At 38.7% G+C, this 57,671-nt stretch carries 52 protein-coding genes and 2 tRNA genes (2 of these 54 cut by a window edge); 37 read left to right on the forward strand and 17 right to left on the reverse strand.

The window, feature by feature from the left end:
* Positions 1 to 854, reverse strand: partial view of a DUF5103 domain-containing protein gene (locus tag FNW07_RS10405; protein ID WP_126745040.1) — the 5' portion only. It extends 409 nt beyond the left edge of the window; the window shows 854 of its 1,263 coding nt (coding positions 1-854); the start codon lies at positions 852 to 854; its stop codon lies beyond the left edge, outside the window.
* Between the two features lie 176 nt (positions 855 to 1,030).
* Between FNW07_RS10405 and FNW07_RS10410 the strand changes: the two genes are divergently transcribed.
* Positions 1,031 to 3,841: a pitrilysin family protein gene (locus tag FNW07_RS10410; RefSeq protein WP_126745041.1), complete on the forward strand. Its 2,811-nt coding sequence runs from the start codon at positions 1,031 to 1,033 to the stop codon at positions 3,839 to 3,841.
* Positions 3,842 to 3,907: 66 nt separating this feature from the next.
* Here the strand turns inward: FNW07_RS10410 and FNW07_RS10415 are convergent, their stop codons facing one another.
* Together FNW07_RS10415 and map are read right to left on the reverse strand one after the other, a co-directional pair.
* The gene (locus FNW07_RS10415; RefSeq protein WP_126745042.1) at positions 3,908 to 4,741 is read right to left on the reverse strand and encodes a class I SAM-dependent methyltransferase; all 834 of its coding nucleotides are present in this window, start codon (positions 4,739 to 4,741) and stop codon (positions 3,908 to 3,910) included.
* Positions 4,741 to 5,559 carry a type I methionyl aminopeptidase gene (map, locus tag FNW07_RS10420; RefSeq protein WP_126745043.1) on the reverse strand — a complete coding sequence of 273 codons (819 nt, stop codon included), beginning with the start codon at positions 5,557 to 5,559 and terminating at the stop codon, positions 4,741 to 4,743. Before map ends, FNW07_RS10415 begins: the two co-directional genes overlap by 1 nt.
* A 126-nt stretch (positions 5,560 to 5,685) precedes the next feature.
* On the opposite strand from map, the gene FNW07_RS10425 reads away from it, so the two are divergent.
* Positions 5,686 to 6,960, forward strand: a complete 1,275-nt coding sequence (locus FNW07_RS10425) for an acetyl-CoA hydrolase/transferase family protein (RefSeq protein ID WP_126745044.1) — start codon at positions 5,686 to 5,688, stop codon at positions 6,958 to 6,960.
* A 30-nt stretch (positions 6,961 to 6,990) separates the two neighbouring features.
* Here the strand turns inward: FNW07_RS10425 and FNW07_RS10430 are convergent, their stop codons facing one another.
* From FNW07_RS10430 to FNW07_RS10440, 3 genes are all read right to left on the reverse strand, one after another.
* Positions 6,991 to 7,575: a thioredoxin family protein gene (locus FNW07_RS10430; protein ID WP_126745045.1), complete on the reverse strand. Its 585-nt coding sequence runs from the start codon at positions 7,573 to 7,575 to the stop codon at positions 6,991 to 6,993.
* Between the two features lie 9 nt (positions 7,576 to 7,584).
* Positions 7,585 to 9,105, reverse strand: coding sequence for a 2,3-bisphosphoglycerate-independent phosphoglycerate mutase (gene gpmI, locus FNW07_RS10435; protein ID WP_126745050.1), 1,521 nt, complete (start codon positions 9,103 to 9,105; stop codon positions 7,585 to 7,587).
* A gap of 167 nt (positions 9,106 to 9,272) precedes the next feature.
* Positions 9,273 to 11,705 carry a DUF5916 domain-containing protein gene (locus FNW07_RS10440; RefSeq protein ID WP_126745046.1) on the reverse strand — a complete coding sequence of 811 codons (2,433 nt, stop codon included), beginning with the start codon at positions 11,703 to 11,705 and terminating at the stop codon, positions 9,273 to 9,275.
* 456 nt (positions 11,706 to 12,161) lie between these two features.
* Here FNW07_RS10440 and FNW07_RS10445 point away from each other — a divergent pair, with 456 nt between their 5' ends.
* A complete protein-coding gene (locus FNW07_RS10445; protein WP_126745047.1) occupies positions 12,162 to 12,878 on the forward strand; it encodes a murein L,D-transpeptidase catalytic domain family protein in 717 nt (238 codons plus the stop codon).
* On the opposite strand, the gene FNW07_RS10450 is transcribed toward FNW07_RS10445, so the two are convergent.
* Both FNW07_RS10450 and FNW07_RS10455 read right to left on the reverse strand, forming a co-directional pair.
* The gene (locus FNW07_RS10450; RefSeq protein ID WP_126745048.1) at positions 12,873 to 14,399 is read right to left on the reverse strand and encodes a murein L,D-transpeptidase; all 1,527 of its coding nucleotides are present in this window, start codon (positions 14,397 to 14,399) and stop codon (positions 12,873 to 12,875) included. The two genes, FNW07_RS10445 and FNW07_RS10450, sit on opposite strands and share 6 nt — an antisense overlap.
* A gap of 73 nt (positions 14,400 to 14,472) precedes the next feature.
* Complete coding sequence (locus tag FNW07_RS10455; protein ID WP_126745049.1) at positions 14,473 to 14,913, reverse strand: GNAT family N-acetyltransferase; 441 nt, start codon at positions 14,911 to 14,913, stop codon at positions 14,473 to 14,475.
* 158 nt (positions 14,914 to 15,071) lie between these two features.
* Here FNW07_RS10455 and FNW07_RS10460 point away from each other — a divergent pair.
* Positions 15,072 to 15,144: transfer RNA gene (locus tag FNW07_RS10460), tRNA-Gly, on the forward strand.
* A 76-nt stretch (positions 15,145 to 15,220) separates the two neighbouring features.
* On the opposite strand, the gene pepE is transcribed toward FNW07_RS10460, so the two are convergent.
* Positions 15,221 to 15,928 (reverse strand): dipeptidase PepE, encoded by a 708-nt coding sequence (pepE, locus tag FNW07_RS10465; protein WP_126744147.1) that lies wholly within the window; start codon positions 15,926 to 15,928, stop codon positions 15,221 to 15,223.
* A 162-nt stretch (positions 15,929 to 16,090) separates the two neighbouring features.
* Between pepE and FNW07_RS10470 the strand changes: the two genes are divergently transcribed.
* The 6 genes from FNW07_RS10470 (at position 16,091) to FNW07_RS10495 (ending at position 21,468) form a co-directional block, all read left to right on the forward strand.
* Positions 16,091 to 16,858, forward strand: coding sequence for a hypothetical protein (locus tag FNW07_RS10470; RefSeq protein WP_126744148.1), 768 nt, complete (start codon positions 16,091 to 16,093; stop codon positions 16,856 to 16,858).
* 59 nt (positions 16,859 to 16,917) lie between these two features.
* A complete protein-coding gene (locus FNW07_RS10475) occupies positions 16,918 to 17,631 on the forward strand; it encodes a hypothetical protein (protein ID WP_255512753.1) in 714 nt (237 codons plus the stop codon).
* 49 nt (positions 17,632 to 17,680) lie between these two features.
* Positions 17,681 to 18,184 carry a DUF6702 family protein gene (locus FNW07_RS10480; protein WP_126744150.1) on the forward strand — a complete coding sequence of 168 codons (504 nt, stop codon included), beginning with the start codon at positions 17,681 to 17,683 and terminating at the stop codon, positions 18,182 to 18,184.
* A gap of 57 nt (positions 18,185 to 18,241) precedes the next feature.
* The gene (locus tag FNW07_RS10485; RefSeq protein ID WP_126744151.1) at positions 18,242 to 20,494 is read left to right on the forward strand and encodes a M1 family metallopeptidase; all 2,253 of its coding nucleotides are present in this window, start codon (positions 18,242 to 18,244) and stop codon (positions 20,492 to 20,494) included.
* 69 nt (positions 20,495 to 20,563) lie between these two features.
* A complete protein-coding gene (locus tag FNW07_RS10490) occupies positions 20,564 to 20,890 on the forward strand; it encodes a twin-arginine translocase TatA/TatE family subunit (protein WP_126744152.1) in 327 nt (108 codons plus the stop codon).
* Complete coding sequence (locus FNW07_RS10495) at positions 20,890 to 21,468, forward strand: phosphatase PAP2 family protein (RefSeq protein WP_126744153.1); 579 nt, start codon at positions 20,890 to 20,892, stop codon at positions 21,466 to 21,468. Before FNW07_RS10490 ends, FNW07_RS10495 begins: the two co-directional genes overlap by 1 nt.
* A 115-nt stretch (positions 21,469 to 21,583) precedes the next feature.
* On the opposite strand, the gene FNW07_RS10500 is transcribed toward FNW07_RS10495, so the two are convergent.
* On the reverse strand, positions 21,584 to 22,225 hold the full coding sequence (locus FNW07_RS10500; protein WP_126744154.1) for an O-methyltransferase: 642 nt from the start codon (positions 22,223 to 22,225) through the stop codon (positions 21,584 to 21,586).
* 80 nt (positions 22,226 to 22,305) lie between these two features.
* On the opposite strand from FNW07_RS10500, the gene rlmN reads away from it, so the two are divergent.
* A complete protein-coding gene (gene rlmN / locus FNW07_RS10505) occupies positions 22,306 to 23,349 on the forward strand; it encodes a 23S rRNA (adenine(2503)-C(2))-methyltransferase RlmN (RefSeq protein WP_126744155.1) in 1,044 nt (347 codons plus the stop codon).
* 50 nt (positions 23,350 to 23,399) lie between these two features.
* On the opposite strand, the gene FNW07_RS10510 is transcribed toward rlmN, so the two are convergent.
* The gene (locus tag FNW07_RS10510; RefSeq protein ID WP_126744156.1) at positions 23,400 to 24,233 is read right to left on the reverse strand and encodes a hypothetical protein; all 834 of its coding nucleotides are present in this window, start codon (positions 24,231 to 24,233) and stop codon (positions 23,400 to 23,402) included.
* Between the two features lie 131 nt (positions 24,234 to 24,364).
* On the opposite strand from FNW07_RS10510, the gene FNW07_RS10515 reads away from it, so the two are divergent.
* From FNW07_RS10515 to dnaG, 5 genes are all read left to right on the forward strand, one after another.
* Positions 24,365 to 25,342 (forward strand): polyprenyl synthetase family protein, encoded by a 978-nt coding sequence (locus tag FNW07_RS10515; RefSeq protein WP_126744157.1) that lies wholly within the window; start codon positions 24,365 to 24,367, stop codon positions 25,340 to 25,342.
* Positions 25,343 to 25,449: 107 nt separating this feature from the next.
* Positions 25,450 to 26,019 (forward strand): RNA polymerase sigma factor, encoded by a 570-nt coding sequence (locus tag FNW07_RS10520; RefSeq protein WP_126744158.1) that lies wholly within the window; start codon positions 25,450 to 25,452, stop codon positions 26,017 to 26,019.
* Between the two features lie 14 nt (positions 26,020 to 26,033).
* Positions 26,034 to 26,696, forward strand: coding sequence for a hypothetical protein (locus FNW07_RS10525; protein WP_126744159.1), 663 nt, complete (start codon positions 26,034 to 26,036; stop codon positions 26,694 to 26,696).
* Positions 26,697 to 26,749: 53 nt separating this feature from the next.
* A complete protein-coding gene (locus FNW07_RS10530) occupies positions 26,750 to 27,790 on the forward strand; it encodes a hypothetical protein (protein WP_126744160.1) in 1,041 nt (346 codons plus the stop codon).
* Positions 27,791 to 27,921: 131 nt separating this feature from the next.
* Positions 27,922 to 29,898 (forward strand): DNA primase, encoded by a 1,977-nt coding sequence (gene dnaG, locus FNW07_RS10535; protein ID WP_126744161.1) that lies wholly within the window; start codon positions 27,922 to 27,924, stop codon positions 29,896 to 29,898.
* Here the strand turns inward: dnaG and FNW07_RS10540 are convergent.
* Complete coding sequence (locus FNW07_RS10540) at positions 29,895 to 30,524, reverse strand: response regulator transcription factor (RefSeq protein ID WP_126744162.1); 630 nt, start codon at positions 30,522 to 30,524, stop codon at positions 29,895 to 29,897. The genes dnaG and FNW07_RS10540 overlap by 4 nt on opposite strands.
* Before the next feature lie 88 nt (positions 30,525 to 30,612).
* Positions 30,613 to 31,419 carry an NAD(+) synthase gene (gene nadE, locus FNW07_RS10545; protein ID WP_126744163.1) on the reverse strand — a complete coding sequence of 269 codons (807 nt, stop codon included), beginning with the start codon at positions 31,417 to 31,419 and terminating at the stop codon, positions 30,613 to 30,615.
* Between the two features lie 173 nt (positions 31,420 to 31,592).
* Here nadE and gldB point away from each other — a divergent pair, with 173 nt between their 5' ends.
* Positions 31,593 to 32,549: a gliding motility lipoprotein GldB gene (gene gldB, locus FNW07_RS10550; protein WP_126744164.1), complete on the forward strand. Its 957-nt coding sequence runs from the start codon at positions 31,593 to 31,595 to the stop codon at positions 32,547 to 32,549.
* Positions 32,549 to 32,884 carry a gliding motility protein GldC gene (gene gldC, locus FNW07_RS10555; RefSeq protein ID WP_185964643.1) on the forward strand — a complete coding sequence of 112 codons (336 nt, stop codon included), beginning with the start codon at positions 32,549 to 32,551 and terminating at the stop codon, positions 32,882 to 32,884. Before gldB ends, gldC begins: the two co-directional genes overlap by 1 nt.
* 72 nt (positions 32,885 to 32,956) lie before the next feature.
* Here the strand turns inward: gldC and yihA are convergent, their stop codons facing one another.
* A complete protein-coding gene (gene yihA / locus FNW07_RS10560; protein WP_126744165.1) occupies positions 32,957 to 33,577 on the reverse strand; it encodes a ribosome biogenesis GTP-binding protein YihA/YsxC in 621 nt (206 codons plus the stop codon).
* Positions 33,578 to 33,674: 97 nt separating this feature from the next.
* Positions 33,675 to 34,439 carry an alpha/beta fold hydrolase gene (locus FNW07_RS10565; RefSeq protein ID WP_126744166.1) on the reverse strand — a complete coding sequence of 255 codons (765 nt, stop codon included), beginning with the start codon at positions 34,437 to 34,439 and terminating at the stop codon, positions 33,675 to 33,677.
* A 371-nt stretch (positions 34,440 to 34,810) separates the two neighbouring features.
* Here FNW07_RS10565 and FNW07_RS10570 point away from each other — a divergent pair, with 371 nt between their 5' ends.
* From FNW07_RS10570 to FNW07_RS10655, 18 genes are all read left to right on the forward strand, one after another.
* Positions 34,811 to 35,284, forward strand: a complete 474-nt coding sequence (locus FNW07_RS10570) for a division/cell wall cluster transcriptional repressor MraZ (RefSeq protein ID WP_126744167.1) — start codon at positions 34,811 to 34,813, stop codon at positions 35,282 to 35,284.
* Entirely contained in the window at positions 35,259 to 36,167 is a 909-nt protein-coding gene (gene rsmH, locus FNW07_RS10575; protein WP_185964644.1) for a 16S rRNA (cytosine(1402)-N(4))-methyltransferase RsmH, read from the forward strand. Before FNW07_RS10570 ends, rsmH begins: the two co-directional genes overlap by 26 nt.
* Positions 36,168 to 36,169: 2 nt before the next feature.
* Positions 36,170 to 36,523 (forward strand): FtsL-like putative cell division protein, encoded by a 354-nt coding sequence (locus tag FNW07_RS10580; protein ID WP_126744169.1) that lies wholly within the window; start codon positions 36,170 to 36,172, stop codon positions 36,521 to 36,523.
* Positions 36,514 to 38,517 (forward strand): penicillin-binding protein, encoded by a 2,004-nt coding sequence (locus FNW07_RS10585; protein ID WP_126744170.1) that lies wholly within the window; start codon positions 36,514 to 36,516, stop codon positions 38,515 to 38,517. Before FNW07_RS10580 ends, FNW07_RS10585 begins: the two co-directional genes overlap by 10 nt.
* On the forward strand, positions 38,514 to 39,977 hold the full coding sequence (locus tag FNW07_RS10590; RefSeq protein WP_185964645.1) for a UDP-N-acetylmuramoyl-L-alanyl-D-glutamate--2,6-diaminopimelate ligase: 1,464 nt from the start codon (positions 38,514 to 38,516) through the stop codon (positions 39,975 to 39,977). Before FNW07_RS10585 ends, FNW07_RS10590 begins: the two co-directional genes overlap by 4 nt.
* Positions 39,978 to 39,983: 6 nt before the next feature.
* On the forward strand, positions 39,984 to 41,210 hold the full coding sequence (gene mraY, locus FNW07_RS10595; protein ID WP_126744171.1) for a phospho-N-acetylmuramoyl-pentapeptide-transferase: 1,227 nt from the start codon (positions 39,984 to 39,986) through the stop codon (positions 41,208 to 41,210).
* A 1-nt stretch (position 41,211) separates the two neighbouring features.
* Positions 41,212 to 42,543 carry a UDP-N-acetylmuramoyl-L-alanine--D-glutamate ligase gene (gene murD / locus FNW07_RS10600; protein ID WP_126744172.1) on the forward strand — a complete coding sequence of 444 codons (1,332 nt, stop codon included), beginning with the start codon at positions 41,212 to 41,214 and terminating at the stop codon, positions 42,541 to 42,543.
* 24 nt (positions 42,544 to 42,567) lie between these two features.
* Positions 42,568 to 43,875, forward strand: coding sequence for an FtsW/RodA/SpoVE family cell cycle protein (locus tag FNW07_RS10605; RefSeq protein ID WP_126744173.1), 1,308 nt, complete (start codon positions 42,568 to 42,570; stop codon positions 43,873 to 43,875).
* Between the two features lie 3 nt (positions 43,876 to 43,878).
* A complete protein-coding gene (gene murG, locus FNW07_RS10610) occupies positions 43,879 to 44,973 on the forward strand; it encodes an undecaprenyldiphospho-muramoylpentapeptide beta-N-acetylglucosaminyltransferase (RefSeq protein ID WP_126744174.1) in 1,095 nt (364 codons plus the stop codon).
* Between the two features lie 11 nt (positions 44,974 to 44,984).
* Positions 44,985 to 46,334: a UDP-N-acetylmuramate--L-alanine ligase gene (gene murC, locus FNW07_RS10615; protein ID WP_126744175.1), complete on the forward strand. Its 1,350-nt coding sequence runs from the start codon at positions 44,985 to 44,987 to the stop codon at positions 46,332 to 46,334.
* Positions 46,321 to 47,055 (forward strand): cell division protein FtsQ/DivIB, encoded by a 735-nt coding sequence (locus tag FNW07_RS10620; RefSeq protein ID WP_126744176.1) that lies wholly within the window; start codon positions 46,321 to 46,323, stop codon positions 47,053 to 47,055. The genes murC and FNW07_RS10620 overlap by 14 nt, the downstream gene beginning before the upstream one ends.
* A 9-nt stretch (positions 47,056 to 47,064) precedes the next feature.
* On the forward strand, positions 47,065 to 48,447 hold the full coding sequence (ftsA, locus tag FNW07_RS10625; RefSeq protein WP_126744177.1) for a cell division protein FtsA: 1,383 nt from the start codon (positions 47,065 to 47,067) through the stop codon (positions 48,445 to 48,447).
* 94 nt (positions 48,448 to 48,541) lie between these two features.
* Positions 48,542 to 50,479 (forward strand): cell division protein FtsZ, encoded by a 1,938-nt coding sequence (gene ftsZ / locus FNW07_RS10630; protein WP_126744178.1) that lies wholly within the window; start codon positions 48,542 to 48,544, stop codon positions 50,477 to 50,479.
* A 266-nt stretch (positions 50,480 to 50,745) separates the two neighbouring features.
* Positions 50,746 to 51,195: a GatB/YqeY domain-containing protein gene (locus tag FNW07_RS10635; RefSeq protein ID WP_126744179.1), complete on the forward strand. Its 450-nt coding sequence runs from the start codon at positions 50,746 to 50,748 to the stop codon at positions 51,193 to 51,195.
* A gap of 39 nt (positions 51,196 to 51,234) precedes the next feature.
* Positions 51,235 to 51,308 (forward strand) — tRNA-Arg (locus tag FNW07_RS10640).
* Between the two features lie 116 nt (positions 51,309 to 51,424).
* Positions 51,425 to 54,436, forward strand: a complete 3,012-nt coding sequence (locus tag FNW07_RS10645) for a T9SS type A sorting domain-containing protein (protein WP_126744180.1) — start codon at positions 51,425 to 51,427, stop codon at positions 54,434 to 54,436.
* Between the two features lie 31 nt (positions 54,437 to 54,467).
* Positions 54,468 to 55,271: a zinc-dependent peptidase gene (locus tag FNW07_RS10650; protein ID WP_126744181.1), complete on the forward strand. Its 804-nt coding sequence runs from the start codon at positions 54,468 to 54,470 to the stop codon at positions 55,269 to 55,271.
* 82 nt (positions 55,272 to 55,353) lie between these two features.
* Positions 55,354 to 55,773: a CBS domain-containing protein gene (locus FNW07_RS10655; protein ID WP_126744182.1), complete on the forward strand. Its 420-nt coding sequence runs from the start codon at positions 55,354 to 55,356 to the stop codon at positions 55,771 to 55,773.
* Positions 55,774 to 55,812: 39 nt separating this feature from the next.
* On the opposite strand, the gene rpe is transcribed toward FNW07_RS10655, so the two are convergent.
* Positions 55,813 to 56,475, reverse strand: coding sequence for a ribulose-phosphate 3-epimerase (gene rpe / locus FNW07_RS10660; RefSeq protein WP_126744183.1), 663 nt, complete (start codon positions 56,473 to 56,475; stop codon positions 55,813 to 55,815).
* A gap of 238 nt (positions 56,476 to 56,713) precedes the next feature.
* Between rpe and FNW07_RS10665 the strand changes: the two genes are divergently transcribed.
* Positions 56,714 to 56,914, forward strand: a complete 201-nt coding sequence (locus FNW07_RS10665; RefSeq protein ID WP_126744184.1) for a hypothetical protein — start codon at positions 56,714 to 56,716, stop codon at positions 56,912 to 56,914.
* On the opposite strand, the gene FNW07_RS10670 is transcribed toward FNW07_RS10665, so the two are convergent.
* Positions 56,906 to 57,671: the 3' portion of an RNA polymerase sigma factor RpoD/SigA gene (locus tag FNW07_RS10670; RefSeq protein ID WP_007137700.1), read on the reverse strand. The gene runs 98 nt beyond the window's last position; 766 of the gene's 864 nt are visible here — the last part of the coding sequence; the start codon falls outside the window, past its right edge; the stop codon is at positions 56,906 to 56,908. The two genes, FNW07_RS10665 and FNW07_RS10670, sit on opposite strands and share 9 nt — an antisense overlap.

The following is a 57,671-nucleotide window of genomic DNA, read 5'->3' on the forward strand; positions in this document are numbered from 1 at the left end:
TCCGGAGCAAAAGTGTACGGATTGTTTGCCCTTGCAATATTGGCATATAAGTGGGAATTATACACGGTACTATTGGCATCAATTCGGGCTACATTATTGGTGGCTGCCCGGACGTCCTTGTTTTCAAAATACAAAAATTCGTTTCCTGCCCAGAATTGCGTCTCGGCATCATATTTATAAATCAAATCGTTCCCAATGGTGTACATGGGTTTTATATTGGTAATTGCGGTATTGAACTGGCCGTTTTGCAGTAACATCACTTTTACGTTCTGCAAAGGGCTTTGAAACTGGATCGCATTGGAGGTAATGGCGAAATCGAGATTCTGTTTGTAATTGATGGTGCTGACAGTTCGGGATCTTTTTACCTGCATCGGTACATTCACCAAATCTTCATATAGAATGAATTTTCGTGAAAAAACCACTTCTTTATCTTCATTCAAAACCTTGATTATGTAATTACCGCTGACCAACAATCGGGTGTTTCGGTTGGGAAGTGAAAGTCGGTAATGCGAATACAATTGCAATGTGTTGAAAGAATTGGAATACTCCTGGATGCGCTGCCCGTCAAAACCCTGAAGGTATTCCGTTTTTGATAAATCGGATGGCGTCCAGTCATAATTGCAGTGTACAAACTCGTAATAATAGTTTGCCTCATTGCCAAAAAGGTCGTCAAATTCGAGACGGAAAGAATCCGTTAAACGAAAAAGCGGAATGGAATTTTGACCGTTTTGTACAAAAGCAACCGTTTTGATATTATACGGAGGTAGGACTTCAGTTTCTTTTTGGCTATAGCAATAATTAGAAATGAAACAGTTTATAATGAATAAAATAATATACCGGAATTTTGTTTTCATTTTGAACTAAAATTAAAAAAGGTAAATATAGGTAATTAACATTTGATTTTAAAAGCGTTACCTTTTCTTGTTAAAACGAACATTTAAAATATGCGTAATTCCTGTTAATTTTTTTGTAATAAAATAAAATATTTTGAGTTATGTATTTAGTTTTGCCAAAAATATAATTAAACTTTATGAAACAACTCAAAAAATTTGCACTAGGATTATTGCTTTTTCCAGTAACAATTTTCGCACAGGAAATTGATTATTCAAAACCAATCCCATTTGATTCCACGGTTAAAACCGGTAAACTTAAAAATGGCTTAACCTACTACATCAAGAAAAATGCCAAACCCGAGAACAAAGTCGATTTGAGGCTGGTTGTCAATGCGGGATCTATTCTGGAGAATGATGACCAGCAAGGATTGGCCCATTTTATGGAACACATGAATTTTAATGGAACCAAGCGATTTCCTAAAAATAAATTGGTTGATTATCTGCAAAGCATTGGGGTCAAATTCGGTCAACATCTAAACGCCTATACGAGTTTTGAAGAAACGGTCTATTTTCTGCCGATTCCATCGGATAGTCCAGAAAAATTGGAAAATGGTTTTAATATCATCGAAGATTGGGCCTTTAATGCGAACTTGACTCCTGAAGAAATCGAGAAGGAAAGAGGTGTTGTTCTTGAAGAATATCGTTTGGGCTTGGGAGCTCAAAAAAGAATGCTGGGGCGCTATTTGCCAAAAATGATGTATAAATCTCATTACGCTGATCGTTTGCCAATTGGTAAAAAAGAAATTTTAGAAAAATTCCAATATGACAAGATTATAAGTTTCTATAAAGACTGGTACCGTCCTGATTTAATGAGTGTTATTGTTGTTGGGGATATTGACGTTGCTCAAATGGAGAAAAAGGTTATTGCTCACTTTTCGAACTATCAAAATCCGGAAAATGAGAAACCACGAAAAACTTATGAAGTGCCAAATCATAAAGAAACCTTTGTAGCTATAGAAAGTGATAAAGAGGAATCAAGCGCGCAAGTGCAATTGCTGTATAAGGATTATGGCTTGCCAAAACCTGTAGTGACTATAAAGGATTTTAAAAACTCTTTGGTTGAGGGTTTGTTCACCACCATGTTAAATGCCAGGTTAGACGAATTGACAAATTGTGCAACACCTCCTTTTACTTACGGATATTCATATTACGGCCAGACTTGGGCGAGAAATAAAAAAGCATATCAATCGTTTGCGATGTCGCAAGAAGATAAACAATTATCTGCATTAAAAGTATTGGTTACTGAAAATGAAAGAGCCAGAAAATTTGGCTTCACACAAGGAGAATTAGATCGATCAAAAGCAGATTTTTTAGCCAGCATCGAAAAAAGGTTTAACGATAGAAATAAAACCAATTCCGAAAATTTTGTTTCCGAATACCAAGGTAATTTTTTAGAAAAAGAACCGTCTCCCGGAATTGAGTGGACTTTTAATATGATGAAAAAAATCCTGCCTGGGATTAAGCTGAATGATGTTAATGGTTTTATTAAAGAGTATATCAAAGATGATAATCGTGTGGTTATTCTAACAGGACCTGAAAAAGGGGGCCTTAAAAAACCATCCGAACAAGACGTTCTGAATGCTTTAAAAGTAAATGCTGACCAAATTAAACCGTATGAAGACATTGCTGTAGCAAAAGGTCTTTTGAGAAATCAGTTTGCTGCAGGAACTATTGTGAAACGGGAAAGTAATGACAAAATGGGAACAAAGACTTTGTTTCTTTCCAACGGAGCAAAAGTAACCTATAAAAATACGGATTATAAAAATGATGAAGTGCTTTTTGAAGCGGTAAGTTTAGGCGGAAGCAGTTTGTATTCTAATGAGGAAATGAGAAAGGTTCAATTTGCTAATGGCGCCTTAGCAGAAGCGGGTTTTTCAGGTCTGAAGTTAAATGATATTAATAAATTTATGACGGGCAAAATCGCCAGTGTAGCACCGTATATAAGTACTTCAACTGAAGGATTACGAGGAAATGCCACACCTAAGGATTTAGAATATTTATTCCAAATGACTCATGCCTATTTCACAGATTTAAATTTAGATGTAACTGCTTTTGAGGGATACAAACAAAAACAATCTGCTTTTTTCAAAAATTTAGCATCACAACCTGGTTTTTATTTCCAACAGGAATTTTATACGTATTTAAATAAGGAGAATCCACGATTTAATGGTTTAATACCGACTGAAAAAACATGGGGAGAAACAGATTATACCATGGCCTATAAGAAATATAAAGAACGTTTTGCTAATGCCGGAGATTTTGAGTTCTATTTCGTTGGAAATGTAGATGACCAAACAATGGAATCCTATGCTTCTAAATATATAGCGTCTTTGCCTGCATCTGATAAAAAAGAAAAAGCGGCCGACACAGGTTATCGATTTCTGAAAGGGGATTTGAAAAAAGTCGTGAATAAAGGGGCAGATCCAAAAAGTTCTGTAACCATTATGTATTATGGAGATGCTGTGTATTCTCCAAAAGAAGCAGCGGCTTTGGAAGCTTTAGGTGAAGTTTTGACAATAAAGTTAATTGAAGAGTTAAGAGAAAATGAAAGTGGTGTTTACGGAATAAGCGCTAGAGGAAGTATGAATAAAGTGCCCTATCAAGCATTTAATTTCAATATTGGATTCCCATGCGGACCTGAAAATGCCGAAAAATTAACAGCTTCTGCCTTAAAAGAATTGCAAAAAATTATCGACAACGGACCAGAGGCAAAGGATATCGCTAAATTTAAAGAAGCGGAATTATTAGATTATAAAAAGAATATCAAAGAAAATAAATATTGGTTAAGCAATTTTACGAAGTCTTTTATAAATGGAACCAATCCGGCTGAGATTCTGCAAACGGAAGAAAAGATAAGCGAAATCACTGCAAAAGACATTCAGGATGTTGCGAAAAAATATCTTACGAAAGATAAAGTGATTGGAATGCTAATGCCAGAGAAGAGCTAAATATTTTGAAAATTAAACTAAAAACCTGCTAATTCATTTACCAGGTTTTTTTTATGGATAAAAACTTTATTTAAAGCAAACCGGAATGATTTCGCCTTTAGCCAGACAATATTTTTCGACTAATTCAGGAGCGATTTTTTTGGTGTAATCTTCTTCAATGACAGTAAAACCGATACTTCGTAATTTGTCAAAATAATCCCTTCCGTAGATGCGGACATGATCGTACTGTCCAAATATCCGGGCCCGTTCTTTTTGATCAGTAATCGAATCATCAGCAAAAGTTTTCTCTCTGGATAGATCCTGCGGAATCTGGAAAATCCCCATTCCACCCGGTTTTAAAACCCGATACAATTCCTGCATGGCTTTGGTATCATCGGGAATGTGTTCCAAAACGTGATTGCACAAAATAACATCATACGAGTTATCTTTAAAAGGCAGGTTACAGATATCTGCTTTTACATCGGCAAGCGGGGAGAATAAATCAGTTGTGGTATAGTCAAGGTTTTTCTGATTCCTGAATAATTGATAAAAAGCCTGCTCGGGGGCAAAATGCAGTACTTTTAATGATGAATTTAGTTCAGGATCTCTTAATTTTATTCTTTTGTAATTGGATTGTAAGGAATCTGAAACGGGTTCAGATTGAAAAAAATCGGTTTCGTTTTTTAAATACAACCATAACAAACGGTGTCTTTCCAAGGATAAAGAGCTTGGAGAAAGCACATTGTTTCTTTGTGTTCCATATCCGTAAGGTAAAAACATTCGGAAGCTCTTCCCGTCAATGGGGTCAGTGAAGGTATTGCCTTTTAATGCTAACGCTAAAATTGGACGTGCTACATAACTCAACCGAATCAGTAATGGCCTTGGAATGGTGTTTAATATGAATTTAAAAAGCTTCTTCATTATAGCACTAACGGTTGTCTTCTGAATTCGTTTTCCTCATCGCTCACAATTCCTAATGCTTCATAGATATAAGCAAAAGTAGAAAGCAGTTCCGGTTTTCCGTCAATGATCGCCACATCATGTTCAAAATGTGCCGATGGTTTTCCGTCAGCGGTCAGGATTGTCCAACCGTCTTTCAGTTGTTTGATATTTTTCGTACCCATGTTAATCATCGGTTCAATCGCAACGACCATTCCTTCCACAAAAAGTTTTCCACGTCCTCTTTTTCCATAATTAGGCATTTCGGGATCTTCATGCATTTTTTGGCCCAGACCGTGACCTACCAACTCCCGAACTACCCCGTAACCATGGCCTTCGGTATATTTTTGAATGGCATTCCCGACATCCTCCACGCGATTTCCGATTTTAAATTCACGGATTCCCACGTATAAGGATTCTTTGGTTACCTGTAATAATTTTTTGGTTTCCGAAGCCACTTCTCCGATTTCAAACGAATACGCATGATCACCATGGTAGCCGTTTTTGAAAGCGCCACAATCCACCGAAATTACATCGCCGCTTTCCAGTGGAGTTTTATTTGGAATTCCATGTACGACCTGCGCATTTGGACTCATGCAAAGTGAATTCGGAAAATCATATAAACCCAGAAAACTTGGAACTGCACCATGATCCCGAATAAATTCTTCGGCCAATTTGTCCAAATATAAAGTGGTAACGCCGGGTTTTATTTCCCTGGCAATCATTCCTAATGTTTTCGATACAATTAAAGCACTTTCGCGCATTAATTCAATTTCTTCACGGGTTTTCTGAATAATCATAACATGTTTTTCTGACCGCAAAAATACAACATTCTATTGATAATTCTTTACTTGATATTGTTTCATGAGTTGAATCATACTTTCGTACCTTCTGAAAGATTATTTTTGTTTTTAAATTACAAGGGTATGAGTAAATATGTTTCCGCAGCAGAGGCTGTAAAAATTATAAAATCAGGAGATAGGATATATGTGCAGGCCGCTGCGGCAACGCCGACGGTCTTAACTAAAGCGTTGACTGAAAGGGCTTCCGAGTTGCGAAATGTTGAGGTTTGCCATTTGCATACCGAAGGTGAAGCGCCTTATGCCAATCCCGAACTCTCCGAAAGTTTCCATGTAAATTCTTTTTTTATTGGTAAAAACGTAAGACATACTTTAGCGGCAGGGAATGGTTCGTACACGCCTGTTTTCCTGAGTGAACTGCCATTATTGTTCCGGAAAAAAGTACTTTCGCTGGACGTGGTTTTCATTCATGTTTCGCCACCTGACAGTCATGGTTATTGTTCCTTAGGAGTTTCAGTAGAAGCCACTTTGGCCGCCATTGAAAATGCAAAAACAGTTATTGCACAAGTCAATCCGAAAATGCCAAGAACTTTTGGGGATGGAATCCTTCATGTATCCGAAATAGATTATCTGGTTGAAGTTGATTTACCAATTTATGGTCATGGAATGGAAACTATTTCTCCTGTAGAAGATAAAATTGGGAGTTTTGTCGCCAGTCTAATTGAAGATGAAAGTACGTTGCAAATGGGAATCGGGTCGATCCCAAATGCCGCTTTGACGAAACTGACGAATCATAAAAATATTGGATTACACACCGAAATGTTTTCCGACGGCGTGATCGATTTAATCGAAAAAGATGTAATCAATTGTAATTATAAAGGGGTTAATCGTGGGCGTGCATTAGCAACATTTTTAATTGGTTCCCAACGATTGTATGATTTTGTGAATGATAATCCGTTTGTCGAAATGAGAGAGTCATCTTATGTGAATGATACCGCTGTGATTAGAAGGAACCCAAAAATGGTAGCGATCAATTCCGCTATTGAAGTCGATGTTACGGGGCAGGTTTGTGCTGATTCTATCGGTGCCAAAATGTATTCCGGAGTAGGAGGCCAAATGGACTTTATTCGTGGAGCTTCTTTGAGCGATGGAGGAAAGGCAATTATAGCATTGCCCTCCATTACCAAAAGCGGAGAAAGCAGAATAGTTCCTTTTTTAAAGCAAGGTGCCGGAGTGGTGACTACACGATCCCATGTCCAATACATTATTACCGAAAACGGGATTGCCGATTTGTATGGGAAAACATTAAAACAGCGCGCCCTCGAAATGGTCAAAATTGCACACCCGAACCATCAGGAATGGATTGACAGAACCTATTATGAAATGATAAATGGCAAATAAAAAAAAGCCCCGTTTCCGGAGCTTTACTTTTTATTTTTGGTATGAATGTTTATACGGTTTTCCGGAAAGAATCGTCAACAGGTCCTTTTCTAAACTTTCGACGGGAGTTTCGACAATCCGCTGTATTTCTTTTTCGTTTTTGTAAATAATAAAAGTAGGTACATGCGTAATGGTCATACCTTCTTCCAGATGTTCCGGAGTTTTTTTACTTCGGTCCGTCGCGATTAAGGTCACTTTGTTGAAATCAAAACTAATGAATTTTAAAATTTTATAGAAACGCGGCACCTGTTGCTGACTGTCCTCACACCATGTCCCCATAAAAATCGTTATTTTGACATTATCGGTCAGTTTATGCAATTGTTCCACAACTTCGTGATTCGGTTGGTAGTTTTCGTATGCAGGTACGAACCAGGCCTCAAATGGTGCCTGTTGTAAATCATCCATTCCTATGATACCTGTCAGAAATTCGGGTTTTGGTTTTTCAGCTTCCATTGTTTTTTCAGTTATTATATCTGTTGTTTTTTTGACGGTGGGAGTAGGTTCGGCTACCGTTTTTTGATTCGGTTTGCAACTTAAAAATGCAAAGACGATACTAATAATAAGTGCTTTTTTCATGGTTTTAATTTAGGCGATTAAAGAATTTCTATTCATTATTTCCGGTTTTTGAATGCCCATCAAGTCTAAAACAGTGGGAGCAATGTCTCCCAAAACCCCATTATGGATGTGTTTTATTTCCTTATCGACCATAATAATCGGAACCGGATTGGTAGTGTGTGCCGTATTAGGGCTTCCGTCAGGATTAATCATAGTTTCGCAATTTCCGTGGTCTGCGATGACGATGGTGGTGTAATTATTTGCCAGTGCTGCTGTAATCACTCTTTCGACACATTTATCCACCGCTTCACAGGCTTTGATAGCGGCTTCCATAACTCCGGTATGTCCCACCATATCTCCGTTGGCAAAATTAAGACAGACAAAATCCACTTCCCCTTTTTCGAGTTCCGGAACTAATGCGTCTGCTAATTCATATGCACTCATTTCCGGTTGTAAGTCGTAAGTGGCTACTTTGGGGGAATTCCGCAGAATCCGGGTCTCGCCTACAAAAGGCTGTTCCCTTCCGCCTGAAAAGAAAAAAGTAACATGCGGGTATTTTTCTGTTTCGGCAATGCGGATTTGTTTTTTGTTGTTTTTTTCGAGGACTTCTCCTAATGTTTCGGTGACATTGTCTTTTTCATAAACGACATTCATTCCGGTAAAAGTATCATCATAGCGGGTCATCGTTACATAATACAAATCCAGTTTATGCATATTGTGTTCGTGGCAATCCATCTGAGTCAGCACTTCAGTCAGCTGTCGCCCGCGATCGGTTCTAAAATTGAAGAAAATCACGACGTCATTTTCCTCTATCGTGGCTAACGGTTGGTTGTTATCATCCACCATGATAATCGGGTGAATGAATTCGTCAGTAATGTTTTTATTGTAATTGTCATGAAGCGTGTCAACAGCGTTTTTGGAATGGGTTCCTATGCCGTTTACCAATAAATCGTACGCTGTTTTTATTCGTTCCCAGCGACGGTCACGATCCATAGCATAATACCTGCCGACTATTGAAGCTAGTTTTACGGTTGTGTTTTTGATGTGGTTTTCGATACTTGAAATAAATAAAGTACCGGATTTTGGGTCCACATCACGGCCATCAGTAAAGGCGTGAATAAAGACTTTTTTGAGTCCGAATTCCTGAGTCGCATCAACAAGTCCTTTCAGGTGGTTAATATGGGAATGTACACCTCCGTCTGAAACCAATCCGAGTAAGTGCACTTTTCTATTGTTGGTCTTCGCGTATTGGAAAGCATCCAAAAGGACTTTTTCCTGATGTAGGGTTTTGTTTTCTACGGCGAGGTTTATTTTTGGTAAATCCTGATAAATAATACGGCCGGCGCCAAGATTCATATGCCCAACTTCTGAATTTCCCATTTGTCCTTCGGGAAGCCCGACATTGAGACCGTCTGTGCGGAGTTCCGCTATGGGATAGTTCGCATAAAGACTGTTGATGAATGGAATATTGGCATTGTCAGGCGCTGAAACTTTTGGGTCCGGGGATTTCCCCCAACCATCCAGAATCATTAATATTACTTTTTTGTTCATTTTTTGGTTTTTAGCCCTGATGGAAGTGAAAAGCTTTTTGAAAGGATGACTTCTTTTTTCCTGAATAGGAAAAGCGACCAACGGAAGCTCTTTTGATATTCCTGGAAAAAAAGCCATACTGAAAAAACTTGTAACATACAGCAGGTTTCAGCTTCAAAAATAAGCAATTAAAACCAGTTTTTAGCCTGGTTATAATCAATAAAATATTTAACGCTTATTGAAAAAACATGGCTCAAAGCGTCATTATTAAGTAAATGGGTTACGTTTTGATCAAAGCGTTTGTTGATTTCCCTTTCGAAGTTCCCCGCATTGTTTCGGTATAAGACAGAAACCTGGCTTCCGGGGGCAAACCACCACGAGTAGGATAAATCGACATTCCAGGAATTGAAACTGGAATTCTTGTTTTTCGTGTAACTCACATAATCGCTAAGCCTGCCGTTTTGTTCTAATGAAAGGAAGTTTTTATTATCCGCATAGGACCAATAGTGACGCACCGACAGATTTAAATTCATCTTGCTGTTGACAGAATATTTTCCCGAAAGTGTATTGGAGTAGGTAATTACATTCCTGTTTGCAAAAATAATAGTATTGGGGGTCGACGCATTATTATCGTCATCAATACTGTCCACCCAGCCTTTGTTGTTGTTTTGCCTGAAAAAGTTGAAATAATAATTCATAGAAAATTTATCGTTGAACCGATACCTCGGGCCAAGGGAAAAGCCGTAAGAATCTCTTTCGGTTTCGTTGAATTTTGCATAAGACGGATTGAAATCAATAGCAAATTTATAGTTGTAATTGGATGAAAAATAGAACCAGCCGCCAATTTTTTCGGGTGTAATTACATATCTGTTTTCGGCGCGTGGTTCGTAATAATTAAACGATTCTAAGGCATTGTAGTCGATTCCGAATCCGAAATAATGATTTTTCTTGTTTTTCAGATTGACATTCATATTGATGTTATTTCCCTGCAATTTCCCGGTTTCTTTCTGGAATTGTGAAAAAACATTTATCGCACTATTAAACGAATTGAAATACTTCGTAGGATTTAAAATCCTGTAAGTGGTAAATCCATACAATACATAATAATTGGTTTCGAAATTGATTCCGAGGTCATTATTGTCATAATCTTTTGTAACCAAGTCTGCGCCAATTCCGGAGCGATAGTTCCCGCTTGTTTCGTTAAGATTTACTGTTGTTGACACGCCTTGTTTTTGTTCGGCATCGTTTCTATAACTGTATTTGTAATTACCTGAAAGATTGTAGGTGTTTTTCCTGGTGTTTAAGTCCCATACCAAAGCCGAGACGTTGGCATCATAAAAACTCCCATCCCTGATGACATTAGTGTTCACGAATGAAACGGATGAGTTTTTATTAAACCTTTGATCGAAAACCAATACATTATAATTGGTTAACGGATCGACCAGCAGGTGCGCGGTTTCGCCGGTACCGGTATTTCTGACTTTGGCAATAGTGTTTTCCGTTATGGCATTTAAAACCCCGATTCCTAATCCGTTTTTGGTTCGGCCCGAAATCTTAAAGGCATTGATGAGGCTGACGTTATTGGGATATTCTGAAATTTCAATATCAGACGGTAAGGCTGCCCGCAAAGTTCCATAATCTAACACGGGATTTCCGCCAATTCTTCGGGAATAAAAGAGATTTCCTTTGCTGAACAAATCCGTTCCTTCGGTAAAAAAAGCACGGTTCTCGTTGAATTGTTGTTCAAAAGGACCTAAGTTTAAGACTTGCTCATCATATTTGGTCTGTCCAAAATCAGGAACCAGAATCATATCCAGTGTGAAGGCATCATTAATACCATATTTGATATCCAGGCCTCCCTTTATTGTTCCTTTGGTTTTATTTACCGCATTTGCGTCTGCATAATAAGAGGCATAGGGCAATAAGAACAACCTTGTGGGTGGTTTGATATTTTCGATTCCTTCCAGGATACCTGTTTGTTGCGTGAAAGTACCCAATTTGGAATCGATGAAGTTCCACGAATATTTTTGGCGGTCCCTTTGGATGTTCCTGAAAAAATTGATGCCCCAGGTTTGTTTCTTTTCGGGAGAAAAACGTAGGGCAGCATACGGAATGCGCATTTCAACTACCCACCCAAAATCGGTGATTTTTGCCTTGCTTTCCCAAACGGCATCCCAGGAAAAGTCTTCCCCGTTAGAATCAGTGGCAACGCAATCGAGCTGACCATCTGCTGCAGAAACAAAAAAACGAAAATCTTGTTGACCGTCGTTGAATCCGTTGATGAAAACGGCAAAAAAATCACTCGATCCCAAATCATCGCGTTGTGCAATTTCTTTGAAAATCTTATCGGGTTGGTCATCATATAATAAAACACCAACGTACACGGCGTCATTGTCGTATAGAACTTTGACTTCGGTTTTTTTTGTGTCGGCAATAGGTTTACCGTTATCTGGTTCAAACATGACAAAGTCGGTGGCGGCTGGTACGGTACTCCATCCTTCTTCATTAAGATTACCATCGATAGTTATGTCGGTGGCAACAGATTTGGTTTGTAATACCTTCTTTTGTCCATAAATGCAGGAACATAAAAAAAGAAAACTGACTAATAAAATTCTTTTCATTGGGGTTTGATTGATATTGATTGATGACGAGCAAAATTATCGATAAATCTTACATTTGCAACGATTTTATAGTTTTATTAAGAAGTTTGAAACGGTTCTTCCATATGTAGCTTTATAATGGACGTTGTTACAAAGCACAATTTATTTTAAATATTTTATATTGTAAAGCGTTAAAAAACAGCTTTTTAATGTGAAAATTATTGCAAGAAGAAGTTAAAATTGGTCACATTTGTCGCTTTTTGCGCTTTTTATGGCAATAATGCGTGCTAAGGCCCGTTATATAACGGTCTGCATTAAATGTATGATGTTAAATCGATAATAATTTTGGCTTACCGAGTTGAAAAAATATCGACAAACTGTTAAATTTTACCGATTAAATGCAAAAAAATATTTGAAGTTCTAATTATTTTTATATTTTTGGCTTCAGAAATTAATAATGCAACACATACATTACCAATGATTTACAAAATACTGCCTTTACTAGTTTTCTTTTTGTCTTCGTTTACCTCAAATGATATAAATACGACAAAACGCATCGATTCCAAATTGATTGCCAGTACCACCGAAACCAGTTTTGAAATGAAAGTGGCTACTATATATAATAATCTGCATGCCAACAATTTAGCTTTGCCAAAACTGGAAAGTTTCAGCAAGGCTCTGGAAGGGTTTTATGACTTGAGAGACAAAGGATTTATTACTAAAAATGTTCTGACATTGATCGATTTCACATTATCCTCTAATACTAAGAGATTGTGGGTTATTGATTTGAATACCAATACGATTCTATATAACTCTTTAGTTGCTCACGGAAGAAATACCGGTGAAGAATTTGCCAATAGTTTTTCAAATTCAGCGGAGTCATACAAAAGCAGTTTAGGGTTCTACGCTACAGGTGAAGTCTATAATGGAAAACACGGTATGTCATTGAAGTTAGATGGTTTGGAAAAAGGCATCAACAGCAATGCAAGAAACAGAGGCGTAGTGATGCATGCCGCGGATTATGTTTCGAATGGTTTTATTCAAAATCATAAAAGATTGGGAAGAAGCCAGGGTTGTCCTGCAGTTCCCGGAGAATTATCAAAAGAGATCATCAATACAATCAAAAACAAATCTTGTTTGTTTATTTATCATCCCTCTGCAAATTACAAAGCATCTCCTAGGTTTGTCTCATAATTTATTATACAAATCGGCATCGAGATTGTAAATGTCATCTCTAAAAATGAGAGTATCATCCTGGCACCAAGCTGTCCAGTATAATATATGAATATTTACTTCTTTTCTAATAGGTGCCTGGATTGTTTGTGCTTTTTGTAATGTCGTGGTAATTTTTTCCAAATTCCAATTCACCGGGTCATCCAGTAAATATTCTGTCAGTTCCAACGGATTGTTTACACGTACACAACCTGAACTCAAAGACCGGCCTGTTTTTTCAAAATAATCCCGATGGTTGGTGTCATGTAAATACACCGCAAACCGATTGGGGAAAATCAGTTTCACCATTCCCAGTGAATTGAAAGCTCCCGGGGTCTGCACATAACGGTAATTTTTAGCTTGTGAAAGCTGCCAGTTTTCAGGACTTACAACATTTCCTTTCTCATCGTATATGATAATATTCATCTCGGCCAAATAACTGCGACTTTTTAAAATTTCCGGTATTACATCTTCTCTTAATATTGTAGGAGGAACCGTCCATGTAGGATTAAAGACAGCATGGGTTAATGTTGAAGATAAAATAGGTGTAGCTCTTTCGGCCCTGCCCACAATTGCTTTATGAGAACGGATCGTATCGGAACCTTTAACCAGCGTTAAACGGAAATCGGGAATATTGATGATGATGTATTCGCTGCCCATATCTCTCGGATACCATTTCCAGCGTTCTAAATTGGCAATAATTTGCTGTTTCCGATCTTCTTTTGTGTAATTCAGAGAAGCGATTGTCCCCATTCCTATAATTCCGTCCACAACTAACCCGTGACGCCATTGAAACTTTTTAACAGCGTTAACAGTGAGAGAGTCATAAAAGGTCGTTAAACTATCTGATGCTTCCAAATCGTGCCAGTAAATTAGTCTTTTTTTAATGTTGATCAGTAAACGATTGTCACTATTGGGAACGATGCTTTTGGCAATGTTTATTTTTTTAAAGGGATCGTCAGGATAAGTGTTGATGATTTGCAAAGCTTTTTTTAGCTTTTTATAGATGCTATGCTGGGGTTTTAGGGTTTCTAGTTTTTGTGCTAATGAATCCCCGGTCTCTAATCGAAGCATTATAGTATCGATTTCTATTCGATTTTCTTTTAAATCCCAATCCGCATATAACTTTCTGGGATTAAGTTTCCCGTTAGTCAAATGAGAAATGTATTTTTTGAGATTTCCGGATAACAATAAGTTATACTTTAGTATATCAGTTTCAGAGATCGAATCCATCATTTCATATTTTTCAAGCTTTTCAATCTGGTAATTTTTGGGATTAAGGCCCTCTTCGTCTGATTTTGCTAAAACGGTAATAAGTAATTTTCGTTGGTCAACTGTCCATTGCGTGTTTTTAGTTGACTTTTTGATAACGTATTTAGGCGTTTTAGTGGTGTCGGCCAATACATGGTTATTGGCAATAGAAAGTAAATACCCTTGAGGAGTTTGGAATTCTTTTGGCGTAAGCGAGAAAAAACAAACCATTATAAGTAAAAGTTTAATCATAGCCGGTTATTTTATACAAGTTACTCGTTTATTAGATTATTTGAAAGCAAGTTAGCTAAATTTTAAGTGCCAATTATTGCATTCTTTTGAAAAGCACATAATGAGTTCCCACATCTGTTATTTCAAAGGCTTCTCCCGTAATTTCATAGCCCAGCTTCTGATAAAATCCCACAGCAGTAATCCTCGCATTAAACCAAATCAATTTGCCGTTCCGGGTCTTTACAGATTCTTCTGCATATTTCATCAATGATTCTCCCAACCCTTTTTTCTGCTGATCCTCCAACACTGCCATGCCTCGAATCTGAAATTGCCGCTCATCAGTAAATAAAGGATGCCGTTTTTCGAAAACCGAAATTGCGCCAACCAGATTATGATTGATAAAAAGGCCAAAATGATGGGTTGTGGGTAATTCGTCGTTATCAAAACGGCAACTTTCTATAGGTTTCCCTTGCCGAAGCACCGGGTGTCGGACCGAAAACGTTTCACTTGCAGCGATTTCTTTAATGATTTGCATGTTTTGTCAAATTATATTTTTGTTGTTATAAGAGATAACAATTTCATAATAAATCCGTTATACTTCAGTTGCGGGCCGATAAATAAAATTCTGCTATTTTTTTTCAAAAAAAACTTGCATCTAAACTGATTTATTATTTATATTTGCACCGTTGTAATGCGAAAGTAGCTCAGTTGGTAGAGCTCCAGCCTTCCAAGCTGGTTGTCGCGAGTTCGAGCCTCGTCTTTCGCTCTTCATAAAAACCGAAACGTATGTTTCGGTTTTTTTTGTTTTAAACCCCTCTCCTAAATAGGCTGATAGGTTTTTTTTAATTCAAAAAACGCAAATCGCTGCCGCTTTCCAATTCTTCTGCAGTTACATTTTGACGAAATAATCGGGCCGTCAGGTTTCCTTTTAAAATAATGGAATTCCCTTTGACTTCCAACCAGCTTCCTTCCCTCAGTCCTAAAACCGGCAGATTATTAAACTGATGAAATTCTTTGATTCGGGTTTCACGGGTTTCCCCCATATGTGTCGATTGAGCATCGGCATCCAAATAATGCGGATTGAGATTAAAAGGGATTAATCCCAAAGTCTGAAAACTCGGAGGATAAATAATCGGCATATCGTTGGTGGTCTGCATGGTCAGTCCGCAGATATTACTTCCGGCACTGGTGCCAAGATAAGGTGTTCCGTTTTTTACCGTATCGGCGAGAACATCCATTACGTTATTTTTATACAATTGGGTAACCAGTAAAAAAGTATTTCCTCCGCCGGTAAAAATTCCTTCCGCTGTAACAAGTGCTTCCGTTGGATTTGCAAATTCATGAATGCCCTGCACGGCAATATTTATTTTGGCAAAAGCCGCACGGACATGCTCTGTATAGGCATCATGCGAAATTCCGCCAGGTCGTGCATAAGGTATAAAGAGTAATGTTTTGCAAGTATTGAAATGACTTTTCAGGGTAGGCAACAGGTAATCCAGATATTCGCCGTCATGCAATGTTGAGGTACTGGCTATAATACAGTTTTTCATTTTTGAATAAGATTCGATTACTTCAAAATTACGGTATTTTATAAATCGTGGTTCGATAATGCCAGTTATTTATTAACACAACTTTACGATGTTGTTAATATTTAATTTAGAAGGCATTAGAATACTTTTACCAATCCAAGCGACCTGTTTTGGAGCCTACTTATGAAAAAAATTAGTATCACTTTTTTAATGTTTTTCCTGATTTCTCCAATTTGGGCACAGGAAACCCATCGCCCTGCATTGCATGGTAAAATTACTGCAGCCACTTCTGATGTTGAAGGGATATACGTTATCAATATGAAAACAGAAAAAGCCGTCATCACTACAACTGGCGGATATTTCACCATCCCTGCCGCAGAAGGGGATACGCTGATGTTTTCTGCGGTACAGTTCAAAGGAAAAAGAGTGGTGGTGTCCAAAGATGGTTTGAACAACAATCTGATGTTTGTCTACATGGAATTGATGGTCAACCAACTGCGTGAAGTGGTCGTGAATGAATATGCCCATATCAATGCGGCCGCTTTGGGAATTATTCCAAAAGACCAGAAATCGTATACGCCCGCTGAACGAAAACTGAAAGCTGCCAATGGCCTGGCTCTTGCGGGAAATGGTGATGGGACTACAGGTGGTTCATTTTCAGCAGATCCGTTGCTGAATATCTTTTCAGGACGGACGGCCATGCTGAAGAAAGAACTCGAAGTGGAGAAAAAAGAATTCTGGCTACAGAAATTGGACCAGATGTTTGAAGTAAGCCATTTTGTCGAAACCCTTAAAATCCCGTCAGATTATGTCAAAGGATTTGAATATTATATCGTAGAGAACAATACTTTCGTCGAATCGCTGAAATCTAAAAATAAAATAATGGCCACATTTTTGATGGGAGAACTTGCTGTCAAATATAACGAAATGATTGCCTGTGAAGAAGAGTAGCGTTTTTGAGCTACTTTTGCCTTTTATTTCGGATGGAAAAAATAAAGAACAGATTTCTTGTGAATAAGACTACTACCATTCTAATTTATGTGTTTTTGCTTTCGCAGATAGCGATTGGGCAACGCCTCAATGAAAAGTGGATCCATGGAAAAATTCTAGCGGATTCTTCGTCTGTCGAAAAAATTGACGTGGTGAATCTTGCCAATGAAAAAGTCACAATGACCAATAAGGCGGGCGAGTTTTTCATATTGGCGCAGCTGGATGATGTGCTGGTTTTTTCTGGGATTCATCTCGAATTTAAAAGAATGCTCGTGGATGAAGATGACATGAAATCGGATATCGTAATCGTAAAGATGGTTCCCAAAATTAATGAGCTGAACGAAGTAATCGTGCGCCGTGATGCTTCAGAAGGCAGAAGTATTATCCCGGGAATTAAGACCTATACACCAGCCGAACGTAAATTATATACCGCACAGTCCGGACTTCTGGACGCTCCCATAAACTGGATATCAGGCCGGACTGCGATGCTTAAAAAAGAAGTGGTGGTTGAAAGGAAAGAGCGCTTAATCGCAAAAGTGGAATACCTTTATCAAGATACTTATTATACCGAAACCCTGAAAATCCCATTGAATTATATTCGGGATTTCCAATACTATATCATTGAAGATGCTCCTTTCGTAGCTGCCCTGAAAGCTAAAAACAAAACCATGATGCTATTCCTGATTTCCAAATTAGCTGTAAATTATAACCATCTTATTGGGGATGTCAAGTGAATTCTGTAGCGAAAACCCTGGAATTTAAAAATATAATTACTTTAGAGAAATGAAAAAACGCATTCTATACATTTTCATCGGACTGTTTTTTTTGACCTTAACCTCGTTTAATGTCCATAAGTTCTATGTCTCCATTTACCAGATCAATCATGCTCCGGAAAAAAAAATGCTCCAGATTACTTCCCGCATTTTTATGGATGATATGAACGATGTTTTGTTTCAGAATTACAAGCAAAAAACGCATATCGGGGAAAAAGATGAATCTCCCGAAGATGTGCTTTTAATGAGGAAATATATCCTGGATCATTTTTCGGTAAAAGTAAATGGCCAGCAAAAAAACATTAATTATCTGAGTAGCGAAGTGGAAGGGAACGTCATTATCTGCTATTATAACATCAAAGAAGTTTCCAAAATTAAAACCTTTGAAATCCAAAATACGGTATTGCTCGATTTGAATTCGGATCAGCAAAATATCATACAAATAAAAATTAACGGAAAAAAACAAAGCCTTTTATTGACAACCGACAATGTAAATGGTGTGTTAAAACAGTAGCAAAAGCGTATTTTGAGGTAAAAATAATTACTTTTATAGCTTGAAATTAATATGATTATGAAAAAAATCTGTTCTGCACTATTCGTCCTTCTTACCTGCTCCTTGAATATATCTGCTCAGGAAAGCAAAGAAACACCAAAACCGAGAGAGGCCGGTCATGAAGATGGTAACAAATTCAGACAAATGTATGATTTGCTGGCGACTCCCAATATGTACAGAACGGCATCCGGTGCGCCCGGTCCGGAATATTACCAGCAGCAGGCCGATTATAAAATCGATATCGAGCTGGATGATAAAAACACCAAACTATACGGTACCGAAACGATAACCTATACCAATAATGCCAAAGAATCCCTTGAGTATCTTTGGATTCAGTTGGATCAGAATATTATGGCGCGTACTTCCAAAACGCCATTGGTAGAGAACAGTAAAATTGATCCTGCCATCAGTGCTGCGGGTTTTTCAAGAAAATATTTGGAGGATAAATTTGACGGCGGATTCAAAATTGACTACGTAAAAGATATCAAAGGAAACCCAATGTCGTATACCATCAACGAAACGATGATGCGTATTAATTTGGTAAAACCATTGCGCCATGGCGAAAAAATCGCCATGAATATCAAATGGAATTACAACATCAATAACTATATGGTTGATGGGGGCCGTTCCGGATACGAACATTTTAAAGATGGAAATAACCTCTATGTTTTGGCCCAATTCTATCCAAGAATGGCGGTTTATAATGATGTGGAGGGATGGCAGAATATGCAATTCTGGGGTAGTGGCGAATTTGCTTTGCCTTTTGGGAATTACGAAGTGAATATTACAGTTCCGGCGGATCATATTATGGAAGCTACCGGGGTTTTGCAAAACCGCAAAGAGGTTTTTACACCCGAACAGGTGAAAAGATACGAACTGGCTGAAAATTCATTCGAGAATCCTGTTATAATTGTTACTCAGGCCGAGGCAATGGTAACTGAAAAAGGATTTTCCGACAAGAAAAAAACCTGGAAATTCAAGGCTGAAAATGTTAGGGATTTTGGAATCTCGACATCCCGAAAGTTTATATTTGACGCGATGGCCGTGAAATTGGGTGGTAAAACGGTAATGGCTACATCTGTATATCCGAAGGAAGGTAACCCGCTATGGGAACAATATTCTACCAGAGCCGTTGCGCATACGTTAAAAAGTTACTCCAGTTATACTTTCGATTATCCATACCCAAAAGCAGTTTCAGTAAATGCGCAGGACCAAGGAATGGAATATCCAATGATCTGTTGGAATTTTGGTCGTCCGGATGAAGATGGAAAATATACCGACCGTGTAAAATACGGAATGTTAGGGGTAATCATTCATGAAGTAGGACACAATTTCTTTCCAATGATTGTCAATTCAGATGAACGTCAATGGACCTGGATGGATGAAGGCTTGAATACCTTTATGGAATACCTGGCGGAAATCTCTTGGGAAGCTACTTTCCCCGTGGACAGAGGTCCGGCTAAACTGATTGTTCCTTACATGAGTGGGGACCAAAAAAATATCGACCCGATTATGACCAACTCGGAAAGCGTCAAACAATTTGGTAACAACGCCTATGGTAAACCTGCTGCAGGTTTGAATATTTTGCGTGAAACCATTATGGGACATGAACTTTTTGATTATGCGTTCAAAACTTATGCCAACCGTTGGAAATTCAAGCACCCGACACCAGAAGATTTCTTCCGTACGATGGAAGATGCATCCGGAGTGGATTTGGACTGGTTCATCCGTGGCTGGTTTTATACGACCGATTTTAACGATATCGGGATCAAGGACGTTAAGCAGTACTTTGTTAGTAATGAAGCTCCAAAAGGAGTTAAAGCGCCAGCTCCGTCCCGAAGAAATCGTTTGAAAACGACAGGGCCAATGGTGTATATGGTAACTGCCGGCAATGAAGATTTTAAGCCTGAAATGAACAAAGCTTTGGATATTAAAGAGGTAAAATCGCTGGATGAGTTTGTTCAGTCTAATTTTAAACCGGAAGAAATAGCCAAATTAGCTTCTCCTAAATATTTCTACGAAGTCACTTTCAACAAACCCGGCGGATTGGTAATGCCAATTATCGTTCAGTTGGTCTTTGAAGACGGTACTTTAGAAAATCAGACATTCCCGGCACAAATCTGGAGAATGAATGATGCCGAAGTGACCCGTACCTTTGCGACCTCTAAAGCGGTTTCAAAAATTATTGTCGATCCAAAAGAAGAAACTGCCGATATTGATAAGACCAACAATACCTGGCCGAAAGAAGAATTGAAATCTAAATTTGATTAACATTTAATTATAACGGATTTTAAAAATTGCTTTTCAAAAACTTTGTAACTTTGCAACAAAACAATTGATATGTTTGGAATTGGTGGCGGTGAATTGATTTTCATAATGTTTATAGTACTGATGCTTTTCGGGTCTGATAAGATTCCTGAAATTGCCCGTACTATGGGGAAAGCTATGGCACAATTGAAAAATGCCACAAACGATATTAAAAGCGAAATCCAAAAAGGCGCCGAAGCCAATGGTTTGGATACAAAATCGTTGACAGATTACACTGGAGATATTACCTCAGAAATCAATAAGGCCAAGGACAATCTTCTCGGAGATGCCACTACACAAATCGAGAAAACAAAAGAAGAAATTGGCGATATTACAGGTCCTATTAAACGTCAGATGTAATGTTGGAAAAATTACTGGACCTCGATAGGCAATTATTTATGTTACTGAATGGCTGGGGCTCCGAAACGTATGACGGACTTTGGCTATTTATCACCAAACAAATCAACTGGATTCCGTTTTTTATCCTGTTGGCATATCTCATCATCAAAAAACTGGGCGCGAAGCAAAGCTTGATCCTGATTATTTTTGTCGCGCTTCTGATTGCCGTTACAGACCAGTCCACGAACTTCGTAAAAAATAGTTTCCACCGACTTCGTCCATCCAGTAATCCCGATATCAATTTACTGATACGGGCAGTACAAAAACGGAATTCATTCAGTTTCTTTTCGGGCCATGCCGCTAACACAATGGCTGTAGCCACAATGCTGTTTCTGCTGATGAAACCATATTACAAATACTTCTGGTTTATTTTCTTCTGGCCGCTAATCTTCGCCTATAGCCGGATCTATCTTGGATTGCATTATCCATCAGATATCCTTTGCGGGTACCTTTTCGGCCTGCTGACAGGGTCCCTAATGTTTATTGGATATCAGACTGCACAGAAAAAGTATTTCCCAGCCAAAATTGAGGAGCTGTAAATTCATCTGGTTCAATAACCTGAATTCCTGCTGTCCGCTATATCCACGCAGAAAAAGCGCGGGATGCCGCTTCCATCAGGGCTAATTCTGAATAATTTGTCTGTAATGAAAATCTTTAAAGCACACGACTAACAGTCAGTCCATCACGGATAGGCAGTAACACTGTTTCCACACGAGGATCATTTTTTAACACCTGATTGTATTCTAGCAACACTTTGGTGCTGATGTCATTCGGTTGCAATGCTTCCAGAACCTTGCCACTCCACAATACATTGTCGGATAATATAATTCCGCCTTTATTCATTTTCGGAACCATAAGTTCAAAATAATTCAGGTAGTTTTCTTTATCGGCATCAATAAAAACCAAATCAAATTTCAGGTCCAAAGCCGGGATGATATCCACCGCCTCCCCTAAATGTTGTATAATTTGTTTTCCCCAAGGCGATTTGTCAAAATACTTCCGCTGGAAATCCACCAGTTCTTCTTTGATGTCAATCGTATGCAGCGAACCATTTTCCTGCATTCCTTCACACAAACACAATGCTGCATAACCGGTATAAGTGCCAATTTCAAGGATATGGACCGGTCGGATCAGTTTGGATAACATACTCAGGACACGGCCCTGAAAATGCCCGCTTAACATTCTGGGTAACAAAATCTTCTGATACGTTTCCTTATTAAGTGCCGCCAATAATTCCGGTTCCTTTTCGGAATGCTGTTCAATATAGTCTTCTAATTCCTGCGAAATGAAATGCATTGTTCTAAATTTTTCACAAAATTACAAAGAACCAAATTTACAAAGAACCTAAACTTCAAAATAGTTACTAACTTTGCGCCATGCAAACGGAGAAAAAAGACATTAGAGCCTTATCAAAAGATCAATTGCGCGATTTTTTTGTAACCCATAACGATAAAGCCTTTAGAGGCAATCAGGTTTATGAATGGTTATGGAGCAAAGGTGCACACAGTTTTGATGATATGACAAATGTTTCCAAAGAAACGCGCACGATGCTCGAAGACAATTTTGTGATCAATCACATTAAGGTCGATACGATGCAGCGCAGTTCGGATGGAACCGTGAAAAATGCCGTTCGTCTGCACGATGGATTAGTGGTGGAATCCGTTTTGATTCCCACCAATACCCGCACAACCGCCTGTGTTTCTAGTCAGGTAGGATGCAGTCTGGATTGTAATTTCTGTGCTACGGCACGTTTAAAAAGAATGCGAAATCTGGAACCTGCAGAAATATATGATCAGGTTGTGGCCATTGATAAAGAAAGCCGTTTGTATTACAATCATCCGTTGTCGAATATTGTTTTCATGGGAATGGGGGAGCCGTTGATGAACTACAACAATGTGCTTAAAGCCATCGAAATGATCATTTCGCCGGAAGGATTAGGAATGTCCCCTAAAAGAATTACGGTTTCGACTTCGGGAGTACCTAAAATGATAAAGAAACTAGCAGATGATGAGGTAAAATTCAAATTAGCAGTATCGCTGCATTCTGCAATTGATGATATCCGCGCCCGGATTATGCCGTTCAGTTCTAATTTTCCACTGAAAGATTTGCGGGAATCGTTAGAATACTGGTATTCGAAAACCCGAAGTAAAATCACCTACGAATACGTGGTCTGGAAAGGAATAAATGACAACAAAGAGTCAATTGATGCGTTGGTGAAATTCTGTAAATATGTGCCCTGCAAAGTCAATTTAATTGAATACAACCCAATTGATGACGGAGAGTTCCAGCAAGCGTCGCCTGAAGCTATCGATGCCTATATCGATGCTTTGCAAGCCAGTGGTATTGTTGCGAAAGTACGCCGAAGTAGAGGGAAAGATATTGATGCCGCCTGCGGGCAATTGGCAAACAAAGAAGTATAAAAAAACGTCCTGAAATTAATCAGGACGTTTTTTTTGTATTTATTTCAGACTTAACCTAAAGTTATCGTATGTGCAACACCGTTAATGGTCACTACTGCAATATTATCGCAGGATCCGTCTCCGTAATCTAAAGTTGCAGTTACGTTATTTCTGGTAACTGTCAGTACGCCGCTAACAATATGGTTGCAATTCATACGGATTCTTAAAGGCGTTGTAATGGTCGAGTTTTGAGTTCCACCATTTGGCAACGTGGTCACCCAGCTTCCGGTAATTAAAAATTCATTATCCAACCAAACATCAGGTGTGTCGTATCCTACCACCATTTCTCTGACACGGTTCCCTACGCGAGTGTATACATTTCCGTTTACAAGTGTAAAAGTCATGTGGATCGTCATGTTGGCAACAGGGTGAAGGTTCGCGTTTGCATTGGTGCTTTCTAAAGTTCGAACAACAGTATTATTCCCTTCAATCAAAGTGTTGTTGTGGTAGAAATGTAAAAAACTGTAATGGATTGTATGAGTAGACTGATTGAAATCAGTGCTGCCGCTAACGATGATTGTCCCTCTTAAACTATTCCCGTTTGGCATATCGCAACCGGTAGTTCCAAAATCAATAGTTCTGGTCCAGGTATTACCTGTAACGACGGTAGTTACTGTTGCACACGATGGTAAGATACTTGCGGGTACGACCATTTTTGAATTTTCCTGAACATTATACTGGTCGTCAATTATTTTCGAAACATCATCTGCCGCAGCATCCATTTTGGCATTTGTCATTGTTTCTTCTGAGGTAAGCGAAGAGCTGTTTCCTTCATCGTCCTTATTGCAACTTGCAAAAGTTAATAAAAACAGTGTCATTCCGAATAATAAAATTTTTGCTTTCATACGGTTTATAATTTTAAGTTTTATTTAAGACTTTCATAAAGATAAAAGGTTTAATGCAATAATTGAAAAAAAACACACAAATTTTCAACTTTTGCAAGTATAAATCTTAAAATTGTATCTTTGGGACATCAATGAAAATAACAGAGCAAATAAAACAGCCCATTCTTCAGGAGATGGAACTTTTCGAAACAAAGTTTCATGATTCAATGACTTCAAATGTGGCGCTGCTTAATCGTATCACGTATTATATTGTCAATCGCAAAGGAAAACAGATGCGACCGATGTTCGTATTCCTAACAGCGAAAATGGTTTCTGAAGGCGTAATTAATGAAAGAACCTATCGTGGAGCATCGGTAATAGAGTTGATTCATACAGCAACTTTAGTGCACGACGATGTAGTGGATGACAGTAATCGCAGAAGGGGTTTTTTCTCCATTAATGCCCTTTGGAAAAATAAAATTGCCGTTTTGGTGGGAGATTATTTGTTGTCCAAAGGCCTGCTGCTTTCCATTGACAATGGCGATTTTGATTTACTTCGGATTATCTCGGTAGCCGTTCGCGAAATGAGCGAAGGTGAGCTACTTCAAATTGAAAAAGCCCGCCGATTAGACATTACCGAAGATATTTACTACGAAATCATCCGCAAAAAAACAGCAACCCTTATTGCAGCTTGTTGTGCTTTAGGTGCCAAATCAGTAATTGAAGATGATGTCCAGGTCGAGAACATGCGTAAATTCGGTGAACTCATCGGAATGGCTTTTCAGATTAAGGATGATTTGTTCGATTATACCGAAGATGCCATTGGTAAACCAACCGGAATTGATATCAAAGAGCAGAAAATGACGCTGCCGCTGATTCATGTATTGAACAACTGTTCTACAAAAGATAAAAACTGGATCATCAATTCCATCAAAAACCATAATAAGGATAAGAAAAGAGTTAAGGAAGTAATTGCGTTTGTGAAAAATAACAACGGACTTTCGTATGCCGAAGAAAAAATGGTTCATTTCCAGCAGGAAGCTTTGCAACTTTTAGAAAATTATCCCAATTCGACCTATAAAGAAGCCCTGATTCTGATGGTTAATTATGTTATCGAAAGAAAAAAATAACCCTTAACTATAAGGGGTTTAGAAGAAAATTTTATTTTATTTGATTTCAGTGCAACCATTGTTCAATCATTCTCGTCTATACTAATAGAAACACTTTAAACTCTATTTTGAAAGTAATCGACTTACATCAATCGCAAAAAGAAATCATTGCATTGGCATTGGAAAACAATCGCCAGGCCCAGCAAAAGATTTATATGCAATTTGCGCCAAAAATGTTGAGTGTGTGCCGACAATACATCAAAGATTTGCATCATGCCGAAGACATCATGATTACAGCGTTCATGAAAATGTTTACGCATCTTAAGAATTTTGAGCATAAAGGAAGTTTCGAAGGATGGATTAGGAAAATTATGGTAAATGAATGTATTTCTGCCATCAGAGTTCATAAAAAAGTAAGCTTTTTAGAAGAAGAATACTATTACGAAGAAAGTTTCAATCCGATTGAAAGCCATTTAAATGTAGATGATATCCAATTTCTTATTGATGCCTTGCCCGATGGATACCGAATGATTTTTAACCTCTACTCTATTGAAGGCTATAAGCACAGAGAGATTGCAGCCCTTTTAGGAATTAACGAAGGAACATCGAAATCGCAATTATCACACGCCAAAAAAATGCTTCAGGAGCAGATTGCCAAGCGAAATAATTTTGAAGTCAGCTACACAAGTGTTGATTAATTTAAAACGAGAAAATGGAATCAAATAATATAGAAAACCAAATCAAACAAAAACTGGAAAGCCGGAGAATTCAGCCTTCAGCGCAAGCTTGGGACAGATTGGACGCCATGCTTTCGGTTGCCGAAGAGAAACAGATCAAATCCAGTCACAATTGGCTATACGTGGCTGCGGGGATTTTGGGGTTTATTCTAATCGGATCTGTTTTTTTAAGTCAGACCGAGGAAGTAATCGATATCCCAAAAAATGAAATCGTCCTTGAAAACAATACCATTGAAAATTTACAGCAACCTAATGTAAACGGAAATCCTGCAGAGATAATCCGTCCGTTAAATACAGAAGCTGTGATGCGAACTGCAAGAAGGACACAAAACATGCAGAAACAACAAACAAAACCAAATACCATGATAGTTCCTTTTGAAAATAAAAATAATGTTGCTATTAACATTGTTGCCCCAAAAGAAAATGCAGTTGAAGAAGAAAAAACAATTGCGGTAACTCCTGTTATGAAAAAGGAAACCTTGCCCGAAAAGCCAACGATAAAGGTGGATGCTTCCAGTTTACTATCTCAGGTCGACGGGGAATTAGAGTTGTCCTTTCGGGAAAAAGTGATTACTACCGCAGGTAAAAACTTTCAAACTATTAAAGTGGCTTTGGCAAGCAGAAACAACAATGAATAGCGGTCATTCATATCAACGAAATTATCAATCTTATATATTATAAAACAACAATCATGAGAAATTTAACTGTTTACTTATCCCTGATCTTATGTCTTTTTTTGAATAAAATGACCGCACAGGAAACCTTTGAGGAAAAAGCCAAAATCATTGCTGCTAAAATCGAACAAATAACCAAAGATGAAAAAACAGCGCTTAAGTTAGAAATTGAATCCGTAAATGCCCAATTACAATCGGGTAAAATTACCAATGCTGAAGCGGATGCAAAAAAAGTTGAATACGCCGAAATGAGAGCGAAAAACATTGAAAGAAGAGTGGATGCTGTTCAGGAAGAACTGAAAGAACTCGTACAGCAAAAAGTTGACGGAAAAATCAAAGAACAGGATACTGCCAGAAGATACTCGTTTTCATTTCCAGGGATGAAAGTAAAAGATCGTCACCGAGCAAGTCTTGGCGAAAAAAGGACCACGTCGCAATTCGTATTTGCAGCCGGTTTCAATAATTTGGTGACCAATGAGCAGGTGGCGCATTCTGATTTCAGATATTTTGGCTCGCATTTCTACGAATGGGGACTTACCTACAACAGCCGAATCTTAAAAAACAACAATCTTTTGCATGCCAAATATGGTTTGTCAGTAATGTACAATAATCTTCGGCCGACAGATAATCGTTATTTTGTAGCGTCTGGCGACCAGACCACTCTGGCAACAGCATCGATAAATTTAGAAGATTCCCGTTTAAGAAATGTGTATTTGGTAGTGCCAATGCATTTGGAATTCGATTTTTCTAAAAACAAAACCGTCAATGACAAAACTGTTTTTCAATCCCATGACGGATTTCGAATCGGATTAGGAGGGTACGCCGGGGCAAGAATCAAATCCAAACAAATCCTGGAATATGAAAACACCGACGGAAATGACGTAAGGGAACGTACAAAAGGCGATTTTAATGCTTCGGACTTTATTTACGGGGTGAGTTCGTATATCGGTTATAAAGAAACCAGCTTGTATATAAAATATGATTTAAATCCTTTGTTTGAAGATAATGTGGTGAAACAAAATAATATTTCGTTAGGTATTCGTTTCGATCTGAATTAAAAATGTTAGTTAGTTATTTATTAGAAAAGCGTTTCGGTAGGAACGCTTTTTTAATTTTCAATAATTAATAAAAAAAATTACGCCTTAAACTTGTAACTTTGGCGCTTACAACCATTCATAATTAGAGACCATTGATTTCAAAAGCCACCATCGATACCGTTTTCGAAACCGCCCGCGTTGAGGAGGTGATTGGTGATTTTGTGCAATTGAAACGTGCAGGCTCCAATTTTAAGGGGTTAAGTCCTTTTTCTGATGAGCGTTCTCCCTCGTTTATGGTTTCTCCGGTGAAACAGATCTGGAAGGATTTCAGTACTGGGAAAGGGGGTAATTCGGTAGCTTTTTTGATGGAGCACGAGCATTTTACCTATCCGGAAGCTATTCGGTACCTTGCCAAAAAATACAATATTGAAATTGAGGAAACCGTTCAGTCGGATGAGGAAAAAGTTAATACCGATCTGCGTGAAAGCATGTATCTGGTTTCCGAATTTGCCAAAAGATATTTCCATGATACGCTTTTAAACTCGGAAGAAGGGAAAGCAATCGGGTATTCCTATTTTAAGGAAAGAGGTTTTACCAATGAAACTATCAAGAAATTCGAATTGGGTTATTCCCCTGAAACCTGGGATGCTTTTACCAAAGAAGCATTAGGGAAAGGATACAAAATGGAATTTTTGGAAAGTACCGGACTGACCATTCCCAAAGAGGACCGTCCATTTGACCGCTTCAAAGGACGCGTCATGTTTCCGATTCAAAGTATGTCGGGCCGGACTCTTGGTTTTGGAGGAAGGATACTAACGAACGATAAAAAAGCCGCAAAATACCTGAATTCGCCCGAAAGCGATATTTATCATAAGAGTAAAGTATTGTACGGAATTTTTCAGGCCAAACAATCCATCGCCAAACTGAACAATTGTTATTTAGTGGAGGGATATACCGATGTCATCCAATTTCATCAGGCCGGAATCGAAAATGTCGTGGCTTCTTCGGGAACCGCTTTAACACCAGACCAAATCCGACTGATAAACCGTCTGACCAAAAATATTACCGTTCTTTTTGATGGTGATGCTGCCGGACTTCGTGCTTCCATCCGTGGAATCGATCTGATTCTGGAAGAAGGCATGAACGTCAAAGTATGTACTTTCCCTGATGGGGAAGACCCGGATAGTTTTGCCAAAAAGACACCTTACGAAGATTTGGTTGCCTATTTGGACGCCAATTCCAAAGACTTCATGCAGTTCAAGGCGTCGCTTTTGATGAATGAAGCTAAAAATGACCCTATCAAGAAAGCCGATCTGATCCGCGATATGGTAACCAGTATTTCCAAAATACCGGACCGTATTCAACGGGAAGTGTACATTCAGGAATGTGCCCGGATAATGGATATTTCAGAGCAGGTTTTGCTTAGTACTCTGGCACAATTGGTTCAAAAAGATATTACCGAAACCGGAAAGAAAAGCAAACAGGAGCAGAAGGCTTTTGAAGTGGTTAAGAATGAAAATCCCGTCGCTCTCGAGAAAATTGATATCCTGTACCAACTGGAGCGAAAAATTATCGAAATACTACTTTTATACGGTAATAAAACCGAAGAATTCGAAGATGTCCTGTTGAAAACCAATGAAGAAGGCGAAGTCGAAACCGTGAGCGAGAAAAAAGAATATCCGGTGTATCAAAGAGTGTTTCTAAGTCTGCAGGAAGATGAGGTCGAATTGGCCAATCCATTGTTTCGCGATGTATACCAAAACCTGATAGATTATTTCCACCAGAACGAAACCTTCAATGTGGAGCAGTATCTCATGCAATTGCCTCCGGAATTTGCTCAGGAAGTTACCGATATTTTGATGGAAGACGAAAAATTAACGCTTCACGACTGGGAAGCTCAGAATATAATTGTTAAACAGAAAGACCAATCAATTGAGCAATATGTTTCAGAAACCATCTTGACCTTGCGTTGGTTTTTAGTGGACCGGATTATAGAAGAACTAAAAGGTTCTATATCTTCCGAACCTGAATCGGACAATACAGAACCTCTGTCTATGGCAATGGATTATTATAAACTGATTAATTCGTTTTCAAATAAATTAGGAAGGGTAATGTCTCGCTATAATTAAACGATTTCCAGCGTTTTCGCCTTGTTTACCAAATCTACCAGATTCGTCACGTTCAACTTGGTCAGCAATCTTAATTTATAAGTACTGATGGTTTTCTCGTTAAGATTCAGAATTTTAGAAATCTCATTGTTCTTTTTACCGTCACTTAAATAACGCAGCACTTCAATCTCTCTGTTGGACAGTTTTCGGTACAAACGGTCGCTTTTGTTTTGTTTCGCTATCAACGCCAGGTTTTTCTTCACGGCATCGCTAAGCACTATAGTTCCCTGGTGCACTTTCACAATAGTGTTTCCTAACGTTTCTAATTTGGCACTTTTGTGCACAAATCCAGAAACACCTGATTTTATAGCATTGGGAGCATAAATCTGCTCAGAAAGGCTGGTAAAGATGATGACCTTCGTAGTGGGATGGTTCTTTATAATGGATTTTACATCATAGATACTGGACAGGCCTTCAAGCTCTAAATCAATGACAATAACATCGATTTTCTTGGTTTTGAGTACTTCATCAATCATGGATAAATTACCAACATTAGATACAATACTAATGTCTGCATGATCTTTAAAGTATGATTTTACCCCAAAATGAACTACAGGATAATTATCTGCTAAACAAACATTTATCATAATTTAAATTTTTAAGGATTACATTTCGACTTGGGATAATGTAAAGTTAATGAAAAAATGCAAATGTATGTAAAATAATGTTAAAAAATTATATTAAATCTTTGGGTAAAAAACACACCGGTATCGGATTGATTTTATGCTGATTGATGGTGTTCAAACGTTTATAAATTTCAAAAACTTCCTGTTGTCTTCCGGTATAATCCTTAGCGGACATTCCCTTTTCATTTTCATCCATCGCCCATTCCAGCTCGTCGTAGCTAGCTCCTAACTGGTCCTCATCCGTTCTGTCGTCGCCAAAAAGACCATCCGTTGGAGATGCGTTTAATATCGAATCCGGAACGTGCAGGTATTGCGCCAATGCAAACACATCCGACTTCATCAAGTCCCCAATTGGACTCAAATCTACGCCGCCATCGCCGTATTTGGTATAAAATCCAACCCCAAAATCCTCAACTTTGTTCCCTGTTCCGGCGACTAATAAACCATGAATTCCACCATGATAATACAATGTCGTCATTCGGAGTCTGGCCCGGGTATTGGCAAGCGTCAGGTTAAGTTTCGCTACATCCTCTGTGACTGGAACCTGCTTTTTAAAAACTTCAAAAACCTCGGTCAAATCCGTTTCAACATGGCTGACGTTTTCAAACCTTTTGTGCAATTGCTCTATATGCTCGCGGCCCCGGTTTACCTGAGTCGGCGATTGATGAATCGGCAGTTCCACGCACAATGTCCGAAGTCCCGTTTGTGCGCATAAGGTCGAAGTCACAGCCGAATCCACTCCGCCCGAAATTCCTACCACAAATCCGTTCACTTTGGCATCCACAGCATAATCCCGCAACCAATTGACAATATGAAGATTAGCTTTATCAACTTGAATTGTACTTTTTTTAGGCATAATTTCTGAAAATTTAAAAAACCGCAATGTATATTTGCAAAATTAATAATTATTAGGAGCTATTTCCTGCTGTTCGCTATATCTTTTTCTTTTTTGATTTGCTTCGTGCTTCGCAAGGACAAAAAAAGAAAAAGGATACCGCTGCCATCAGGGCTAAAAAGAAAATCATATCCATGAAAAAATATCTTTTGCCTTTTGTCATTTGCGTTTTATTTGCCTCTTGCGATAAAAAAAGCAAAGTAGAAAAAGAAGTCGAAAAAATTCCAATGTCCGTAAAAGTGGAGCGTTTCGACAAGATTTTCTATGAAACTCCTGCAGCTGAGCTCAATAAAGTAAAACTAAAATACCCATACTTATTTCCGTCCGCAACACCTGATGCGGTCTGGATCGAGAAAATGAACAATCCCCTGAACCGGGAATTGTATACTGAAATTCAAAAAAAGTATCCGAATTTCGAAAAGGTAAATAATGAGCTGGATGAACTGTTTCGTCATATGAAATACTATTTTCCCGAAACCAAATCCCCAAAAGTCATTACGCTGATTTCGGAGATGGATTACCAGAACAAAGCCATTTATGCCGACAGCCTGGTTTTGATTTCGCTGGACTTATATTTGGGCAAAAATCATAAATTTTATGAATTTCCGGATTACCTGAGACAGAATTTTGAAACCAGCCAAATCATGCCGGATATCGTTTCCAGTTTTGCCGCCGGAAAAATCGCGCCGCCTACCGATAAAACGCTTTTGTCATACATGATTTATTCTGGAAAGGAATTATACCTGAAAGATATCTTATTGCCTGAAATGAGTGATGCGGACCGCATTGGGTACACACCGGAACAAATCAAATGGTGTGAGGAGAATGAAGCGTATATGTGGAGCTACTTCATCGAAGGGAAACTGCTTTACGATTCGGATTCCAAATTACCTAACCGTTTCATCAATGTGGCGCCGTTTTCCAAATTCTATCTCGAAATCGATAACGAATCTCCGGGACGGGTGGGGACATGGGTTGGTTGGCAGATTGTCCGCTCGTTCATGAAAAACAATGAAGTATCTTTGCAGGACTTACTGCGAATGGATGCAGTAGAACTATTTAACAAATCTAAATACAAGCCCCAAAAATAATGAGCAATACAATCACCTCCGAAATAAAATTCCGTGTGGAATTAGATGAAAATAAGGTTCCGGAAAAATTGAGCTGGACCGCTCAAGATGGCGGAATCGAAGCCGAAGAAGCTAAAGCTATTATGCTTTCGATCTGGGACAGCAAAGCGAAAGAAACTATGCGTATCGATCTATGGACCAAAGACATGCCGGTGGACGAGATGAAGATTTTCTTCCACCAGACTTTGGTAGCTATGGCCGATACCTTCAAACGAGCCACCGATGATGAAAAAATGTCTGACACGATGAAAGATTTTTGCGACTATTTTGCTGAAAAGCTTGACTTAAAGAAGTAGTGCTTTTAAAATTGCAATAAAAAAAACCCAAACTGAATTTCAGTTTGGGTTTTTTTTTGATTTTTTAGAATTTTAAATCTGACTGTTGTTTTTAAAAACTTCCTGATTCACTTCGTCAATATAAGCAAGCACTTCTTCTTTTCCTGTTTGTTCGGTAGCCGAGGTCACGAAATATTGTGGCATTTCCGCCCAATTGTTTGCAAACATTTGTTTTTTGTAAGCTGCTACATGTGAATCTATTTTTACCTTACTGATTTTATCGGCTTTGGTGAAAATAATGCAGAACGGGATTTCGCTTTCTCCCATATAGGACATGAATTCAATATCAATATTCTGGGCTTCATGGCGAATATCAATCAGCACAAAAGCACAAACAAGCTGCTCTCTGGTTTCAAAATAATCAGTAATGAACTGCTGGAAAACAGATTTGGTTTTTTTCGAAACTTTGGCATAACCATACCCAGGTAAATCCACCAAAAACCAATTATTGTTAATTAAAAAATGATTGATTAACTGAGTCTTTCCAGGTCTTCCCGAAGTTTTAGCCAAGTTTTTATGATTGGTTAGCATATTGATAAGTGATGACTTTCCAACATTGGAACGCCCGATAAAGGCGTATTCAGGAAGGAAATCTTTCGGACATTTATCAACTATGGAATTACTGATGATGAATTCGGCAGTATTGATTTTCATACAGGTATTTATTTTTGCAAAGGTAGTCAAAAAAAAGAACCACTACTTTGTTGGAAAAAATTCCGGAAAAGTAGTGGTTAAAGAGTTAGAACGAGTGTTACAAATGGCTTTTTTGAAGCCAGTCCATCATTAACTCATTAAATTCATCCGGATGTTCCATCATTGCGGCATGACCACATTTGTCAATCCAGTATAATGCTGAATTAGGAAGTAGCTTGTGAAATTCTTCAGCTACGTCCGGAGGGGTTACATTGTCATTTTTTCCCCAGATGACACACGTTGGAACATGCATTTTAGGCAAATCGTTGGCCATGTTGTGACGAATGGCGCTCTTGGCAATGGTAAGAGTCTTAATCAGTTTGATACGGTCGTTGGCCATATTGAACACTTCATCTACGATTTCTTTCGTTGCAACCTTAGGGTCATAAAATACCGATTCGGCTTTTTTTCTGATATATTCATAATCACCACGTCTTGGATAACTGTCACCCATTGCACTTTCATACAATCCGGAACTTCCGGTAATGATAAGTCCAAGCATTTTTTCAGGGTACATTTTAGCATGATATAAAGCAATATGACCACCGAGAGAATTTCCCATCATGATCACACGATCAAAACCTTTATAGGTAATAAAATCCTTCACGTATTTGGCGAAAGCTTTTACGTTGGTCTTTAAGATATTTTGAGTATAAATGGGCAACTCCGGAATTACTATTTTGTAACCCTTGTCAGAAAAATAATTGGCAACGCCTTCAAAATTACTCAAGCCACCCATCAGACCATGTAGAATGATGATTGGCGTGCCTTCCCCGGCTTCATAATATGTATATTTTCCTTCTCTTCTTAAATCGTGCTCCATGTTTTGTTTGGCATTTCTAATTCTGACAAATATATGATTTTATACCCAAAAATGCATTCCGGATTATTTTATTTAGCGCTGTTTTGTGAACAAACTAAATTTATATTTTATTCTATTTCTGACTTGTTGGACTATAATGCAATTGTTTGTGTTAATCGCAAAATTCTGCTGTTTAATTCTTGTTTCATGGCGCACTATTTTTGATTATGAGATAATTCTTAACAATTTGTCAAATAAGGGCTTATGTAAAAAACTCGGGACAACTCACTTTAATTGACGAAGTGGTAAAACTTATCAACAAAGTGGTATATTGTGGTAAAATGTGGTAAAATTTTTTATATTTTTGTCACAATCATTTCAAATTAATTCTTTTGAATACAATAGTAGGAACATATGAATGCAAAGTCGATGCTAAAGGAAGGCTGCTTTTGCCAGCTCCCCTGAAAAAGCAATTTGCTGCAGCACTTCAGGACGGTTTCGTTTTGAAGCGCTCTGTATTTCAGCCATGTCTGGAATTGTATCCAATGTCAGAATGGAATTTGATGATGGCTAAAATCAATAAACTAAATCGTTTTGTAAAAAAGAACAATGACTTTATCCGTCGATTTACAGCCGGTGTGAAAGTGGTTGAAATAGACGCTTTAGGAAGGTTATTGATACCCAAAGATTTGATGGTATTCAGTGCTATTTCCAAAGATTTGGTATTATCGTCGGCAGTGAATATTGTCGAAATCTGGGACAAGGATTTATATGAAAAATCAATTTCCGGAGACGATGTGGATTTTGCGGATTTAGCAGAAGAGGTGATGGGAAACATAAATGACAATGACAATGGAATATCATAATCCGGTTTTATTAAAGGAATCTGTTGATGGTTTGGATATCAAACCTGACGGCATTTATGTGGATGTGACTTTCGGTGGTGGTGGACACTCCCGGGAGATTTTGAGCAGACTGGGTCCTAAAGGAAAATTATTTGCTTTTGATCAGGACGAAGATGCTTTGGCGAACGCCTTGCAGGATGATCGTTTTGTGTTGATAAATGAGAACTTCAGGTTCATTAAACGCTTTCTGCGTTTTCATAATGTCAAAGCTGTCGATGGGATTTTGGCTGATTTAGGTGTTTCTTCGCATCAGTTTGATGTTCCTGAAAGAGGGTTTTCAACACGTTTTGACGCTGATCTGGATATGAGAATGAGTCAGAAAAATGAATTGACCGCGCACAAAATCATCAATGAATATGACGAAGCCAATTTGCGTCGTGTATTTTTAGATTATGGTGAATTGAAAAATGCACCAGCTATTGCAAGAGTCATTCTTGAAGCCCGTGAAGATGCGCCAATTGATAAAACAGACGAATTGAAAGCGGTTTTAGGGCGGTTTTTGCCCGAGAAGGTTAAAAACAAAGTTCTGGCTCAGATGTATCAGGCCATCCGGATTGAAGTGAACCAGGAAATGGATGTGCTGAAAGAATTTTTAGAGCAATCCCTCGAGATTTTGAAGCCAAACGGAAGATTATCGGTGATATCATACCATTCATTAGAGGACCGATTGGTGAAAAGATTTATGAAAAACGGAATGTTCGAAGGAGAGCCGGAACGTGATTTTTTCGGAAATTTTTCGGTGCCTTTCAAAACGATAGGAAAATTGATTGTTCCGGACTTTCAGGAAATCAAAATCAATAACAGGGCCCGAAGCGCCAAGTTGCGAATCGCTGAAAAGAGATAGAAATGAAATACGGAATATATAGCATATTAAAAGCCAGATTTCTGATAAATGAAGAGGCTAATGCCAGTAAAAACTGGCGTTTCATTGTTTTTCTGATTTTACTTGCCATTATTATGATTGCCAATAACAATCGTTTCGATCAGAAAGTTTTTAAAATTATTGAACTGAATAATGAAGTCAAAGAATTGCGTTCCGAATTTGTGGATCGCCGTTCCGAATTGATGAAATTGAAAATGGAATCAACGGTTTCGCTAAAAATGGAGGAAAAAGGAATATTCCCATCTTCTGTTCCTCCAACAAAGATTAAAGTAAAAAAAGAAGACGAAAAAAGTTTCCTTAAAAAAATATGGCAGTAGAAGATAAACATATCACTTACAGAATTTATCTGGTTGCAGTTACCGTCTTCCTGATGGCAATTGCGATTACTGTAAAACTGACTAATATCCAATGGGTTGACGGAAACTATTATAGGAAATTAGCAAAAGAAAGAACAGTTAGAAATTTTGTGATTCCTGCCAATAAAGGAAATATTTACTCTTCAGACGGAAGTCTGCTGGCTACATCAATCCCAAATTACAACATCCGTTTTGATGCGGTGGCTCCTAAATCGGAAGCTTTTCAAAAGAATGTAAAACCATTGGCAGACTCTTTATCACTGTTGTTAGGAAAACCAAGTAGTTATTTTCAAGCGGAATTGAGAAAGGCGAGAGCCAATAAAAACAGATATTACCTGATTGCCCGTGATTTGAGCTTTACAGAATATATGAAAATCAAAAGTTTTCCATTATTCAATATGGGGGTTTATAAAGGGGGTATTATTACCGACCAAAAAACCGTACGCGAGCATCCGATCGGGGAAATTGCGGAACGTACCATTGGTTATGAAAGAATTACGCCTAACGGTATTCCCGACGGAAAAGGGATTGAATGGGCATACCGCAAATACCTTAACGGGAAGGACGGTAAAATCTTAAAACAGAAAATTGCGAAAGGACAATGGAAGCCAATCAGGGATGTCAATGAAGTAGAGCCTCAGGACGGATACGATATTATTTCGACTATTGATGTTTATATTCAGGATATCGCGCACCACGCCTTATTGAAGCAATTGGAATTGTTTGAGGCCGATCACGGTTGTGTGGTCGTAATGGAAACAAAAACGGGTCAGGTAAAAGCCATTTCTAACCTAGGAAGAGCGACTAACGGTGGGTATTACGAGACAACCAATTATGCGGTGGCAGAATCCCATGAACCGGGTTCGACTTATAAACTGGCCGATTTAATGACTTTGCTTGAAGATAAAAAAGTAGATACCAGTAAGGTTTATGACAGTAAAGGCGGAGAAATTACCTATTCGGGCAAAAAAGTGCGTGACTCTCACGAAGGAGGTTACGGAAAAATATCACTGGCAAAAGGATTCGAGGTCTCTTCCAATACAGTATTGGTGCAGGCAGTGTACGAAAATTACAAAAACGAACCTTCCAGATTTGTCAACCATTTGAATTCATACGGTTTGAACAGTCGCTTGGGATTGCCTTTTCAAGGCGAAGGAAAACCACGCGTTCCCCAGCCAACAGACAAAGACTGGTCGAATATTTCTCTTCCATGGATGGCATTCGGTTACGGGGTTTCCATTACTCCATTACAGACTTTGACTTATTATAATGCAGTTGCCAATAATGGCGAAATGGTCAAACCACAATTTGTTTCGGAAATTAAATCATGGAACAAAACCATCAAGAAATTTGACAAAGAAGTCATCAATCCAAAAGTATGTTCACAGGAAACCATTTTGAAACTAAAGGCGGTACTGGAGAATGTGGTTAAAAGAGGAACAGGCTCAAAATTGTATTCCAAGGACTTTTCCATGGCAGGAAAAACGGGGACTGCCCAGGCAAATTATGCTAAGAATGGTGGGAATGAAAAGCATTATATCTCCTCGTTTGTTGGTTATTTCCCTGCCGATGTACCTAAATATTCCTGTATTGTAGTGGTGCACGAGCCAAATACGTCAATGAATAACTATTACGGAGCGGATGTTGCCGGACCGGTTTTCAAAAGAATTGCACAGAAGATTTTTACCGATGCCCCTTCCACAAATGAAATTAAAAAACTGGATAAAAAGAACGGGAAACAGGAGAAAAATTATTCCGAATATTATGCCAAAGCACAGAAAAAGCACCATGTAATTCCGAATGTAAAAGGTATGTCTGGTATGGATGCGGTTGCATTGCTTGGGAACCTTAATATAAAAGTGAAAGTGATTGGGGTTGGAAAAGTTAAGAAACAATCGATTCAACCTGGAGAAAGTTTAAATAAAAACACAACCATAATATTGGAATTATCGTGATTATCCTAAAAGACATATTATATAAAGTTGCAATCGAAGCGGTAAAAGGTTCGACTGAAATGGGTATCGAAAAAATGGATTTCGACTCCAGAAAAATTGCAGTGAATGATGTATTCGTAGCGATTCGCGGTGCTGTTTCTGATGGTCATGAATTCATTGAAAAAGCGATCAACAATGGTGCGGTTGCTGTTGTTTGCGATGCTTTTCCGGAAGTGCTTATTACAGGAATAACGTATGTCCAGGTAAGAGATACAAACAAAGCATTGGCCTGCATGGCTGCTAATTATTTTGGAAATCCATCCAATAACCTGAAATTAATCGGTATTACAGGAACTAATGGAAAAACAACAATTGCTTCACTTCTGTATCAACTGTTCAAAAAAGCAGGTTTTAAAGTAGGATTGATTTCTACCGTTAAAATCCTGGTTGACGATAAGGAATACGAGGCCACTCACACGACACCGGATTCGATAACCATCAATCTGTATCTGAAAGAAATGGTGGAAACGGGTGTAGAGTATTGCTTTATGGAGGTGAGTTCCCATGGAATTCATCAAAAAAGAACGGAAGCTCTGCATTTCGAAGGCGGTGTTTTTACCAATCTATCACACGACCATTTGGATTACCATCCTACGTTCGCCGAGTATCGCGATGTGAAAAAATCATTTTTTGATAACCTGCCAAAATCGGCTTTTGCACTTTCAAACACCGATGATAAAAACGGCCGTGTCATGTTGCAGAATACAAACGCACGCAAATTAACGTATGCATTAAAATCATACGCAGATTATAAGGCCCAGATTCTTGAGAACCAATTGTCTGGTTTGCTTTTGAAAATAAATGACCATGAAGTTTGGGTTCGTTTAATCGGAGCATTCAATGCGTATAATTTATTGGCTATTTATGGAACTGCGGTCGAATTGGGTCTGGATAATTTTGAAGTATTACGATTGTTGTCTGAATTGGAAAGTGTTTCCGGACGTTTTCAGTTTATTGTATCGAAAGGGAATGTCACAGTCATCGTTGACTATGCCCATACGCCGGACGCATTGGAAAATGTATTGAAAACCATCAACGATATCCGTACCAAAAATGAACAACTAATAACTGTTGTCGGTTGTGGTGGTGACAGGGATTCTACCAAGCGGCCAATGATGGCAAACATAGCTTCCACATTAAGCGATAAACTAATCCTGACTTCGGATAATCCACGGACCGAAGATCCCGATATGATTATCTCTGAAATGGAACAAGGTGTTGAGCCACAGAATTATAAAAAAACGATTGCGATAACGGATAGAAAGCAGGCCATAAAAACAGCTTGTCAATTATCCCGTCCCAACGATATTATTTTAATTGCAGGAAAAGGACATGAAACATATCAGGAAATTAAAGGTGTTCGCCATGATTTTGACGATATGAAGATTGTTACAGAAATTTTAGACCAACTCCAAAAATAGAAAAATATGCTGTATTACTTATTTGAATATTTAGACAAGACCCTAAACATCCCAGGAACCGGAGTATTTCAATATATCACTTTTCGTTCGGCTTTGGCTCTGATTTTATCATTGTCAATCTCGACTCTTTTTGGAAAAAAAATTATCAACTTTTTAAGAAATCAACAAGTTGGGGAAACTGTTAGGGAGTTAGGTTTGGATGGCCAGACAGAAAAAGCCGGTACGCCCACCATGGGAGGTCTGATTATCATCATTGCTACTTTAATTCCCGTGGTTTTATTGACCAAATTGGATAATATATATATTATACTGTTGATTGTAACCACGCTTTGGATGGGTACAATTGGTTTTATTGATGATTACATTAAAATTTTCAAAAAAGACAAAGCAGGATTAAAAGGGATTTTCAAAGTTATTGGTCAGGTAGGTTTGGGTTTGATTGTGGGTTCGGTTTTGTATCTGCATCCTGGAGTGACTCTTCGCACAGATCCGGTACAATCGGTGACTTTCAAACAAACTGAAAACGTAATTACAGAAGCTCCTCTCGAAGAAAAATCGACTGCAACCACGATTCCATTTCTTAAAAATAACACATTCGATTATGCCGAATTTTTGGCATGGACCGGTGATGGGTATGAAAAATGGGCGTGGCTGATTTTTATTCCAATCGTGATCTTCATTATAACCGCGGTTTCCAACGGGGCCAATCTAACGGACGGAATTGATGGCTTGGCGGCAGGAACATCCGCTATTTCGGTGCTTGCGCTCGGAATTTTCACCTTCGTTTCGGGTAATATTATTTTCTCGAGTTATCTCAATATTATGTATATCCCCAATTCGGGAGAAATGACGGTCTTTATCGCCGCCTTTGTTGGGGCATTGGTCGGGTTTCTTTGGTATAATTCCTATCCGGCCTCGGTTTTTATGGGAGATACGGGAAGTTTGACTATTGGCGGAATCATTGCTGTATTAGCAATTTCTGTCCGAAAAGAAATGTTGATCCCACTATTATGCGGAATCTTTCTTGCTGAAAATTTATCAGTGGTCTTGCAGGTCAGTTATTTCAAATATACCAAAAAACGATTTGGTGAAGGAAAGAGGATTTTCCTGATGTCACCATTGCATCACCACTATCAGAAAAAAGGCTATCATGAAAGCAAGATTGTAACTCGTTTTTGGATTGTTGGAATTTTGCTGGCCATATTGTCCATCGTCACCCTAAAACTAAGATAGTATGAGATTAGTGATTTTAGGTGGTGGAGAAAGCGGTGTCGGAACCGCGATTCTCGGCAAGAAACAGGGATACGATGTGTTTGTATCTGATTTGGGAAAAATAAAAGACAATTATAAAGAAGTTCTTAATCTTAATGGTATCAAGTGGGAAGAAGAACTCCACTCCGAAAAGAAAATCATCAATGCCGATGTGGTCATGAAGAGCCCGGGGATTCCGGATAAGTCACCGCTGGTTAAAAAGTTAGTCAAAATGAATATTCCGGTAATCTCCGAAATTGAATTTGCAGCTCCCTTTACAAAAGCCAAAACAATTGGTGTCACCGGAAGCAACGGAAAAACCACCACAACGATGCTCACGTATCATTTATTGAAATCAGCAGGAGTCAATGTAGGACTTGGAGGTAATATCGGAAAGAGCTTTGCCTGGCAGGTAGCGGAAGATAATTTTGATTATTATGTTTTGGAATTGAGTAGTTTTCAGCTCGATGGAATCGTAAATTATAAGCCGCACATTGCCATTATTACCAATATCAGCCCGGATCATCTGGATCGTTATGATTATAAATATGAAAAATACATTGATTCCAAGTTCAGGATAACAATGAATCAGACGGAAGATGATTTTCTTCTTTATGACGCCGATGACGAAGCAATTGCAGAATGGTTTCAAAACAATACAACTAAAGCCCAATTAATTCCTTTTTCACTGACAAAAACGTTTGAAAACGGAGCATTTATAAAAGACAATATTATGGAAATCAAGATCAATCAGGAAGAATTTGTAATGGACACGCAGCACATCGCCTTAGAAGGCAAGCACAACATGAAAAATGCTATGGCGGCAACCTCTGTTGCAAAACTGATGCAGATCCGTAAAGCGACAATTCGCGAGAGTTTGTCTAATTTCCAAGGTGTTGAACATCGTTTGGAAAAAGTGCTTAAAATCCAGAATGTGCAATACATCAATGATTCCAAAGCGACCAATGTAAATGCGACGTTTTTTGCTCTGGACAGCATGAACACACCAACAGTTTGGATTGTAGGTGGTGTTGATAAAGGGAATGATTATTCAGAATTGATGTCGCTGGTTCGCGAAAAAGTAAAAGCCATCATCTGTCTTGGGGTTGATAATAAAAAAATCATCGATGCTTTCGGGAATGTCGTGGATGTGATGATTGAAGTATCCAATATGGCCGATGCCGTGAAAATGGCGCAGCGTTTAACAGAAAAAGGGGATGCCGTTTTATTGTCTCCGGCTTGCGCCAGTTTTGATTTGTTCGAAAACTATGAAGACAGAGGGCGACAATTTAAAAGCGCTGTCCAAAATTTATAATAAAAATTAAATACGAAAACCCAAATGAAAGAACTAATCAGCAATTTAAAAGGAGACAAAGTAATATGGTCATTCGTGGCTTTATTGGCATTGTTTTCGTTTATGCCTGTTTTTAGTGCGAGCAGTAATTTGGCATACATGAACCACGGTACCGGAAACACTATCAGTTTCCTGTTTACACATTTGGCTCACATCTTCATGGGTTTTATAATTATATATGCAGTTCATAAAGTCCCGTATCATTATTTTAAAGGGATTTCACAGGTTTTTTTACCGATAGTCTGGGTTTTATTGGCCTATACTTTGATAAAGGGAACCGTGATTGCGGGTGCAAATGCGAGTCGCTGGATTAAGGTACCGTTCATCGGAATCACCTTCCAGACATCTACTTTTGCCTTTGTGGTATTGATGGTTTTTGTGGCCCGGTTTTTATCCAAAAAAAGAGAAGTGCCTGTTACTTTTAAAGCATCCTTGTTGGAATTGTGGGTTCCGGTTTTTATTACCTTGATGCTCATCCTTCCGGCGAATTTCTCCACTACAGCGTTGATTTTCTCCATGGTAGTGATGCTGGCTTTTGTGGGTAAATATCCGTTGCGGTATATTGGCTTTGTTATCGGAACCGGAATAGTATTTTTGATGTTTTTCGTTTTGGTTTCCAAAGCATTTCCCGATTCCCGTTTTTTTAGCAGGGTAGGAACCTGGACAAGTCGTATCGAAAATTTTACCACAAATAAGCCGGATGAAGATATTTACCAAATTGAACAGGCAAAAATTGCTATTGCATCTGGCGGACTTAAAGGTTTAGGCCCGGGAAAAAGTGTACAGAAAAATTTGTTGCCACAATCATCTTCCGATTTTATTTATGCCATTATAGTTGAAGAATATGGACTCATAGGAGGATTGGGTGTGTTGTCGTTGTATTTATTATTATTCTTCCGATTTATCGTGGCTGCCCATAAAGCTAATACCCTTTTCGGGAAATTACTCGTAGTCGGATTAGGGTTTCCAATGATATTTCAGGCGATGATCAATATGGCCGTGGCGGTCGAATTACTTCCGGTAACAGGACAAACATTACCGTTGATTAGTAGTGGAGGAAGTTCGATTTGGATGACCTGCGTATCACTTGGTATTATTATCAGTGTGACCAAAAAAGACGAAGAAGTAGCGCAGGAAATAATGGAGAAAGAGCAAAGGGAAGAAGTCCTGCAGCGTTTGATCGATAAACAATTGGAAGAAGAAAATGCTTTGGATGCAGAAATTGGAATGGAACATGATTATTCGATAGAAGACAAATCCGTTAATCCAATGAAGGCGGTTTACAACAAATAGCAGATGAAGAAATTAAAATTCATATTAAGCGGCGGCGGAACCGGTGGTCATATCTACCCGGCCATTGCTATTGCAAATGAATTGAAATCCCGTTTTCCGGATGCTGAATTTCTTTTTGTCGGTGCTCAGGATAAAATGGAAATGCAAAAAGTGCCTCAGGCCGGATATCCAATCAAAGGATTGTGGATTGCAGGTTTACAGCGAAGAATAACTTTTGATAATGCGCTTTTTCCAATAAAATTGGTAGACAGTCTGATGAAATCCAGAAGTATAATTAAGGAATTCAAACCGGATGTAGTGATTGGAACCGGTGGTTTCGCAAGCGGACCATTATTGCAGGTTGCTGCATTACGAGGGATTCCCACGGTAATCCAGGAGCAGAACTCGTATCCCGGTATTACCAATAAATTATTGGGAAAAAAAGCCAACAAAATCTGCGTGGCCTATGACAATCTGGAGCGATTTTTTCCTTCAGGCAAAATGGCACTGACAGGAAATCCGATACGTCAGGATATAATTGAAATCGAAGATAAAAAAGACGAAGCAGTCCAGTATTTTAATCTGGATGCGGATAAAAAAACACTTTTGGTTCTTGGCGGAAGTCTCGGAGCTCGACGGGTGAACCAGTTAATTGCAAAAGAAATTTTAGCATTTGCAGCTCAAAACGTTCAGGTGATCTGGCAATGCGGAAAGCTGTATTATGAGGAATACAAACATTTCGGCGAAAACGCAAACATTCAGGTGTTGTCTTTTATCGACCGTATGGATTTGGTGTATGCTGCGGCAGATTTTGTGATTTCACGTGCAGGAGCTTCATCGGTTTCGGAATTATGTGCGGTTGGGAAACCGGTCATTTTTATTCCGTCTCCAAATGTAGCGGAAGACCATCAAACTAAAAACGCCCAAGCTATTGTCGATAAGAAAGGCGCTTTAATGATCAAGGAAAAGGAACTCGATACGCAATTCAATAAGATGTTCAATGATCTGCTGGCTAATGATGCCATGCAGAACGAGCTTTCTGAAAATATAAGAAAATTAGCGAAAATTCATGCCACGCAAGACATAGTGGATGAAATTGTCAAACTGGTTAAATTATAATAAATTTAAAAATGAATCTCAACCAAATACATAACGTTTATTTCATCGGAATCGGAGGGATTGGAATGAGTGCTTTGGCGCGTTATTTCAAAACCATCGGGAAAAACGTGGCTGGGTACGACAAGACTGAAACTGAACTCACCAAAGAGTTGCAGGAAACCGGTATTGTCATTCATTTTGAAGATAGTATCCCGATGATTCCTTCTGATTTTTATGTAGAGAATACGCTGGTTATTATAACCCCTGCGGTTCCTGCGCATCATTCGGAATGGAATTTTTTCCTCGAAAGAAATTACCATATCAAAAAAAGAGCGGAAGTGCTAGGATTAATTACCAAAGACACGTTCTGTTTTGCTGTTGCCGGAACGCACGGAAAAACAACAACTTCCAGTATTTTGGCGCACATTCTTTTTGAAAGTGGCGCTGATGTGACGTCTTTCCTCGGCGGAATTGTTGAAAATTACAATTCCAACCTGATAGGAAACGGTAAAACAATCACAGTTGTTGAAGCGGATGAGTTCGATCGTTCTTTCCTTCATTTACATCCCAATATTGCCTGCATCACCTCAATGGATGCGGACCATCTCGATATTTATGGAGACAGCGCTTCCATCGAAGCATCGTTTGTGGAATTTGCTGATAAGATTGAAGACAAAAGAAATCTCTTTATCACCAATAAATTGCCATTGGAGGGAATTACAGTGGCGGTAAATGAAGACGCTGCTTTTAAAGCTTTCAATGTGAGAATTGAAAACAGTCAGTATGTTTTTGATGTACAGACCCCAACGGAAACGATTCAAAATTTACAATTCGGATTACCTGGAACGCATAATTTAATGAATGCATTAATGGCTTTGGCTATGGCAAAAACTTTTGGCACCCCAACCGATGCAATAGCTAAAGCCTTATTGTCCTTCAAAGGAATCAAAAGAAGATTTTCGTACCAGATCAAAGAAAACAGCCTGGTTTATATTGATGATTATGCACATCATCCAACGGAAATAAATGCTGTGCATCAGGCAGTAACGGAATTATATCCAAATCAGAAAGTGTTGGCAATTTTTCAGCCTCATTTGTTTAGCAGAACAAAAGATTTTGCTGATGATTTTGCAAAAAGCCTGTCAGCTTTTGACGAGGTGCTTTTGCTGGATATTTATCCCGCCCGTGAATTACCAATGGAAGGCATAACGTCGGCATGGCTGATGGATAAAATGACAAATGATCATAAAAAATTAGCCTCAAAACAGGATTTAATTCCAACGATTTTGAAAAGCGAATGCAAAGTTATTGTGACAATTGGAGCAGGAGATATAGGAGAATTGGTAAAACCAATAAAAATGGCACTTCATGAAAAAATTTAACTGGCAAAATATTTGGATTAACACAAGATTGGTGCTGATGTTTGCGGCAGTAATTTTTCTGTTTTCGTTTACGTCAAAACGAAACTCGGAGCGGAAAATTACCAAATCGGTAGTGGTTTTTTTGGAAAATGAAGACCTTTTTGTGACTCACGAAACGGTTAATAAATTGTTAATAGAAAATAATTCGCAGGCGCAAACCATTAGAAAAGATAAATTAGATTTGAATAAGCTGGAAAGAGCCATAGACAGTCACAACATGATTGAAAAATCACAAGTTTTTGTCGGCATTGATGGAGTCCTGAAAGCGATAATAAAACAAAAGACCCCGGTAGCAAGGGTTTTTGATGAAAAAGGTTCTTTCTATTATGATTATCAGGGAAATCCAATGCCTTTGTCAGACAATTTTACGGCAAGAGTTCCATTGGTTTCAGGGGAGATAAATAAAGAAAATCGTAAAGATTTAAATGAATTGTTCCGTTATATTTTCGACGATGCATTTCTGAAGAAAAACATTATCGGCATACAGATTTTGCCGAGTGGAAGCTTAAAAATGATGAACAGGAATTTTAATTATGAGATTGATTTTGGTAAAACCATCAACGTCGAGCAGAAATTCAACAATTATAAGGCATTTTTTCAAAAAGCGGTTGTAGATAGTTCGTTACAGCATTACAAAAAAATAAATCTGAAGTTTACGCAGCAGGTGGTGTGCACAAAATAAAAGGAGGTTATGGAAAAAGAGAACATTGCAGTAGGTTTAGACATTGGGACAACCAAGATTGTTGCCATGATTGGCAAGAAAAATGAATATGGAAAACTGGAGATTTTGGGTATTGGAAAATCCAAAAGTCTTGGTGTGAAGAGAGGTGTGGTTGATAACATTACGCAAACTATCCAATCTATCCAGCAAGCGGTTCAGGAAGCGGAAAACAATTCAGGTTACAAAATAAAAGATGTTGTCGTGGGTATCGCCGGACAACATATTCGCAGTATTCAGCACAGCGATTACATCAGCAGAAGCAATGCCGAGGAAGTAATCGGAGATAAAGATATTGATCTGTTAATCAATCAGGTACATAAATTAGCAATGCTTCCGGGAGAAGAAATTATTCACGTTTTGCCGCAAGAATTTAAAATCGACGGGCAATCGGAGATTAAAGAACCAATCGGAATGTGTGGCGGAAGGTTGGAATCCAGCTTTCACGTTGTGGTAGGACAGGCATCGTCCATCAGAAATGTTGGAAGATGTATCCAGAGTTCAGGTATAGAATTATCCGGATTGACGTTAGAGCCGTTGGCTTCGGCCGATGCGGTTTTAAGTCAGGAAGAAAAAGAAGCCGGTGTGGCATTGATTGATATTGGTGGCGGAACAACAGATTTGGCCATTTTCAAAGATGGTATCATTCGTCATACTGCCGTGATTCCTTTCGGTGGAAATGTAATTACAGACGATATTAAAGAAGGCTGTTCTATCATTGAAAAACAGGCTGAATTATTAAAAGTTAAATTCGGATCGGCATGGCCGGGAGAAAATAAAGACAATGAAATCGTTTCTATTCCAGGATTAAGAGGAAGAGAGCCTAAAGAGATTTCATTGAAAAACTTGTCCAAAATTATCCATGCCCGTGTGGTGGAAATTATCGAGCAGGTTTTCGCAGAAATTAAAGCATACGGACATGATGATCCACGCCGTAAATTAATCGCAGGTATTGTTCTTACAGGTGGTGGCGCACAATTGAACCACATCAAGCAATTGGTGGAATACATCACGGGAATGGATACCCGTATCGGTTACCCGAATGAACATCTGGCAGGAAATTCTGATGAGGAAATTTCGAGCCCGTTATATGCCACGGCTGTCGGATTGGTAATGAATAGTATTGAAAATAAAACACAGAGTGCGGTGAAATTCTACATCCCGGAGCCCGAAAAAGTTCCTGTATACAGAACGCCGGTTCCGGTTCCGGAATACAACGAGGTGGTGGCAGTGGAAGCGGGAGAAAATATTCCGGTTATGGCCAAGCATGAAGAATCTACAGAAACAAAAATCAGAAGATCGTTTTTTGATAAGTATGTAGATAAAATAAAAGATTTTTTAGATAACGCCGAGTAGTTTATCCATTAAAGATGTTATCGTTTTCCTTTTTGCCCCAGCAGAAAGTAATAAAAAAATTAGTACTAAATAAGAATTCTAAAAGACCAATATTATGATAAGCAACTCAGAATTTGGAAGCATTTCATTTGATTTACCAAAAAACCAATCAAATGTCATTAAAGTTATAGGTGTAGGTGGAGGCGGTAGTAACGCAATCAATCACATGTTCAAACAAGGTATTAAAGGCGTTGATTTCATCGTGTGTAATACCGATTCACAAGCTTTGCAAAACAGTGCGGTACCTAACAAAATTCAGTTAGGGGTTAACTTAACAGAAGGACTTGGTGCTGGCGCCAATCCTGAAGTCGGACAGCAATCCGCTATAGAAAGCATCGATGAAATCGAAAAAATGCTGGACAGCAACACTAAAATGGTTTTTATCACCGCAGGTATGGGTGGTGGAACCGGAACTGGTGCGGCTCCTGTAATTGCGCAATTAGCCAAAGAAAGAGATATCCTGACTGTTGGTATTGTAACGATTCCTTTCCAGTTTGAAGGAAAAGTGCGTCACCAACAAGCTTTATTAGGAGTTGAAAAATTAAGAAAACAAGTGGATTCCTTAATTGTTATCAATAACAACAAATTAAGAGAAGTGTACGGAAACCTTGGTTTTAAAGCTGGTTTCTCAAAAGCGGATGAAGTTTTGGCCACAGCCTCTAGAGGAATTGCCGAAGTAATTACGCACCATTATACTCAAAATATCGATTTAAAAGATGCTAAAACCGTATTGTCCAATAGTGGTACTGCCATTATGGGTTCGGCGTCGGCAATGGGTGAAAACCGTGCGAAAGAAGCGATTGTTTCTGCATTGGATTCTCCATTATTAAATGACAATAAAATTTCAGGTGCCAAAAACGTATTGTTGCTTATCGTTTCTGGAACTAATGAAATTACAATTGATGAAATCGGGGAAATCAACGATCATATTCAGGCGGAAGCAGGTCATAATGCCAATATCATTATGGGTGTTGGTGAAGACGAAACCCTTGGAGATGCTGTTGCAGTAACGATTATTGCCACCGGATTCAATGTGGAACAACAAAACGAAATTGTAAATACCGAGCCTAAAAAAATAATTCATTCTTTGGATGGTGAACAAAAATTAGAGCACGATTTGTCCATGAACAAAGCTATTCCGGCTTTTGATTTTTTGGCGATAGAGGAGGCAGCTCCTCAGAACAACACTAAAATCGTTTTCGATTTGATGGAAGACGAGGTGGCCGGGCCAAAAGTAATTGCGCAGCCCACTTTTGAATTGGAAATGGTTCCGACTTCCGAGTTTATCAAGAATATTGATGTGACTTTCGAAATCGTTTCTCCGGTATTGGAGCAGGATTTTTATTTTACTTCTCCGGAAGTAAGGGAAATCGAAGTGAAAGAACCTGAATTCGTTGCGTATGAAGAAGAACAAATTACTTTTTCATTTGATCTTCCTATTAAAAAGGCAGAAGTAGAAGCTCCGAAAGAAGAACAGATTCTTTTTGAATTGTCCAATGAAACCAAGGAAATCAAAGTGATTCAGCCGGTACAGGTAGTTCCGATGACCGAATTGAATGAAAACGGAATCATCAAATATTCATTGGAAGAGTACATGGAGAAAGAGAACGAATTGTTCGAATCCAAACCAGTGGCTAAAATAGAAGAGCCGATAGCAGAAGAGTTAAACATCACGATGAAAAAGGTGGAAATGCCTTCTGCATTTAGTGCCAATTTTGAAGCCGTTTCCCCAATAGATATGTCTATCGAAGACACATTGAAAATGAGAGCTGATGAAAGAAGAAGAAAACTGAAGGATTTCAATTATAAATTCCACAATAACCCTTCAAGAGTAGAGGAATTCGAAAAAGAGCCCGCCTACAAAAGATCCGGAATTGATATTTCAAATACGCAGATGAACAATTCAAACTCGCGTATTTCAATTGGAACTGACAGTAATGATGATATTCAGTTGCGTTCCAACAATTCTTTTTTGCATGACAATGTAGATTAACTCAAACCAAAATAAATTCCTTTATAACCCGGAAATCGTATGGATTTTTCGGGTTATTTTTTTTACCTTCGCGATGAATATTTTTCAAAGCTTTTAAAGGAGCAAAAAAGCAGTGTTTGTTTGGTGATCCTTTTCCCGCTGTCCTTTGCAATCCGCCCAAAAAAGTGCGGGATTTCCACTTCCATCGGGGCTAATAGACAAATGTTTGGAGTGTTTTTGAGTTGGTTACAGCTCCACTAAAATTTAATAATTAAAGAACAACATATATGAGTTTATCTGTAAACATAATGGACGAGATCAAAACGGCCATGAGAGCTAAAGATACCATTGCCCTTGAAGCATTGCGCGCCATTAAATCGGAATTGCTTTTAGCACAGACGTCAACAGGATCTAAGGAAGAAATATCCGAAGATGAGGAAATTAAATTATTGCAAAAACTGGTGAAGATGCGTAAGGACAGTGCCCGTATTTTTACCGAGCAAAATCGTCCGGATCTCGCTGAACCGGAATTGGCGCAGATTGCTGTCATTGAAAAATTCCTGCCTGCCCAGCTTTCTGAAGAAGAAGTGGAAGCAATTATTGCCAAAATCATTGCAGATACCGGAGCTTCCGGAATCGCTTCAATGGGGAAGGTAATGGGATTGGCATCTGCACAATTGGGCGGTACAGCAGAAGGAAAAACAATTTCCTCCATCGTTAAAAAACTTTTAGTATAATATATTTGCGGGATTTCATACCTTTGAAACCCACAAAAAGGCTGCGTAGTTCAACTGGATAGAATATCAGATTTCGGCTCTGAGGGTTGGGGGTTCGAATCCCTTCGCGGTCACAATAAAAAATCTCAAGATTGCTCTTGGGATTTTTTTTATGTCCAAAAGAGCAAAAAGAAACCACTTCTAGATATGGTGTTTATGAAATCAGTATTTTAGCTGAAAATATTCATTTATGAGAATTCCTACTCTTCTGTTTTTTGTATTTTTATTTTGTCAAACATCGTATGCTGATATTGATGAAAATTTGGCGCCTCCCACGTCAGTAAATATAGCTTACAATACTCCTTTCTGTCAATCTGACGGCGTCCAAAATGTTACTATCACAGGAACAGGAAATTATATTGGGGGTGTGTACACATCCATGATGGGACTGGTTATCAATGCAGCAACCGGTGCCATTACGCCAAGTGTGAGTTCGCCAGGATGGTATGTAGTAACTTATACTATTCCCGCAAATGGTACCGATCCTACGATGGTGGTTAGTACAGCCGTTACAATTAACGCGTCGCCTTCCTTATTGCAGCCACCATCATATCAAACTTGCGATGCTGACGGAGACGGGTTTGCCGCTTTCTACTTGGATTCTTTAATTCCTATGATAAATGCAGAACCAAATACAGTCGTTACATTTTATGAAACTGCAACAGAGGCGCAAAATGGATTTAATAATTTGATGAGTCCGTATCATACTATTATTCCTTTTTTTCAAACTCTTTATGTCAGAGTACAAAATACTATATCAGGATGTTTTAGAATTACCACTCTTGACTTGATTGTACATCCGTCACCGGTTATGCCATCAATACCGGATTTAGTAAAATGTGATGCCGACAGCAACACGCAAAATGGTTTGACCTCGTTTGACTTAACACTTCAAAATCCATTTATATTAGGAGCGCAATCCGGATCAACCGGTTATAGTATTCAATATTACACCTCGTTGTCCAATGCTCAAGCTCAGGCAGCACCTGTAGCCGCCCCAAATAATTTTATGAATACTACCAATCCACAGACAATATGGGTCGGTATCAATGATGATGTTAATGCTTGTTTCAGCATTGGAAGTTTTCAGTTGACGGTCGGTACCCCGTTAGCCCTGACAACGCCATCTCCTTTATCATTATGTGATGACGGTCCGCAAACTCCGGTACCCACAAGAGTATTTGATTTAACGGTAAAAAATAATGAGATAACACAAAACTTACCGGGCTACACGGTTACCTATTATCCTAGTTATGCCGATGCTTTAGGTGGAACTAATGCAATTGCTACACCAACTACCTATATCAATTTATTCAATGCACAAACAATAGGGGTAAAGGTCACAGCTCCGTCAGGATGTTTCAGCTTCACGACTTTAACTATCCGTGTATTGCCATTGCCCACACCGCTTTCTCCAGCAGCATTAGTTATGTGTGACGATGTTAATAACGGAAACGGAACAGAAATGTTTGATTTGACACAAAATGAAGGTTATATTGGAAATGGTGGTCCTTATACTTTTGAATATTATCCCACCCTAGCTAATGCGGAGTCTCAAACTAATCAAATTACAACACCAACTTCATTTGAAATGGGAACCGGCGTAATTTACATTCGTGTGATGAATAATCAATTGGACTACTCCGGTGCAAATTGTTATGCTTTAGTGCAGCAATCAGTGACTGTGAATCCATTACCGGTTGTAACAGCGCCAGCGCTATTCGCAGTTTGTGATAGCGACGGGGATGGAATTGCTGCTTTCGATTTAACCACAGTAATTCCGGGTATACTAAATGGACCTACAAATACGGTAATTACATTTCATTTAACTTCAATCGATGCACAGAATGGGACTAATCCATTACCGAATAGTTATACTAATATCTCAAATCCACAAGATATTTATGCGCGGGTTGTGAACCTAATTACAGGCTGTGTAAACACAAGGGGAATTGTTACGTTGCAAGTGGCATCAGGAGCCACGGCAACAGCACCAATGCCATTGTATACTTGTGACGATGAGAATAATACTCCTAATGGAATATATACCTTTGATTTAACACTATTAAATGCAGATGTATTAAATGGGCAAAATCCGGGTTTATTTACAGTTTCGTATTTTTCTACTCAAGCAGATGCTATAAGGGGAACTAACGCAATAGCAAATCCAAATTCCTATATAACAGGAACGAGAACGGTATGGATTGCAGTCACCAATGTAGTCACCCTGTGCAGGTCTGACATTACCTCGATATCGATAACCGTGTATCCATTAGCAGAACCAACGATTACATCAAGCACCGACGGGAACGCTATCTGTGTGGAGTGGGGATCAAATGTGATGCTAAGCGGTTTAACCTTAATTAGCGGGATCGCTAATCCGGATTATACGTTCCAATGGTATTTAAATGGGGTGCCTCTCCCAGGAGCTACAAATGCTACATTAGATGCCTTAGTGCCTGGAGTTTATGAAGTCGTGGCTACAAATCCAGAGGGATGTTCGTCGTATATATCTAATGGATTTGAAGTAATACAATCAGGACCACCAGTGATGGTTTCTTATGTCACGGGTGACCAAAATATTTTAGTACATATTGTTGGATATGGTGTTTACTACTATCAGTTGGATAATGGTCCTATTTTGGATAATGGGGGTGTTTTTGAAAATGTCAGTTTGGGCTTGCATACTGTTAGTGTATACGATGTCCAAGGTTCTTGCGGCATCTTAACGATAGCAAATATTGATGTATATAACACTCCTGCGCCTGTGGGGGATTCAGTTCAAATTTTCAGTGCGGGGCAAACTTTAGCGGATTTAGCAGTTACTGGAAGTGCTATTCAATGGTATGCTGCAGCAAGTGGCGGAGTAGCTTTGCCTAATACTGCCGTTTTGGAAAATGGAATGACGTATTATGCCAGCCAGACTATTGACGCACATGAAAGTTCCGACAGATTAAGCATAACGGTGCAGCTTTCCGACGTAACCTATTTTCCAAATCCGGCAACCAATTCGCTGAAAATTAACTCGGTAGAAAAAATACAAACGATTACGCTGTACAATACTTTAGGATTGGAAGTCTACAGACAAAACTTCAATGATTTCAGTTCCGAAATTGAAATTTCATCGTTACTTTCAGGAACTTATTTTGTAAAAGTGGAGTCGGTAAACAAACAAAAGGTTTTCAAAATCATTAAAAAATAATAGTTAAAAGCCATTTCAATCTGATGATTAAATGAATATTGGTCAAATTTTATTGCTTGTCATTGCCCTTCTTCTGGTGATCTTGTGGTTGTTCAGGGTAATAATTGAGCCCACCTATGTCTATATTTTCAAAAAGCCACTTTATATCCATTGGTATCCTTTTCCCAAAAATCTAAGTTTTGACCAAAGGCAAATCCTGGAGAAGGAATTTGTTTTCTATCAAAAGCTGTCGGAAAAGCGAAAAAAATATTTTGAGTATCGTGTAGCTTCGTTTATTCATAGATACCAATTTGATGGTAAGGCTCATTTTATTGTCACCGATCACACCAAGATACTAATTGCTGCTCCGGCGGTAATGCTGACCTTTGGAATGCGACGGTATCTGATTGATGTTTTTGACACCATCATTATCTATCCCAAAGTTTATTTTTCGACTATTACACAGGAGTTTCACAAAGGAGAGTTCAATCCAAGACTGAAAACCCTGGTCTTTTCTTGGGAAGACTTCCAGCAGGGTTTTCAACTGGAGGCCGACAATCTTAACTTGGGATTGCACGAATTTGCTCATGCGTTGCATTTCCATGGACTAAAAGGACGTGACCAGAGCAGTATCGTTTTTTCCGATGGATATGTTAATATAAAAGAGTATTTGGTGCGCCCAAATGTACTCAAGCTCTTAGTAGCTTCCAATTATTTTCGGATTTATGCCTACACCAACCAAATGGAGTTTCTGGCTGTAATATTGGAGCATTTCTTTGAAACTCCGCAGGTGTTTAAAAAAGAATTACCTGAACTTTTCGAAAAAGTGCGCATGATGATTAATTTTAATGAATAAATAACTGAGCTGTTACGATTTAAGACCCAAGTTTTTTGTAATTTTACTATGAATAAATTGCTCATAATCAAAGTATTACAATATGAAACAGCATGTCCCAGTCGCTTCGATTATGTCTACGAACGTGGTCAAGCTCAATTTGTCAGATGATTTGACGAAAGCAGAAATACTCTTCAAAAAAAACCACATACGGCACATTCCTGTTGTCGAGGGAGATCGGATTATTGGGATGCTCAGTTTGACCGATTTGCTCCGCATCAGTTTTGTGGACGCTGTGGATGATGATGAATCTGATGTGGATACAACGGTATATAATATATTTACCATTGAACAGGTGATGGCTAAAAAGCTGGTGACAGTGAGCCCTCAGACTACAATTAAGGAAACTGCCCAGATTCTGGCTGCAAGAGAATTTCATGCGTTGCCGGTTTGTGACGGGGATTTATTAGTAGGGATTGTTACAACAACCGATTTGATTCGATATCTGATTGATCAATATTGATACAATATAAAAGGCTCCTTTTACAGAGCCCTTATTGTTTTAGAATGTAGTCAACTTCTTCAGGTCCGCAATGGTTTGCGTTGGATTTTGAGCTTTAAAAACAAAATTCCCTGCCACCAATACATCTGCTCCCGCTTCCACTAATTCCTTTGCATTTTTATCGGTTACACCTCCGTCGATTTCGATAATTGTAGAGGCACCATTTCGGGTAATCATTGTCTTTAATTCCTTTATTTTCTTATAGGTATTTTCGATAAAGGATTGTCCCCCAAATCCTGGATTCACACTCATTATACATACCAAATCGATATCTTTTATCAGGTCTTCCAAAAGACTGACGTTCGTATGAGGATTTAATACCACTCCGGCTTGCATTCCTTCGGCTTTTATGGCCTGTAAGGTGCGGTGCAAATGGTTGCATGCTTCATAATGAACAGATAAAATATTGGCGCCTAAATCGGCGAATGTTTTGATATATCTGTCCGGATCGACAATCATTAAGTGGACATCGATAGTTTTCTTAGCATGTTTGTTGATGGCTTCCAAAACAGGCATTCCAAAGGAAATATTAGGGACAAAAACGCCATCCATAATATCAATATGAAACCAATCGGCCTCGCTGTTGTTGATCATTTCGATATCGCGCTGAAGATTGGCGAAATCGGCTGCCAGCACTGAGGGTGCTATAATTGTATTCTTCATTGTGTAGTTGTGTTGTTTATGCAAAAGTAGGTTATTCGGAAGAATTGTTGATTTATTTATTTTGAAAAATTTGAAAGCGCATTTGGAAAGTGAATGTCGTGGGTTCTACAGATTGTTTGCGTGAGGGATTGCAGCGGCATCCTCTTAGCGGAGCGAAGAGATACAGCGCAGAGCCCGACCCGGAGTTTTCGGAGGGTCACGCCCAAAGAAAATTGATGAGATTGCTTCGTCTCTCGCAATGACAAAAAACAGAATTCCGGACCCGAGCCTGAAAGGCGAACAGAGCGAAGCTAAATCAGCCGGAGTTACACCAGCAATCAAAAACATTTTTTGGGTAATGACTAAAAAACAAAACTCCGGTAATCAGCCGGAGTTTCAATCATCAATCAAAAAACGAACAGTTGTGAAACTGTTGTTGCGGTCATTAGGATTACCCTAAATATGTTTTTAAAATTTTACTTCTAGAAGTATGTTTCAATCTGCGGATTGCTTTTTCTTTAATCTGACGAACGCGTTCACGGGTCAGGTCAAAAGTTTCTCCGATTTCTTCCAGTGTCATTGGATGCTGATCGCCCAAACCAAAGTACAAACGAACGACATCAGCCTCACGAGGTGTCAATGTTTCCAAAGAACGCTCGATTTCGGTACGTAATGACTCGTGGATCAGCTCACGGTCCGGATTTGGAGATTCCCCTGAACGCAAAACGTCATAAAGGTTAGAATCTTCTCCTTCCACAAGTGGCGCATCCATAGATAAGTGACGTCCGGAGTTTTTCATGCTCTCTTTAACGTCATTTACCGTCATATCCAGTTCTTTTGCAATTTCCTCAGCAGAAGGTGGTCTTTCATTGGATTGTTCCAACAAAGCATACATTTTGTTGATTTTATTGATAGAACCAATTTTATTTAAAGGCAAACGAACAATACGTGACTGTTCTGCCAAAGCCTGCAATATCGATTGACGAATCCACCATACAGCATAAGAAATGAACTTGAAACCACGGGTTTCGTCAAAACGCTGCGCTGCTTTAATCAGGCCTAAATTTCCTTCATTGATCAAATCGGGAAGGGTAAGTCCTTGGTTCTGGTATTGTTTTGCAACTGAAACCACAAAACGCAAATTCGCTTTTGTTAATTTCTCTAATGCTTTTTGGTCTCCAGCCTTAATCTTTTGAGCCAACTCTACCTCTTCATCG

It is taken from the genome of Flavobacterium sp. GT3R68, assembly GCF_007109225.1.
GTDB lineage: Bacteria > Bacteroidota > Bacteroidia > Flavobacteriales > Flavobacteriaceae > Flavobacterium.

Bases quoted from the DNA above. Each gene is read 5' to 3' on its own strand.
- FNW07_RS10410 (WP_126745041.1), top strand. From the start codon at position 1,031: ATGAAACAACTCAAAAAATTTGCACTAGGATTATTGCTTTTTCCAGTA.
- FNW07_RS10415 (WP_126745042.1), bottom strand. From the start codon at position 4,741: ATGAAGAAGCTTTTTAAATTCATATTAAACACCATTCCAAGGCCATTA.
- map (WP_126745043.1), bottom strand. From the start codon at position 5,559: ATGATTATTCAGAAAACCCGTGAAGAAATTGAATTAATGCGCGAAAGT.
- FNW07_RS10425 (WP_126745044.1), top strand. From the start codon at position 5,686: ATGAGTAAATATGTTTCCGCAGCAGAGGCTGTAAAAATTATAAAATCA.
- FNW07_RS10430 (WP_126745045.1), bottom strand. From the start codon at position 7,575: ATGAAAAAAGCACTTATTATTAGTATCGTCTTTGCATTTTTAAGTTGC.
- gpmI (WP_126745050.1), bottom strand. From the start codon at position 9,105: ATGAACAAAAAAGTAATATTAATGATTCTGGATGGTTGGGGGAAATCC.
- FNW07_RS10440 (WP_126745046.1), bottom strand. From the start codon at position 11,705: ATGAAAAGAATTTTATTAGTCAGTTTTCTTTTTTTATGTTCCTGCATT.
- FNW07_RS10445 (WP_126745047.1), top strand. From the start codon at position 12,162: ATGATTTACAAAATACTGCCTTTACTAGTTTTCTTTTTGTCTTCGTTT.
- FNW07_RS10450 (WP_126745048.1), bottom strand. From the start codon at position 14,399: ATGATTAAACTTTTACTTATAATGGTTTGTTTTTTCTCGCTTACGCCA.
- FNW07_RS10455 (WP_126745049.1), bottom strand. From the start codon at position 14,913: ATGCAAATCATTAAAGAAATCGCTGCAAGTGAAACGTTTTCGGTCCGA.
- pepE (WP_126744147.1), bottom strand. From the start codon at position 15,928: ATGAAAAACTGTATTATAGCCAGTACCTCAACATTGCATGACGGCGAA.
- FNW07_RS10470 (WP_126744148.1), top strand. From the start codon at position 16,091: ATGAAAAAAATTAGTATCACTTTTTTAATGTTTTTCCTGATTTCTCCA.
- FNW07_RS10480 (WP_126744150.1), top strand. From the start codon at position 17,681: ATGAAAAAACGCATTCTATACATTTTCATCGGACTGTTTTTTTTGACC.
- FNW07_RS10485 (WP_126744151.1), top strand. From the start codon at position 18,242: ATGAAAAAAATCTGTTCTGCACTATTCGTCCTTCTTACCTGCTCCTTG.
- FNW07_RS10490 (WP_126744152.1), top strand. From the start codon at position 20,564: ATGTTTGGAATTGGTGGCGGTGAATTGATTTTCATAATGTTTATAGTA.
- FNW07_RS10495 (WP_126744153.1), top strand. From the start codon at position 20,890: ATGTTGGAAAAATTACTGGACCTCGATAGGCAATTATTTATGTTACTG.
- FNW07_RS10500 (WP_126744154.1), bottom strand. From the start codon at position 22,225: ATGCATTTCATTTCGCAGGAATTAGAAGACTATATTGAACAGCATTCC.
- rlmN (WP_126744155.1), top strand. From the start codon at position 22,306: ATGCAAACGGAGAAAAAAGACATTAGAGCCTTATCAAAAGATCAATTG.
- FNW07_RS10510 (WP_126744156.1), bottom strand. From the start codon at position 24,233: ATGAAAGCAAAAATTTTATTATTCGGAATGACACTGTTTTTATTAACT.
- FNW07_RS10515 (WP_126744157.1), top strand. From the start codon at position 24,365: ATGAAAATAACAGAGCAAATAAAACAGCCCATTCTTCAGGAGATGGAA.
- FNW07_RS10525 (WP_126744159.1), top strand. From the start codon at position 26,034: ATGGAATCAAATAATATAGAAAACCAAATCAAACAAAAACTGGAAAGC.
- FNW07_RS10530 (WP_126744160.1), top strand. From the start codon at position 26,750: ATGAGAAATTTAACTGTTTACTTATCCCTGATCTTATGTCTTTTTTTG.
- FNW07_RS10540 (WP_126744162.1), bottom strand. From the start codon at position 30,524: ATGATAAATGTTTGTTTAGCAGATAATTATCCTGTAGTTCATTTTGGG.
- nadE (WP_126744163.1), bottom strand. From the start codon at position 31,419: ATGCCTAAAAAAAGTACAATTCAAGTTGATAAAGCTAATCTTCATATT.
- gldB (WP_126744164.1), top strand. From the start codon at position 31,593: ATGAAAAAATATCTTTTGCCTTTTGTCATTTGCGTTTTATTTGCCTCT.
- gldC (WP_185964643.1), top strand. From the start codon at position 32,549: ATGAGCAATACAATCACCTCCGAAATAAAATTCCGTGTGGAATTAGAT.
- yihA (WP_126744165.1), bottom strand. From the start codon at position 33,577: ATGAAAATCAATACTGCCGAATTCATCATCAGTAATTCCATAGTTGAT.
- FNW07_RS10565 (WP_126744166.1), bottom strand. From the start codon at position 34,439: ATGGAGCACGATTTAAGAAGAGAAGGAAAATATACATATTATGAAGCC.
- rsmH (WP_185964644.1), top strand. From the start codon at position 35,259: ATGACAATGACAATGGAATATCATAATCCGGTTTTATTAAAGGAATCT.
- FNW07_RS10580 (WP_126744169.1), top strand. From the start codon at position 36,170: ATGAAATACGGAATATATAGCATATTAAAAGCCAGATTTCTGATAAAT.
- FNW07_RS10585 (WP_126744170.1), top strand. From the start codon at position 36,514: ATGGCAGTAGAAGATAAACATATCACTTACAGAATTTATCTGGTTGCA.
- mraY (WP_126744171.1), top strand. From the start codon at position 39,984: ATGCTGTATTACTTATTTGAATATTTAGACAAGACCCTAAACATCCCA.
- murD (WP_126744172.1), top strand. From the start codon at position 41,212: ATGAGATTAGTGATTTTAGGTGGTGGAGAAAGCGGTGTCGGAACCGCG.
- FNW07_RS10605 (WP_126744173.1), top strand. From the start codon at position 42,568: ATGAAAGAACTAATCAGCAATTTAAAAGGAGACAAAGTAATATGGTCA.
- murG (WP_126744174.1), top strand. From the start codon at position 43,879: ATGAAGAAATTAAAATTCATATTAAGCGGCGGCGGAACCGGTGGTCAT.
- murC (WP_126744175.1), top strand. From the start codon at position 44,985: ATGAATCTCAACCAAATACATAACGTTTATTTCATCGGAATCGGAGGG.
- FNW07_RS10620 (WP_126744176.1), top strand. From the start codon at position 46,321: ATGAAAAAATTTAACTGGCAAAATATTTGGATTAACACAAGATTGGTG.
- ftsA (WP_126744177.1), top strand. From the start codon at position 47,065: ATGGAAAAAGAGAACATTGCAGTAGGTTTAGACATTGGGACAACCAAG.
- ftsZ (WP_126744178.1), top strand. From the start codon at position 48,542: ATGATAAGCAACTCAGAATTTGGAAGCATTTCATTTGATTTACCAAAA.
- FNW07_RS10635 (WP_126744179.1), top strand. From the start codon at position 50,746: ATGAGTTTATCTGTAAACATAATGGACGAGATCAAAACGGCCATGAGA.
- FNW07_RS10645 (WP_126744180.1), top strand. From the start codon at position 51,425: ATGAGAATTCCTACTCTTCTGTTTTTTGTATTTTTATTTTGTCAAACA.
- FNW07_RS10650 (WP_126744181.1), top strand. From the start codon at position 54,468: ATGAATATTGGTCAAATTTTATTGCTTGTCATTGCCCTTCTTCTGGTG.
- FNW07_RS10655 (WP_126744182.1), top strand. From the start codon at position 55,354: ATGAAACAGCATGTCCCAGTCGCTTCGATTATGTCTACGAACGTGGTC.
- rpe (WP_126744183.1), bottom strand. From the start codon at position 56,475: ATGAAGAATACAATTATAGCACCCTCAGTGCTGGCAGCCGATTTCGCC.
- FNW07_RS10665 (WP_126744184.1), top strand. From the start codon at position 56,714: ATGACAAAAAACAGAATTCCGGACCCGAGCCTGAAAGGCGAACAGAGC.